A 55,131-nucleotide genomic window follows, 5' to 3' on the forward strand; every position below is an offset into this window, starting at 1 on the left:
CTGCCCATTACGATGCGCGTCTTGGCTTGGACTGACAACCACGCCATTGGTTTTACTCGGCACTCAGGCCCTTGAAACCTCGGGCCAGCAAATACTGCTCGCGGGAGCGGTCACGGGACGACAGGGGTTTGCGCATCTGCACCTTGTCGAACTGACGGCGCACCTCCTTGTGATACTCGTCGAAACCCTCGCCCTGGAAGATCTTGATCAGGAAATCGCCGCCGGGCTTGAGCACCCGGCCAGCCAGATCCAGCGCCAGCTCGCACAAATACATGGCACGCGGCTGATCGGCGGCCCTCACCCCACTCATATTGGGGGCCATATCGGAAATCACAAGGTCGACGGGATTATTGTCGATGGCCTCGAGAATCCGGGCGAACACGGCGTCGTCGGTAAAATCGCCCTGAATGAAGGTGACGTCCGGGATGCTGTCCATCTCCAGGATGTCGGAAGCGATCAACCGCCCCTTGTCGCCGATCACCCGGCTGGTGACCTGGGACCAGCCGCCCGGCGCAGCGCCGAGGTCGACCACGGTCATGCCGGGGCGCAGGATGCGATCCTTCTCCTGCACCTCCAGCAGCTTGTAACTGGCACGTGAACGGTAGCCGTCCTTTTGCGCCATTTTGACGTACGGATCGTCGAAATGCTCTTTCAGCCAACGCTGGCTGGTCTTGGAACGGGCCACACAACACCTCGAGAGAACAGAATGAATAACTGGGCGGGCCTCGGGCGGCTCGGTTAAAATAGCCCGCTTTCCCAGATTAATATGCAGGGTTCAGATTATGCCGCTCACTCAAGAGCAGAAGAAACAGTTCAAATCTATCGGCCACCACCTGAAACCGGTATTGATCGTCGCCGACAACGGTGTTACCGAAGGCGTACTGGCCGAGCTCGAGCGCGCGCTGAACGACCATGAGCTGATCAAGATTCAGGTTCGTGTCACCGAGCGCGACGACCGCCTGGCGGTGATCGATGAACTGTGCAAGGCCAGCAAGGCCGAACTGGCGCAGATCATCGGCAAGATGGCGCTGCTGTACCGCAAGAACCCCAAGGCCAATCGCAACCTGTCCAACATCAGCCGCTATCAGGGCTGATTCAGGTGCTCAGCCGACCTGCGGGTCGGCTGCCACGGCCTTGCGCGGCACGGGCTGCAACACCAGCAATACACCGAAGAACGCCAGCAGCAGGTAGCTGAACAGCTGCCAACGCAGGGCCTGCGGCCAGAGCATCAGCGAAACCAGAAAGGCCAGCGAGACGGCCAGTACCGCGAGCAGCAACTGCCCGCTACGCACTCGCCATGGTGCCGACAGTCCACACCGTCTGACCAACAGCACAAGCTGCAGCAGTGCCGCCACCAGCGTAACACCGATCATCTGCGGCACCAGGGTGCGCGCCACTTCCTCGATCAGCAAAGACGCCAGGCCGACACTGGCAAGCCCCGGCAGCACCAGAAAATGCAATGTCCAGATGCCACCGACCCAAAGGGTTTGCAGCAGCACCCAGGCGTTGGCTGCGCTGTCACGCGCAGCCGTGCGATCAGACGTGGCGAACTTCGACAATCTCGTACTCGACCAGACCACTGGGCGTGTTGACGCCAACCACGTCACCTTCGCTCTTACCCACCAGGGCACGAGCGATGGGCGAACCTACGGAAAGCTTGCCCTGCTTGATGTCGGCTTCGTCTTCGCCAACGATCTGGTAGGTCACGCTTTCGTCGGTCTCGACGTTGGCGATTTCCACGGTGGTGCCGAAGATCACCTTGCCAGTGTGGGCGATGGTGGTGACGTCGATGATCACCGCATTCTGCAGGCGGCCTTCGATGTCACGCACGCGCGCCTCGACCATGCCCTGCTCCTCGCGGGCGGCATGGTATTCGGCGTTTTCCTTGAGGTCACCCAGCTCACGGGCCTCGGCGATCGCCTGGCTGAGCGCTGGGCGACGCACCTTGGTCAGGTGCGCCAGCTCTTCTTCCAGGGCGCGAGCGCCCTGGATGGTCATGGGGTACTTGTTCATGCCTTGATTCCTGCGTGCAGATCCTGCAGACGGCGCACGGTCTTCTCGGGACCGAACTTGAGCGCCTCACAGACCGCCTGACCCGCCGCGATGGTGGTGGTGCAGTAGATCTTGTGCTGCAGAGCGTTACGACGAATGGAGTAGGAGTCAGCGATGGACTGACGGCCTTCGGTGGTGTTGATGATCAGAGTGACTTCATCGTTCTTGATCATGTCGACCACGTGCGGACGACCTTCGGTCACCTTGTTGACGCGACGAACCGGCAGGCCGGCAGCCTCGATCACCTTGGCGGTTCCGGCAGTGGCGACCACTTCGAAGCCCAGGGCGACCAGGTCGCGAGCGACCTGAATGGCCTCCGGTTTGTCGTCTTCGCGAACGCTGATGAACGCGACGCCTGCGTTCGGCAGAATCTCGCTAGCCCCCATCTGCGCCTTGGCGAAGGCTTCGCCGAAGCTGTCACCGACGCCCATCACCTCACCGGTGGATTTCATTTCCGGGCCGAGGATCGGGTCGACACCCGGGAACTTGTTGAACGGGAATACCGCTTCCTTGACGCTGAAGAACGGCGGGATGATTTCCTGGGTGAAACCCAGTTCGCTCAGGGTCTTGCCAGCCATCACGCGGGCAGCGACCTTGGCCAGCGACTCGCCGATGCACTTGGACACGAACGGCACGGTACGCGAGGCACGCGGGTTGACCTCGATCACGTAGATGTCCTCGCCCTGCACGGCCATCTGCACGTTCATCAGGCCGATGACGCCCAGTTCCAGGGCCATCTTCTTGACCTGGTCGCGGATCTCGTCCTGGATGTGCGCCGGCAGCGAGTATGGTGGCAGCGAGCACGCCGAGTCACCGGAGTGAACGCCGGCCTGCTCGATGTGCTGCATGATCGCACCAATCACCACGACTTCGCCGTCGCTGACCGCGTCCACATCCACCTCGATGGCGCAGTTGAGGAAGCGGTCGAGCAGCACCGGGCTGTCGTTGGAAACCTTTACCGCTTCGCGCATGTAACGCTTGAGCTCTTCTTCCTGGTAGACGATTTCCATCGCCCGGCCGCCCAGCACGTAGGACGGACGCACCACCATCGGGTAGCCGATGTTCTTGGACAGGGTCAGCGCTTCTTCTTCACTGCGCGCAGTGGCGTTGGCCGGCTGACGCAGGCCGAGGCGCTGCACCATCTGCTGGAAACGCTCGCGGTCTTCGGCGCGGTCGATGGCGTCCGGGCTGGTGCCGATGATCGGCACGCCCGCCTCTTCCAGGGCGCGGCACAGCTTCAGCGGGGTCTGGCCGCCGTACTGGACGATCACGCCCTTGGGCTGCTCGACGCGGACGATTTCCAGCACGTCCTCCAGGGTCACCGGTTCGAAGTAGAGGCGATCGGAGGTGTCGTAGTCGGTGGAGACGGTTTCCGGGTTGCAGTTGACCATGATGGTCTCGTAACCGTCTTCACGCATGGCCAGCGCGGCGTGTACGCAGCAATAGTCGAACTCGATGCCCTGGCCGATGCGGTTCGGGCCGCCACCGAGGATCATGATCTTGTCACGGCTGCTCGGATTGGCCTCGCACTCTTCCTCGTAGGTCGAGTACATGTAGGCGGTGTCGGTGGCGAACTCGGCGGCGCAGGTGTCGACGCGCTTGTAGACCGGCAGCACCTTGAGCTTGTGACGATGGCTGCGCAGGTTCTTCTCGGTGACGCCGAGCAGCGCGGCCAGGCGCGCATCGGAGAAACCCTTGCGTTTGAGGCTGAACATCAGGTCGCGGTCGATGCTCGACAGGCCCAGGGTCTGGATGCGCTGCTCGTCCTTGATCAGGTCTTCGATCTGCACCAGGAACCATTCATCGATGCGGGTCAGCTCGAACACTTCCTCGACGGTCTTGCCGGCACGGAAGGCGTCGCCCACGTACCAGATACGGTCGGCGCCCGGCACGATCAGCTCGCGCTTGAGGGTGCTTTCGGCTTCCGGGTCAGCCGGATCGAGCTTCGGATCGAAGCCGGCAACGCCAACTTCCAGACCGCGCAGCGCCTTGTGCAGGGATTCCTGGAAGGTCCGGCCGATGGCCATTACTTCACCGACGGACTTCATCTGAGTGGTCAGGCGGGCGTCGGCGTTGGGGAATTTCTCGAAAGCGAAACGCGGGATCTTGGTGACCACGTAATCGATGGCCGGCTCGAACGACGCCGGGGTACGACCGCCAGTGATGTCGTTCTGCAGTTCGTCGAGGGTGTAACCCACGGCCAGCTTGGCGGCGATCTTGGCGATCGGGAAGCCAGTGGCTTTGGAAGCCAGTGCCGAGGAGCGCGATACGCGCGGGTTCATCTCGATGACGACCATGCGACCAGTGTTCGGGCAGATGCCGAACTGCACGTTGGAGCCGCCGGTTTCCACGCCGATCTCGCGCAGCACCGCCAGGGAGGCGTTACGCAGGATCTGGTATTCCTTGTCCGTCAGGGTCTGGGCCGGTGCCACGGTGATCGAGTCACCGGTGTGCACGCCCATCGGGTCGAAGTTCTCGATGGAACAGACGATGATGCAGTTGTCCTTCTTGTCGCGGACCACCTCCATCTCGTATTCCTTCCAACCGATCAGCGACTCGTCGATCAGCAGCTCGTTGGTCGGCGACAGGTCCAGACCACGGGTACAGATTTCCTCGAACTCTTCGCGGTTGTAGGCGATGCCGCCGCCGGTGCCGCCCATGGTGAAGCTCGGACGGATGATGCACGGGAAGCCGACCTTCTCGAGCACACCGTAGGCTTCTTCCATGCTGTGGGCGATACCCGATACCGGGCAAGCCAGGCCGATGTCCTTCATCGCCCTGTCGAAACGCGAGCGGTCTTCGGCCTTGTCGATGGTGTCGGCGTTGGCACCGATCATCTCGACGCCGAACTTCTCCAGCACACCGTGACGCTCCAGATCCAGCGCACAGTTCAGCGCGGTCTGGCCGCCCATGGTCGGCAGCAGGGCGTCGGGGCGCTCCTTCTCGATGATCTTGGCCACGGTGGCCCATTTGATCGGCTCGATGTAGGTGGCGTCGGCCATGGCCGGGTCGGTCATGATGGTGGCCGGGTTGGAGTTCACCAGGATGACGCGGAAGCCTTCCTCGCGCAGGGCCTTGCAGGCCTGGGCGCCGGAATAGTCGAACTCGCACGCCTGGCCGATGACGATGGGGCCGGCGCCGAGAATCAGGATACTTTTGATGTCTGTACGTTTTGGCATTTTATCTCTCTCGAATCCGTAGGTCAGTCGGCGGGCTTAGCGGCGCTTGGCCATGGCTTCGATGAAGCGGTCGAACAGCGGGGCGACATCGTTCGGGCCCGGGCTGGCTTCGGGGTGACCCTGGAAGCTGAAGGCGTCCTTGTCGGTACGCTCGATGCCCTGCAGGGTGCCGTCGAACAGCGACTTGTGGATCGGGCGCAGATTGCTCGGCAGGCTGCTCTCGTCCACGGCGAAACCGTGGTTCTGGCTGGTGATCATCACCACGCCGGTGTCGAGATCCTGTACCGGGTGGTTGGCACCGTGGTGGCCGTGGCCCATTTTCAGGGTCTTGGCGCCGGAGGCCAGGGCCAGCAGCTGGTGGCCAAGGCAGATGCCGAATACCGGGATATCGGTTTCCAGAACGTCCTTGATCGCCTGAATGGCGTAGTCACATGGCTCGGGGTCGCCAGGACCGTTGGACAGGAACACGCCGTCGGGATTGAGCGCCAGCACTTCGCTGGCCGGCGTCTGCGCCGGCACCACGGTCAGGCGGCAACCGCGCTCGACCAGCATACGCAGGATGTTCAGCTTGACGCCGTAGTCGTAGGCGACCACATGGTACGGCAGCTCGCTGGCAGCGATCTCGGGATGGCTGTCGTCTTTCAGGTTCCACACACTGGAGCGCCACTCGTAGCGCTCGGTGCAGCTGACTTCCTTGGCCAGGTCCATGCCTTTCAGGCCCGGGAAGCCACGCGCCAGCTCCAGGGCTTTTTCCTCGGTGGCGTCGGCGCCAACCAGGATGCAGCCGTTCTGGGAGCCTTTTTCACGCAGGATGCGGGTCAGGCGGCGGGTATCGATACCGGCGATGGCGACGGTGCCGTTTTCCTTGAGGTAATCAGGCAGCGACTGCTTGTTACGCCAGTTGCTGGCGATCAGCGGCAGATCGCGAATGATCAGGCCAGCAGCCCAGACGCGATCGGACTCGGCGTCTTCCGGCGTGGTGCCGGTATTGCCGATGTGTGGATAGGTCAGGGTAACGATCTGCTGGGCATAAGACGGATCGGTAAGAATTTCCTGATAGCCGGTCATGGCGGTGTTGAACACCACCTCCCCGACAGTTTGGCCGTCGGCCCCGATGGCCTCGCCGCGAAAAATGCTGCCGTCAGCAAGGGCGAGTATGGCTGGCTTACTCAAGAAGACCTCCCGTAGATCGTGGAGCAAACGCAGATTGTAAAAAAGCGGGATGACGTGTGAAGGTCATCCCGCTTTTTTGATTGATTCATTCTGCGCAACTTTTAGTGGACACACTAAAGCGGAAAGCTTACAGGAAAAGTGCCTTTTTCGAAAGGCGTTCAAGGCCAAAAACCTGAAATCCGATCCGCGGCCGCCCCTGACAACCACCGAGGGCGCCATTGGCACCCTCGATTTCGGTCACTTCAGCCCCAGCACGTCCTGCATGTCGTAAAGCGCTGGCGAGCGCTGCTGCAGCCAGGAGGCCGCGCGCACTGCGCCCTTGGCGAAGGTCATGCGGCTGGACGCCTTGTGGGTGATTTCCACGCGCTCGCCGTCAGCGGCGAACAGTACGGTGTGATCACCGACCACATCACCGGCGCGCACCGTGGCGAAACCGATGGTCTCGCGCTGGCGTGCGCCGGTCTGCCCTTCACGCCCATAGACCGCGACCTTTTCCAGGTCACGCCCCAGCGCATTGGCCACCACCTCGCCCATGCGCAGCGCGGTTCCCGATGGCGCGTCGACCTTGTGACGGTGATGAGCCTCGAGCACTTCGATATCCACATCGTCGCCCAGGACGCGGGCGGCGGTATCGAGCAACTTCAGGCACAGGTTCACGCCCACACTGAAATTGGCAGCGAAGACGATCGGAATCTGTTTGCCGGCATCGACCAGCAACTGCTTTTCCGCGGCACTGAAACCGGTGGTGCCGATGACCATCGCCTTGCCGGCGCGGCGGCAGACCTCCAGGTTCTCGAGGGCCACCGAGGGATGGGTGAAGTCGATCAGCACGTCGAACTCGTCGAGCACGCTTTCCAGGCTGCCGGACAAAGCCACGCCCAGCTTGCCGACGCCCGCCAGCTCACCGGCATCGGCGCCGAGCAGCGTGCTGGTCGGACGCGCCACAGCGGCACCGAGCACGACGCCATCGGCCTGATGCACGGCCTCGATCAGGTTCTTGCCCATGCGCCCGGCGGCGCCCGTGACTGCAATACGCATATGCATAACTCCAAAGTCGGCGAGCAGCCGGCCACTGCCAGTTGCTCGCCGTGCATTACCGCATTAAAGGTCGCCGAAGAAGCGCTTCACGCCTTCGAACCAGCCATTGGCCTTGGGCGAATTGGAGCTGTTGCCCACCAGGGACTGACGAAACTCTTCGAGCAGCTCGCGCTGGCGACGGTCGAGATTGACCGGCGTTTCCACCGCCACCTTGCACATCAGATCGCCCGCACCGCCGCCACGCACCGGGGCGACGCCCTTGCCGCGCAGACGGAACAACTTGCCGGTCTGGGTGCCTTCCGGAATCTTCAGTTTGACCCGACCATCGAGGGTCGGCACTTCCAGCTCGCCGCCCAGAGCCGCATCGACGAAGCTGATCGGCACCTCGCAATACAGGTGCTTGCCGTCACGCTGGAAGATCGCGTGCTCGCGCACGTTGACCACCACGTACAGATCACCCGCCGGGCCGCCCAGGGTTCCCGCCTCGCCCTCACCGGACAGACGGATGCGGTCGCCGGTATCGACACCGGCCGGTACCTTGACCGACAGGGTCTTGTGTTCTTCGACACGACCATGGCCATGGCAGGAGCCGCAGGGATCGGTGATCATCTTGCCGCTGCCGTGGCAGCGCGGGCAGGTCTGCTGCACCGAGAAGAAGCCCTGCTGCATGCGCACCTGGCCGATACCGCCGCAAGTGGTACAGGTCACCGGGCTTGTGCCCTTCTTGGCACCCGAGCCATCGCAGGTCTTGCAGTTGACCAGGGTCGGCACGCGAATGGTCACCGTGGTGCCACGTACCGCCTCTTCGAGATCCAGCTCCAGGGTGTAGCGCAAGTCACTACCGCGCTGAGCACCGCCGCGCTGGCCACCACGCTGACCGCCGAAGAAGTCACTGAACACATCGCCGAAGATGTCGGAGAAATTCGCGCCGCCACCACCAAAGCCGCCACCGCCGCCCATTTGCGGGTCGACGCCTGCATGACCGTACTGATCGTAGGCGCTGCGCTTGCCGGCATCGGACAGCACTTCGTAGGCCTCGTTGGCTTCCTTGAAGGCATCTTCGGCCGCTTTGTCGCCGGGATTGCGATCGGGGTGATGCTTCATCGCCAGGCGACGGTAAGCCTTCTTCAGCTCCGCCTCACTGGCACCGCGCTCGACCCCGAGCACTTCGTAGTAGTCACGTTTAGACATGGGTTTCTAGCACTCTCAAAATTCTTACCGTCCAGACACGCCAACGCGGGAGCAAGCCCCCGCGCGGCGGATCGCCCTGTCACACCGCGGTGCGGCAGGGCGTAAACACAGGCAAGCCGGGGCTTACTTGTTGTCCTTGACTTCCTCGAACTCGGCGTCGACGACGTCGTCGGCAGAGCCCTTGGTTTCGCCAGCATCCGCCGCACCGGCGCCGGCAGCACCTGGCTGCGGCTGCTCGGCGTACATCTTCTGCGCCAGCGGAGTGGTGGCTTCGGACAGTGCGTTCATCTTCGCTTCGATGGCCGCCTTGTCGTCGCCCTTCACGGCAACTTCCAGCTCGCCCAGAGCGGTTTCGATGGCCGCTTTCTCTTCCACAGTGGCCTTGTCGCCGGCTTCGGTGAGCATCTTGCGGGTCGCGTGCACCAGCTGGTCACCCTGGTTGCGTGCGCCAGCCAGCTCTTCGAACTTGCGGTCTTCCTCGGCATTGGCCTCGGCGTCGCGCACCATACGCTCGATCTCGTCATCGGACAGGCCGGAGTTTGCCTTGATCACGATCGACTGAGTCTTGCCGGTGGCCTTGTCTTTCGCGCCAACGTGCAGGATGCCGTTGGCGTCGATGTCGAAGGTCACTTCGATCTGCGGCACGCCACGGGGAGCCGGCGGAATCTCGGCCAGGTCGAACTTGCCCAGGGACTTGTTCTGGCCGGCCTGCTTGCGCTCACCCTGCAGCACGTGAATGGTCACGGCGCTCTGGTTGTCGTCGGCAGTGGAGAACACCTGCGACTTCTTGGTCGGAATGGTGGTGTTCTTCTCGATCAGCGGCGTCATCACGCCACCCATGGTTTCGATACCCAGGGTCAACGGGGACACGTCGAGCAGCAGCACGTCCTTCACGTCACCAGCCAGTACCGCGCCCTGAATGGCAGCACCCATGGCCACGGCTTCGTCCGGGTTGACGTCCTTGCGGGCGTCCTTGCCGAAGAAGTCGGCAACGGTCTTCTGCACCAGCGGCATGCGGGTCTGGCCACCGACCAGAATCACGTCGTTGATGGAGCCGACGTCGATACCGGCGTCCTTCAGCGCGATGCGGCAAGGCTCGATGGTGCGCTGCACCAGGTCCTCGACCAGCGACTCCAGCTTGGAGCGGGAGATCTTCACGTTCAGGTGCTTCGGCCCGGTCGCGTCTGCAGTGATGTACGGCAGGTTGACGTCGGTCTGCTGGCTCGAGGACAGCTCGATCTTGGCCTTCTCGGCAGCTTCCTTCAGGCGCTGCATGGCCAGCGGGTCGCCCTTGAGGTTCATGCCGGTTTCTTTCTTGAATTCGTCGACGAGGTAGTCGATCAGACGAATGTCGAAGTCCTCACCACCGAGGAAGGTGTCGCCATTGGTGGCCAACACTTCGAACTGGTGCTCGCCGTCGACTTCGGCGATCTCGATCACCGACACGTCGAAGGTACCGCCACCCAGGTCATAGACGATCACGGTGTGGTCGCCCTTGGCCTTGTCCATGCCATAGGCCAGCGCAGCCGCGGTCGGCTCGTTGATGATGCGCTTGACGTCCAGGCCGGCGATGCGACCAGCGTCCTTGGTAGCCTGACGCTGGCTGTCGTTGAAGTACGCCGGAACGGTGATCACCGCTTCGGTGACGGACTCGCCGAGGTAGTCTTCGGCGGTCTTCTTCATCTTCTTGAGGATTTCAGCCGAGATTTGCGGCGGCGCCATCTTCTGGCCGTTCACTTCGACCCAGGCGTCGCCGTTGTCGGCCTTGGAGATCTTGTACGGCACCATCTGAATGTCTTTCTGCACGACTTCTTCGTCGAAACGACGGCCGATCAGACGCTTCACCGCGTACAGGGTGTTGTGCGGGTTGGTCACCGCCTGGCGTTTGGCGGACTGGCCGACCAGAATTTCGCCATCGTTGGCATACGCGATGATCGACGGCGTGGTGCGCGTGCCTTCGGCGTTCTCGATGACCTTGACGTTACCGTTTTCAAGAATGGAGACGCAGGAGTTGGTGGTCCCCAGGTCGATACCGATGATTTTGCCCATTTCACTCTCCCGAAACTTTGATATATCCGCAGCGTTGTCGTGACCGCTGCGGTAGCACTAATACGCTTGACTTACTAAATGGGGCTGAGCCCGCCGATTTCAAGCCTGCTCATCGATCGATGGCGGCGCTTCGGCCGGTGCCTTGCTGACCACGACCATGGCCGGGCGCAACAGACGACCATTGAGCATGTAGCCCTTCTGGAACACCTTGAGCACACTGTTAGGCTCGACGTTGGTGCTCTCCTGCATGGCCATCGCCTGGTGGTGCTCCGGATTGAACGGCGCACCGTGTGGGTCGATGGCTTCCAGCTGGTGACGCTTGAGGGTGTCGAGCAGCAGCTTGAGCGTTAGCTCCATACCCTCGCGTACCGCCTTGATCGAATCGTCATCGGCACTCGACAGCTCGAGACCACGCTCGAGGCTGTCGACCACTGGCAACAGGTCATTGGCAAATTTCTCGAGGGCGAATTTATGCGCCTTCTCGACATCCTGCTCAGCGCGACGGCGCACGTTCTGCAGATCGGCAGCCATGCGCAGCGACTGATCCTGCGCAGCCGCCAGTTGCTCTTCCAGCGTTTGCACGCGAGCAGCCAGGTCTTCGCTAGGCGCTGCGTCGTTCGCTTGCGCTTCGGAAGTCTGCGGATCCAGGTTCTGTTCGTCAGCCATGCATTTCTCCTCTGAATGATTCGACGAGCCTCAACTCGCGCGTCTGCCGCCTATATAAGGATGATTTGTAGGGTTTCAAGGGCCATGACCACTTTCCGGCAGCCGGTCGTCAGCGTATTGCCACCCCGAGGCGAACCACTGTATAAATAACCAGACAAATCCTGAGAGGCCTCGCCATGCTGGTGCACCTGTCCGTTCATAATTACGCCATCGTCGAACACCTGGATCTGGAACTGGATCGAGGCATGAGCGTCATCAGCGGCGAAACGGGCGCCGGCAAGTCGATCATGCTCGACGCCCTCGGCCTGACCCTCGGCGATCGCGCCGACAGCGGCGTGGTACGGCCCGGCGCCGACAAGGCCGACATCCTGGCCAGCTTCGATCTGGGCGACATTCCCGAAGCCCACGCCTGGCTCGCCGAGCGCGACCTGAACAATGACGGCCCGTGCATCCTGCGCCGGGTGATCACCGCCGAAGGCCGCTCGCGCGGCTACATCAACGGTACGCCCTGCCCGCTCGGCGACCTCAAGGCGCTGGGTGAACTGCTGATCGATATCCACAGCCAGCACGAGCACCAGTCACTACTCAAGACCGACACCCACCGGCGCCTGCTCGACGAATACGCAGGCGTACAGGAGCTGGCACGCCAGGTACAACTGGCCGCGCAACGCTGGAAACAGACCCGCAGCGAGCTCGAGCGCGTGACCTCCCAGGGCGACGAGCAACGCGCCCGCCATCAGTTGCTCAGCTACCAGCTCGAAGAACTGGACAATCTCGGCCTGGGTGACCATGAGCTGGAGCAACTGGAGCAGGATCACAAGGCCCTGACCAACGCCGAAAGCCTGCTCGGCGCCTGCCGCCAGGTCATCGACCAATGCAGCGAGAGCGATGCCGGCAACGTGCTGTCGGTACTTACCGCCAGCCTCAACCGCCTCGGCAGCCTGCAAGGCCAACCAGGCGCGCTGAACGAAGCCACCAACCTGCTGGCCAGCGCGCAGATCCAGATCGAAGAGGCCGTGGGCGAGCTCAACCGCTTTCTCGACCACTTCGACGCCGACCCCGAGCGCCAGCAGCAACTCGAAGAGCGCCTGGACACCATCTACACCCTGGCTCGCAAACACCGCATCCACCCCAGCGAACTGCCCGCGATGCAGCAGCAGCTGTTCGATGAACTGGAAGGCCTGAACGCCGATGACCAGGCCGCCGAACGCCTGGGCGAGGAGCTTGCTGCCTACGGTCGTCATTACCAGGAAAAGGCCGCCGAACTAAGTGCCAAGCGGCAGAGAGCCGCCGGCAAGCTGGGCAAGGCCGTGGAAAAGGAAATGCAGACCCTGGGCATGCCGGGCGGGCGCTTCAGCATCCAGCTGCAACCCATCGATGGCAACGAGCCAAATGCAAACGGCCTGGAACAGGTCGAGTTTCTGGTCAGCGCCAACCCCGGGCAGCCGATCAAGGCTCTGGCCAAGGTCGCCTCGGGCGGCGAGCTGTCGCGCATCAGCCTGGCCATTCAGGTCATCACCGCACAAACCTCGCGCGTGCCGACGCTGGTGTTCGACGAGGTGGATGTGGGCATCGGCGGCCCGACCGCCGAGGTAGTCGGGCAATTGCTACGCCGGTTGGGCGAACGGGGTCAGGTACTGACCGTAACCCACCTGCCGCAAGTCGCCGCACAAGGCCACCAGCACCTGTTCGTGCATAAGGTACGCGGCAGCAATGCCACCCGCACGGCGGTCAGCAAACTGGGTGAAACCCAGCGCATCGAGGAAGTCGCACGCATGCTGGGCGGCATCGACCTTACTGACGAATCTCTGGCTCACGCCCGCAAGCTGGTCAGCAACGCCCAGAGCTGATCGGCGGCAAAAAGCTTTTCCGACAGACATGAAAAAGGCGACCTGAGTCGCCTTTTTCGTCAACCGATATGCTTACTTGGCAGTGCGACGTACGTAGAGCACCAGATTGTGATCCACCAGCTCGAAACCGTGCTCACGAACGATCTCCTTCTGGCGTTTCTCGATCTCGGCATCGAAGAATTCGATCACGTCGCCGGTATCCACGCACACCATATGGTCATGGTGGCCGCCATCGGCCAGTTCGAACACGGCATGGCCGCCATCGAAGTTGTGGCGCACCACCAGGCCAGCGGCCTCGAACTGGGTCAGAACCCGGTAGACGGTTGCCAGACCGACATCTTCGCCCGCATCCATCAGCGACTTGTAGACATCTTCTGCACTCATGTGACGCTGCTCGGCAGAGTCCAGCATCTGCAGGATTTTGACCCGTGGCAGGGTCACTTTCAGGCCAGCTTTGCGCAGTTCGCTATTTTCAACCATGGTCTGCTTTCTCGCGGAAGCGCTTCGCAGCTTCCCTTATTGCGGGTATGATCGGGGTTTACGTTGCCCAGCCAAGATAGTGGAAGACGCCCACCGATGCAAAAAACCAGACTCCTGCTGACCAGCCTCACCTTCATGGGGCTCATCGCACTCGCCGGTTGCTCATTCCCCGGGGTTTATAAAATCGACATCCAACAGGGCAATGTCGTCACGCAGGATATGATAGACCAGTTGCGCCCTGGAATGACCCGGCGCCAAGTACGGTTTATCATGGGTAACCCGCTGATCACGGACACTTTCCACGCCAATCGCTGGGACTATCTGTACAGCATGCAGGCCGGCGGTAGCCAGCGTCAGCAGGAGCGCGTGACGCTCAATTTCGATGGTAACGATCAATTGGTAGGCCTGTCCGGCGACTTCATGCCTGGCACTAGCCGCGACGATCAGATCCTCGGCCGCGACGGCGCCCCTGAACAGGCGCCGAACCAACAGCAGGACGAGCCAGCTGCACCGGGCTCGCTGCTCGAGCAGATCCAGCGCGACGTCGACAATGTCGAAACCGTACCGGTACCGACCCCGGAACCGCTGGAAACTTCGCCTCAGTAAGCACACAGCAAAAAGCCCCGGCACTGCCGGGGCTTTTTCATTGAGCACTGGAACGTGCAAGCTAGCGCCGATCGGCGGTGCCTTGCTGCTTCGCCCGCTCCGCCGCCTGGGCAGCGCGGCGCTTGCGCACTTCCTTGGGATCGGCCAGCAACGGCCGATAGATCTCCACGCGATCACCATCTTCCAGCACTTGCGTATCGGGCGACGCCACCACTTTGCCGAACAGGCCCAGCGGCGCTTCGGCCAGATCCAGCTCTGGGAAATCCGCCTGCAGCCCGGACTGCAAGGCCGCCTGGCGCACCGTGCTGTTCGCGGGCAGTTGCAGGGTGATCAGCTTCTGCCGGTCAGGCGCGGCAAAGACCACCTCCACCGACAGCCGATCACTGGCCATGGAGTTCCTTGGCGCGCTGGCAAAAGGCATCGACCATGGTGTTGGCGGCCTGATTGAACAGCGGCCCCAAGGTCGCGCGCATGATCGGGCCGGCGTAGTCGAAGGTCAGATCGAGGCTGATCTTGCAGGCCTTCTCGCCTAGCGCCTTGAACGTCCACTGGCCATGCAGGTGCTCGAACGGACCATCTTCCAGGCTCAGTTCGATCGACTGCCCCGGCACCAACACATTGCGCGTGGTGAAACGCTGGCTCAGGCCGGCCTTGGCCACTTCGAGGCTGGCGACCATGTGTGTGTCGCTGGCCTCGATGACCTCGCTCGACGCACACCAGGGCAGGAACTCGGGGTAGCGCTCGACATCATTGACCAGGTCATAGAGAGCCTGGGCCGGATAAGGGAGCAAGGCCGAGCGCTGGATGTGAGTACTCATAACGATTGAATTTCCACGGTTGACGACATCGCAGCAGCGCGATGTCGCGGGCTGATGCTCTTACAACAGACATCAACCCGAAGCGAGTATCACAATATTGTCGGGGATTCGCCCCGAGGGCTCAAGCGCACGGCCGCCGCCGTGCTTTTTAGGGTCTGCACGAAGAGTTTCCGAGCGAAGGTCAGGCGAGGCAAAAATCGGTGAGGATGCGGAGTTTACGAGCTGTAAATGAGCAGTCCGAATCGATTTTTAACGGAGCATCACCGAGCGCAGGTACTTTTCGTACAGAGCCTAGCGCGCCTGCATGGCGCTCTGTCACCGGACTCCCTATAATGCGCCGCCTATGGCTAAACAAAAGAAACATCCGCAAGGCAGCATCGCCCAGAACAAGAAGGCGATGCACGACTATTTCGTGGAGTCCCGCTTCGAGGCCGGCCTGGCGCTGGCCGGCTGGGAAGTGAAGAGCCTGCGCGCCGGCAAAGCTCAGCTGGTCGACAGCTACGTCCTGCTCAAGGACGACGAAGCCTGGCTGATGGGCTGCCATATCACGCCGCTGAAGACCGCCAGCACCCACGTCATCGCTGATCCGACGCGCACGCGCAAGCTGCTGCTCAATCGTCGCGAGCTGGAGAAGCTGTTCGGCGCCGTACAGCAGAAAGGCCACACCTGCGTGGCACTGTCGCTGTACTGGAAACAGCATCTGGTGAAGTGCGAGATCGCCCTGGCCAAGGGCAAAAAGGATTTCGACAAACGCCATACCGAGAAAGAGCGCGACGCCGATCGCGAAGTGCAGCGCGCCATGCGCAGCAAAGGCAAGGACGAGTAACTGCAGTTCCAGCAACTGCAGTGCGCTGCCCATCACCTCAACTGAGACAATCCCCGCGCCGCTCTAGAGCCCCTTGCGACGCTGCGCACGCAGTTCGCGTACTTCCTGCTGCAACACATCGGCCAACACTTCCTGCACGTAATCGATGTGCTGATTTGACAGCGTACGCGCATCCTCGGCACGCCCCTGCATGATCGCTTCGTACAGGGCGCGGTGCTGCGCGTTTAGCATGCTGCGAGTCTCGCCACGCAAGGCATACATGCCGCCGATGTTGGTGACCACATTGCGCTTGAGCAGGTCGAACAGCCCACGAATGGTGTGCAACAGCACGGCATTGTGGCTGGCCTCGGCGATGGCCAGGTGAAAGCTGGCGTCCGCCGCCCCCTCTTCCGCCCGCGTCACTTCGCCGGCGCGACCGTAGCAATCCTGCAGGCGCTCGAACGCCTCGCTCAGGCGCTGACGATCAACATCGGTGGCGCGCAATGCAGCGTAGTAGGCGCAGGAACCTTCCAGGGTATGCCGGAACTCGAGCAGATCGCGCTGCGCATCGGTATTGCTTTCCAGCAAGTGCATCAGCGGGTCGCTGAAGGTCGAGCCCAGGTTCTCGCACACGTAGGTGCCGCCGCCCTGGCGACTGATGAGCAGGCCCTTGGCAGCAAGTTTCTGAATGGCTTCACGCAGCGACGGGCGAGACACGCCGAACTGCTCGGCAAGCACCCGCTCGGCCGGCAGCCGCTCGCCAGCCTTGAGCGTGCCTTCGAGGATCATGGCCTCGAGGCGCTCGACGATATCGTCTGACAGCCGCCGCTGTCGCAGCGGACCAAAGTTCATTGTTTCAACACTCCACAACCCCCGCAAACGGCGCCAGATCGCCCGGCTGCCGAAAATCCGTGCAGCCTACCCAGTGGCATCTGGCGCCACAAGCACAGCACTCTTAGGCGCCCACTGCGACCAAAGTCGCAACGGTGCAAATTGACGCACCCAAGCAAAAGAAATTATTCTGGCGCTCGCCACTTGTAAATTGGTCTTACCAATAATAACAACCCGTTCGCAAAACTGCTCTGCACTCGGTGAATCACCAGCAGCTCGCGATCAGGCGATACCAACAACAATCAGCGAGCCTCCCCATGCAAACATGGCAACAGTTCTACACGCCGCTCGGCAGCCTTGGCCTGTCCGCACTAGCGGCCGTGATCCCCATCGTCTTCTTCTTTCTCGCCCTCGCCGTATTCCGCCTCAAAGGGCATGTAGCGGGCAGCATCACTCTGGCGCTGTCGATCATCATCGCCATCGCTGCCTTCGGCATGCCGGTGGACATGGCCCTGGCCGCCGCCGGCTATGGCTTCGCCTACGGCCTGTGGCCGATCGCCTGGATCATCGTCGCGGCAGTGTTCCTCTACAAACTGACCGTCAAGAGCGGCCAGTTCGAAGTCATCCGCAGCTCGGTGCTGTCGATCACCGATGACCAGCGCCTGCAGGTACTGCTGATCGGCTTCTCGTTCGGTGCTTTCCTCGAAGGCGCGGCGGGCTTCGGCGCACCGGTGGCGATCACCGCCGCCCTGCTCGTCGGCCTGGGTTTCAACCCGCTCTATGCCGCTGGCCTGTGCCTGATCGCCAACACCGCCCCGGTGGCGTTCGGCGCCCTGGGCATCCCAATCATCGTCGCCGGCCAGGTCACGGGCATCGACGCTTTCAAGATCGGCGCCATGACCGGCCGCCAGTTGCCCATCCTGTCGATCATCGTGCCGTTCTGGCTGGTGGCGATGATGGACGGCTGGAAAGGCATCCGCGAAACTTGGCCGGCTGCGCTGGTGGCTGGCGTGAGTTTCGCCATCACCCAGTACTACACCTCCAACTACATCGGCCCGGAGCTGCCGGACATCACCTCGGCGCTGGTCAGCCTGGTATGCCTGACCCTGTTCCTCAAGGTCTGGCAGCCCAAGCGCGCTGCCGACAGCCAGGTCGCCGGCACTTCCGGTGGCGCTGCGGTAGCCGGCGGTTTCGGCGGTGTGCGCAGCACCACGCCGTCGCCCTACAGCTTCGCGCAGATCCTCAAGGCCTGGTCGCCCTTCCTGATTCTCACCGCCATGGTCACCGTCTGGACGCTGAAACCCTTCAAGGCGCTGTTCGCCCCAGGCGGCGCGCTGGATCACCTGGTGTTCATGCTGCCGATCCCGCATCTGGATCAGTTGGTGGTCAAGGTCGCCCCCATCGTCACCAACCCGACGCCGATCGCTGCCGTCTTCAAGCTCGATCCGATCTCGGCGACCGGCACTGCGATCTTCTTCTCCGCCGTCCTGTCGATGCTGGTTCTGAAGATCAACATCAAAAATGGTCTGACCACTTTGAAGGAAACCTTTTACGAACTGCGCTGGCCCATCCTGTCCATCGGCATGGTGCTGGCATTCGCCTTCGTCACCAACTACTCCGGCATGTCGACTACCCTGGCCCTGGTGTTGGCGGGAACCGGCGCGGCCTTCCCGTTCTTCTCGCCGTTCCTCGGCTGGCTGGGCGTGTTCCTGACCGGCTCGGATACCTCGTCCAATGCGCTGTTCGGCTCGCTGCAAGCCACCACGGCGCACCAGATCGGCGTCAGCGATACCCTGCTGGTCGCGGCCAACACCAGCGGCGGCGTAACCGGCAAGATGATTTCACCGCAATCGATCGCCGTGGCCTGCGCCGCGACCGGCATTGTCGGCAAGGAATCCGACCTGTTCCGCTTCACGCTCAAGCACAGCCTGATCTTCGCCACCTTCGTCGGCCTGATCACCTTGACGCAGGCTTACTGGCTGACCGGCATGCTGGTGCACTGAGGTACGAGCAGCTGCGCGTCGGCCCTGCGGCCACGCGCTGTTCAGAATCACTGAATGCAAACGCAACGCCCTGACGGGGCGTGCTACACACCCAAAGCCCGCGACAGTGTCCGGGCTTTGTCGCTGCCGCGGCGACGCGCCAGCCCAGACACGGAATAGAGCCCATGATCATTTCTGCCTCCACCGATTACCGCGCCGCTGCCCAGCGGCGCCTGCCGCCGTTTCTGTTCCACTACATCGATGGCGGCGCCTATGCCGAGTACACCCTCAAGCGCAACGTCGAAGACCTGGCAGGCATCGCCCTGCGCCAGCGCGTGCTGAAGAACATGGCCGAGCTGAGTCTGGAAACGAGGCTATTCGGCGAAACCTTGTCGATGCCGGTGGCCCTGGCACCGGTCGGCCTGACCGGCATGTACGCGCGCCGCGGTGAAGTGCAGGCCGCCAAGGCAGCGGCGGACAAGGGCATCCCCTTTACGTTGTCGACCGTGTCGGTGTGCCCGATCGAAGAGGTCGCACCAGCGATCAGTCGGCCAATGTGGTTCCAGCTGTATGTACTGAAAGACCGCGGCTTCATGAAGAACGCCCTAGAGCGCGCCAAGGCCGCGGGCGTGACCACTCTGGTGTTCACCGTGGACATGCCCACGCCCGGTGCCCGCTACCGTGACGCCCACTCCGGCATGAGCGGGCCGAACGCTGCCATGCGCCGCATGCTGCAGGCTTTCACGCACCCGGCCTGGGCCTGGGACGTGGGCCTGATGGGCAAGCCTCACGATCTGGGTAACATCTCCACCTACCGCGGCAACCCGACTGGGCTGGCTGATTACATCGGCTGGCTGGGCGCCAACTTCGACCCGTCGATTTCCTGGAAGGATCTGGAGTGGATTCGTGAGTTCTGGGACGGCCCGATGGTCATCAAGGGCATTCTCGATGCCGAGGATGCGCGCGACGCGGTCAAGTTCGGCGCCGACGGCATCGTGGTCTCCAACCACGGCGGTCGCCAGCTCGATGGCGTGCTGTCCAGCGCCCGCGCACTGCCGGCCATTGCCGATGCGGTGAAAGGCGACCTGAAGATTCTCGCCGATTCCGGCGTCCGCAGCGGCCTCGACGTGGTGCGCATGATCGCCCTCGGCGCCGACACGGTGATGCTCGGCCGCGCCTTCGTGTATGCCCTGGCTGCCGCAGGTGGTACCGGGGTGAGCAACCTGCTGAGTCTGATCGACAAGGAAATGCGCGTGGCCATGGTGCTGACCGGCGCCAGGTCCATCGACCAGATCAGTGCCGACTCTCTGGTTCGGGAGCTCTGAGATGATCAGCCGCGACAGCCTGCTCAAACAACTACGCGACGCCGTCGGCCACGACCATGTGCTCACCGACGGGCAAAGCACCCGGCGCTTTCGCAAGGGCCACCGTACCGGCGAGGGCAACGTACTGGCCGTGGTGCGCCCCGCTACGCTGCTGGAACAGTGGCGGGTGCTCGAAGCAGCCGTGGCCGCCGACCGCATCGTCATCATGCAGGCGGCCAACACCGGCCTGACCGGCGGCTCGACGCCGGACGGTAACGATTACGACCGCGAAATCGTGCTGATCAACACCCTGCGAATCACCGGCGTACAACTGATCAACGAGGGCGCGCAGGTGATATGCCTGCCCGGCGCCACCCTCGACCGCCTGGAGCAGGCCCTGGCACCTCTGGGCCGTGAGCCGCATTCGGTGATTGGCTCGTCGTGTATCGGCGCTTCGGTGCTCGGCGGCGTGTGCAACAACTCTGGCGGCTCGCTGGTACGCCGTGGACCGGCCTACACCGAGCTCGCGCTCTATGCCCAGGTGAGGGCCGATGGTTCCTTGGAGCTGGTCAATCACCTGGGTATCGACCTGGGCAACAGCCCCGAGGAAATCCTCACGCGCCTGCAGCGCGGCGACTACAGCCCGCACCAGGTCTGCAACGAGGCAGCCGGCAAAGCCTCGGACCAGCGCTACGGCGAGCACGTACGCGATGTCGACGCCGACACGCCGGCACGTTTCAACGCCGACCCTTCACGGCTGTTCGAAGCCTCGGGCTCGGCAGGCAAGCTGTGCCTGTTCGCCGTGCGCCTGGACACCTTCCCCAAGGAGCCGAGTACGGTCTTCTACATTGGCACCAATGCCGCAGACGACCTGACCGAGGTACGCCGCCACCTGCTCAACCGGCTGCCGAGCCTGCCGATCGCCGGGGAATACATTCACCGCACCGCTTTCGACATCGGCGAGCGGTACGGCAAGGACACCTTTCTGTTGATCGACCGCTTCGGCACCGCCCGGGTGCCTGGGGCCTTCGCCCTGAAAAGCCGGGTCGATGGTTTCTTCGAGCGCTTCGGCCTGCGCGGCGTCAGTGATCGTATCATCCAGTTGGCCATGAACCTGTTACCCAGCCACCTGCCGGCGCGCATGCGCCAGTACCGCGACCGCTTCGAACATCACCTGATGATTCGCGTGGCCAACGACAGCCTGGATGAAACCCGGCGTTTTCTCGCCGAGTACTTCGGCAGCGCCACCACCGGAGCCTTTTTCGAGTGCGACGCCGACGAGGGCCGCAAGGCCTTCCTGCACCGCTTCGCCATTGCCGGCGCGGCGATTCGCTACCGTGAGGCGCACCCCGGCAGCGTCGAGGACATCCTCGCCCTGGATATTGCCCTGCGCCGCAACGACCGCGACTGGGTGGAAACGCTACCGGCGCAAATGGAGGCGCAGATCATCCACAAGCTTTACTACGGGCACTTCTTCTGCCACGTGTTCCACCAGGACTACATCGTCAAGAAGGGCGTCGATCCGATCGCCATGGAACACGCGATGTGGAAGCTGCTCGACGAGCGTCGCGCCGAGTACCCGGCCGAGCACAACGTTGGCCATCTTTACGTCGCCAAACCGGCCCTGGCGGACTTCTACCGCGAGCTGGACCCGACCAATGCCTTCAACCCGGGCATCGGCCAGACGTCGAAGAAAAAGCACTGGGAATCCTGCTGCAAGAATCACTGAGGCACGAAAAGAAGAAAGGGGAGACCTCTCGGCCTCCCCTCTCGTAGATGTCCTGTGCTGGCAATTCTGTCGCCGCTTTCGTCGCCCGCCTGGTTGGGCAGTGCGGACCCGGGTGCCGTGACGACCCGGTAGGGTCGGCGGCGCCAGCTCCCCTGATTGGGCGAGCCGGGTGGACGTGTCGTCCGGGCCGTGAAACTGAGGTAAAGATTACGCCCACGGCCGCGACGAAAGATTGCTAACATTGCTGACCATCCGAGCATTTGCGCAATAATAAATCGATAAATACACCAAAACAGCAATCTGATAACGAAATCGGTTACCCATGAACAAACTCGATCGCTACGACCTGAATATTCTCGCCGAATTGCAGCGCGACGCGACGCTGTCCAATCAGGAACTGGCCGAGCGTATCGGCCTGTCACCCTCACCCTGCTCACGCCGCGTCAAACAACTGCAGGATGACGGCTACATCACTGGCCAGGTCGCGCTGCTCGACCGCCGCCAACTGGGCCTCACCCTAACCGCCTATGTACTGATCGGCATGGATCGCCATACGCCCGAACGCTTCGAGCACTTCCAGGAAGAAATCCGCAAATGCCCGGAAGTGCTGGAGTGCTGCCTGGTTACCGGGATGGACGCCGACTACCAGCTCAAGGTGGTGGTGCCTGACATGGATCATTACCAGAAGCTGCTGCTCGGCACCCTGACCCGGATCGATGGCGTGTCCAGCGTGCGCTCGAGCTTCGTGCTGCAGCAGATCCTCTCCAGCACTCAACTGCCCCTGCAGCACCTGCGCGGCTAGGAACCTGTTCACAATCTTCCAGCCCAGGCTCGTCGATTCTGGCAGTTAAGTGGCGGGAGCGGCCTTTTGTAGGGTGGACCGGGTCGCGTTGACGACGCTTCACCTACGCGGCCCGACCCGTCCACCGCTCTGCGATCGCAATGGTGGATGACAAGAGCGTCAGCTACACGCCCCGATCCACCCTATGTGGCGGGCGACCGCTTCTGCCTTGTAGTTGCCTCTACATGCGCATACAAGACTTTGAACTTGGCCCGTTTTTGTGGGAGCCGCGACCTCGCGGCGAATTAGTCAGGCTCCGCCGATAGGCAGTTAGGCTGCAATCGTTTCGCCCCGAGGTCGGGGCTCCCACAGGTTAGTTTGAATGTCCGCCTCTGCCTTGTAGCTGCCGCTTCATGTTAATGAAGATCATGAACAGGCTCTAAGACCATCAGGCAACTACGCCTACTGGCCGGCAACGCTGTAATATCCACACCTTTGTTGTGCCTTGCCGCCCGCCCCCGGGCGGCAGCCGATGGATCGTCGCCGAGGTCAGGATGGAACCCGAGTTTTTCGAAGAGCTGATGATGACCCTGCTAGTCGGCGGCCTGGTGCTGTTCATGGCATTCATCGTCTGGGACCTGGCGAAAAAGCCCCGCGCCGGCCGCTTCGGCACCTTCATCCTGTTCTTCGCCCTGGGCCTGGGCGTACTCGGCTTTCTCATCAAGAGCCTGGTCATCGCTGGCCTGGAAGGCGTCTGAAACCCACAAAAAAGAATCGCGGCGCCCGCCGCATTGCCTTGTCTGCTGCCCATGGAGAAACACATGAACGCCACCGATCGCGTCATGCAGAGTTACGGACGCTGCTGTGCCAGCCCGGCCTTTTTCGACGATTTCTATCGGCACTTCCTCGCCAGCTCACCAGCCGTGCGTGAGAAGTTCGCCAACACCGATATGGCCGTGCAGAAGCTGCTGCTGCGCCAGGGCATTCTCAATCTGGTGATGCACGCCCGCGGCATGCCGGACACCAAATTGCGCGCCTTGGGCTGCACCCATGCGCGCAGCGCCATGGATATTCGCCCCGAGCTCTACGATCTGTGGCTGGAAGCGCTGCTCAAGACCATCGTGGAACACGACCGGCAAGCCGATGCGGCCACCTTGCAAGGCTGGCGCGAGGTACTGATCAAGGGCATCAGCGTGATCAAGGCGGGTTACGACGGCTAAGCCGCCCGCTTCAATCGAGGCGCGGCGACAGGTCGCGCCACTCCCCCGGCAGTAAGCCATCCAGGGACCAAGGACCGATGCGCACGCGCACCAGGCGAAGGGTCGGCAAGCCGACTGCAGCCGTCATGCGCCGCACCTGGCGGTTGCGGCCCTCGCGAATCACCAACTCCAGCCAGCTGGTGGGCACGCTCTTGCGAAAGCGCACCGGCGGATTGCGCAGCCATAGCTCGGGCTCATCCAATTGCCGCGCCTCGGCAGGCAGCGTCGGCCCATCGCTGAGCTGCACGCCGTCGCGTAATTGCTGTAGCTGCTGCGCGCTGGGCTCGCCTTCTACCTGCACCCAATAAGTCTTGGCCAGCTTGTGCTTGGGGTCGGCGATCTTCGCCTGCAGTTGCCCATCATTGGTGAGCAGCAGCAAACCTTCGCTGTCGCGATCCAACCGGCCAGCCGGATACACGCCGGGCACGGCAACGAAATCCTTGAGCGTGGCGCGGCCCTGGTCGTCATTGAACTGGGTCAGCACGTCGAACGGTTTGTTGAGCACGATCAACCTCGGCTCGGCGGGCGGGGCCTTGGCCACACGATAGGGACGCGGTGCGGGGCGTTTAGGTCGGGACATGCAACGAACATCATGGCGAAACGGGCGCGCAGTTTACCGCAACGCGGTTGCTATCCGCGGCACGATCGCGTCTGCCCAGGCGTTCAGCGGACGCTGCGGTCGATCACCGGCGCATGCAGCGCCATGAGCTCGATGATCCACTCGATGAACACCCGCAGCTTGGCGCTGACGTGACGGTTGGGCGGATAGGCGATGTACATGGGCATCGGCTCGAACTGCCAATCCGTGAACACCGCGACCAGCTCGCCGCGTTGCACGTACTCATCGGCCATGTAAGTGGGTAGCCACAGCACGCCCAAGCCGGCCAGGCCGGCAGCCTGATAGGCATTGCCGTCATCCACCGCCAGTACGTAGCGACCTTCCACCTCCAGGCGTTCAGCGCCGCGCTGCATGCGGTAGGCAAACAGCTTGCCGGCCCGTGCCCGCTTGAAGCCGACGATACGGTGGTGGCTGTCGACCAGTTGCTGTGGATGCAGCGGCGTACCACAACGCTGCAGATAATCCGGCGCGGCATAGACGCCGGAACGCAGGTCGCCGACGCGGCGGGCCATCAGTGACTGATCGGTGATCTCCCCGCCGCGGATCACGCAATCGACGTTCTCGCCGAGCAGATCGACGAGACGATCGCTGGCGCCGAGATCGAGCTGGATATCCGGATAGCGGGCATGAAAGGCCGGCAGCGAGGGCACTAGGATCATCCGCGCGAACGGGCTCGGCACGTCGACGCGCAGGCGCCCGCGGGGCTGGCTGCTGGCGTCGGACAGGCTGGTCTCGGCGTCGTCCATGTCGGCCAGCAGGCGCACCACGCGCTCGTAATAGGCAGCACCATCAGCGGTCACGGCAACCTTGCGGGTGGTTCGGTTCAGCAGGCGCACGCGCAACCGCGCCTCGAGCTGCTGCACCAGTTGGGTCACGCTGGTCTTGCTCATGTGCAGGGTGTCGGCTGCCTTGGTGAAGCTGCCTGACTCCACCACCCGGGCGAAGGCACGCATCGCATCGAATCGGTCCATCTGCTCAGCCGCTGATTGTTTGGGATTTGCAAACAGTGTTGAACGAACTGGCCTGTTTATCCAGCGCCCCAGCGTTTCTAAAGTGAACCCATCACTTGGACGGGCTACAGGCCCAAAGGAGACGACATGACAACGCGCGACGTGGTATTCCCCGCCGGCCGCCAGGCCCTTTACGAACGCAACCGCTACTCGCCGGCAGTGCGCTCCAACGGCTTTCTGTTCGTATCCGGCCAGGTGGGCAGCCGCCCGGACGGCTCGCCCGAGCCGGAGCTCAAAGCTCAGGTTCGCCTGGCCTTCGAAAACCTCAATGCAGTACTCAAGGCCGCCGACTGCAGCTTCGACGACGTGGTCGACGTGACGGTATTCATCGTCAACCCCGAAGAGCGCTTCGAGACCATCTGGGAAGTGGTGCCCGAGTATTGGGGCGAAGCGCCTTTTCCGAATATCACCTGCGTGGGCGTGACCTGGCTGTATGGCTTCCAGTTCGAGATCAAGGTGATCGCCAAGCTGCCGGACGCTTGATCGCCGCCCCAGGCGGCTCCAAAGGGCAGACGGTTGGGCGCTTGCAACCGCGCGCTGTGATACACTGCGCGGCGGCCAAAAGCTGCCCCTCCGCCACCGCAGCCCCTACCGGAGCCGAGATTTTCGATGTCCGATACTGCCCCCCCGAAGCCCATCGCCAGCGGCGAAAAATTCCGCACCGCGCAGGGTATTACCGCCATCAAGGACGGCCAGAAGCGCCGCGCCTCGACCGAAGCCAAGGTGTACGAGCCCAAGCCGAGCTGGTTGCGGGTCAAGGCGCCGGGCGGCAGCCGTTTCGAAGCGGTCAAGCGTAACGTCGGCGAGCATCGCCTGAGCACCGTCTGCCAGGAATCGCACTGCCCGAACATGGGCGAGTGCTGGTCCAACGGTACGGCCACCATCATGCTGATGGGTTCGGTGTGCACCCGTGCATGCCGCTTCTGTGCCGTGGACACCGGCAACCCGAACGGCTGGCTGGACAAGGAAGAGCCGCAGAACACTGCCAAGTCGGTGGAACTGATGGCCCTGCGCTACATCGTGCTGACCTCGGTGGACCGCGACGACCTGCCCGACGGTGGCGCCGCGCACTACGCGGCCTGCGTCCAGGCGATCAAGGCCAACACGCCGCAGGTGGTGGTAGAAGCCCTGACGCCAGACTTCGACGGCGACCTGGCGTGCATCGAGCGCGTAGTGGATTCGGGCCTCGAGGTATTCGCTCAGAACGTCGAGACCGTCAACCGCCTGACCCGTGAAGTGCGCGACCCGCGCGCCGGCTACCGCAAGACTCTCGACGTGCTGGCCCACGCCAAGCGCCATCGTCCCGACGTGCTCACCAAGACCAGCCTGATGCTCGGCCTGGGCGAGACCGATGACGAAGTGTTCGAGGCCATGGAGGACATGCGCGCCGTGGGCGTGGACATCCTTACCCTCGGCCAGTACCTGCAGCCAACCCGCAACCACCTGCCGGTCAAGCGCTGGGTGAGCCCGGACGAATTCAACCGTTTCCGCGATATCGGCCTGCAGATGGGCTTCATGGAAGTGGCAGCCGGCCCGCTAGTGCGCTCCAGCTACCGCGCCGACAAGGTGTTCGAGAAGAACAACCTGGGCCTGGCTGCACCGGTTCCGGTGCCGGGCCAGCAGGTCGACAACAGCCTGATCCCCGCGCTGAACGTCAACTGAGCACGCTCTGGTTGAGCCTTCGGGCAACCGGACGAACGAAAAGGGACGCCTCGGCGTCCCTTTTCGTTGCTTGCAGTTAGGCGTAGCCCAACCGTTGGCGCAGCACCTGCTCAAGGCGCTTGGCGACTTCATCGAAAGCAGGCGGCGCCGCCACCAGATCCTTCAACTGGGTCATCTTCAAGCCGGCATAGCCGCACGGATTGATGCGCCCGAAGGGCGTCATGTCCATGTCGACATTGAGCGCCAGGCCGTGGAACGAGCAACCACGGCGCACCCGCAAGCCCAGCGAAGCGATCTTGTCGCCCTTGACGTAGACGCCTGGCGCATCGGCCTTGGGCGCTGCCTGCACACCATAGCTGGCCAATACCTCGACCAGCGCCTGCTCCATCACCGTGACCAGTTCACGCACGCCCAGATCGAGGCGACGCAAATCCAGCATCAGGTAGCCGACCAGTTGGCCGGGGCCGTGGAAGGTCACCTGCCCGCCGCGCTCCACCTGCACCACCGGAATGTCACCCGGTGCCAGCAGATGCTCGGGCTTGCCCGCCTGCCCCTGGGTGAACACCTGTGGGTGCTGCAGCAGCCAGATCTCGTCGGGCGTGGCTTCATCGCGCTCGGCGGTCAGCGTGCGCATCGCCTCGAGGGTCGGCAGATAGTCCACCACCCCGAGGTGCCGCACGATCAACTCGGCTGCGGCCACTACAGCACCATGTGCACGCGGCCGGTGGCACGCAGGTCGACGTGGATGGCCTGCAACTGCTCGACGCCAGTGGCGGTGATCAGCACCTGCACGGAGAGAAAGCGGCCCTTGCTGCTGTCGCGCGTCACCAGAGTACCGGCGTCGAAGTCAGGCGCGTGGCGCTGCATCACCTCGATCACCATGTCGGTGAACCCGTCGCCAGCTTCACCGATCACCTTGATCGGGTAGTTCTTGCAGGGAAATTCGATTTTCGGGGCTTGTACGTCGGTGTCGGTCATGATGTTCCTGATCCAAAATGAAACGCCCTCAGTTCGAGGGCGTTCATCACAACATGGGGGCAAACTGTCAGTTAAACAACCCGTAGAAGAACAACCGGATGCTATCCCACAGCTGGCGGAAGAAACCACCCTCCTCGACGGCTTCCAGGGCGACCAGGTCGGCGCTGTGCACCACTTGGTCACCCATCTTCACTTCCACCTTGCCGATCACGTCACCCTGGGCGATCGGTGCGGTGATCTGCTGGTTGAGGGTCATGCTCGCCTGCAGCTTCTCCAGCTGGCCCTTGGGCAGCGTGAGGGTCAGGTCATGGGCCAGACCGGCCTTGACCTGGGACGCCTGGCCTTTCCATACCGGCGCCTGCGCCAGTTCGGTGCCCTTCTGGTAGAAGGTGCGGGTTTCGAAGAAACGGAAACCGTAGGTCAGCAGCTTCTGGGTTTCAGCAGCACGGGCGCTTTCGCTATCGGTGCCGAATACCGAGGTGATCATCCGCGCGCCGTCACGTACGGCCGATGCGACCAGGCAGAAGCCCGCTTCGTTGGTGTGGCCGGTCTTCAGGCCATCGACGGTGCGGTCGCGCCACAGCAGCAGGTTGCGGTTGGGCTGCTTGATGTTGTTCCACAGGAACTCTTTTTGCGAATAGATAGCGTAGTGCTCGGCATCTTCGTTGATGATCGCACGGGCCAGGATCGCCATGTCGTGAGCACTGGAATAGTGATCAGGATGGGGCAGACCGGTGGCGTTCATGAAGTGGCTGTTCTTCATGCCCAGGCGCTCGGCGGTGGCGTTCATCATGTCGGCGAAAGCGTCTTCACTGCCGGCGATGTGCTCGGCGATGGCGATGCTGGCGTCGTTGCCGGACTGAATGATTACACCATGCAGCAGCTCGTCGACGGTGGCCTGGCTGTTGACCGGCAGGAACATGGTCGAGCCACCCGAGGCAGCGCCACCGGTACGCCAGGCATGCTCGCTGATGGTGACCTTGTCCTGCTCACCGATCTTGCCGTTGCGAATTTCCAGCGTGGCGATGTAGGCGGTCATCAGCTTGGTCAGGCTCGCCGGCGGCAGGCGCTGGTCGGCATTGTTCTCGACCAGGACGTTGCCACTGGCGCCGTCCATCAGCACATAAGACTTGGCGGCCAGTTGCGGCGGAGCCGGCAGCGGCGCCTGGTTGGCCCAGGCGCTGGAGGCGCCGAGCAACGTAAGTGACAGGAAGATGCGTTGCGCGAAGCTGGTGATTTTCATCCGTCTCTCTAGATCGCTGGAGGGTGGAACAGGCCCTCGCGGGCCGATATGAAACGTGGGCGCCGCACCGCGACGACCCACTGGTTAGTCAGGCGGCGAGCCATTTAGTTGCTCGCCCATGAGCCGAAGCCCTCAGTCCGCCTTGACCAGGGTTGCTTGCCCTAGGTTAGCGACACGAATGCTATCACGCACCCGGTCAGCCTCGCCCTGGCTGCTGATCGGCCCCAGCCGCACGCGGTGCAGTATCTGCTGGTTGCGCACCACTGAGTTGATGAATACCGGCGCACTCACCGACTCGCTCAGCTTGGACTTGAGAAGCTCCGCAGCGTCGGGATTGGCGAAGGCTCCCACTTGGAGATACAGGCCAGACGCTGCGGCTGAACCGTTTTTTTTTGAGTCGATCTGCACCGGCACGGTGGCGGCTGCATGCTGCTGCGGGGGCGGCGAATACTGCTCCACCGGCGCGTTGGCCAGCCTCAGCTGCTCCATCTGCGCGGGTTTGACCTTGGCCATCTGCGGCTGCGCCATCACCATCGGCACCGGGCGGCCCTGCTGGGCCCACCACTCGGTGGGATCGATGCCTTCGACGCGCACCTGGGCCGTGCCCTTTTCGGCGTAACCGAGTTTCTTGGCGGCAGCGAAGGACAGGTCGATGATGCGATCGGAATAGAACGGGCCACGGTCGTTGACGCGCAGAATCACGCTCTTGCCGTTTTCCAGGTTGGTTACCCGCACGTAGCTGGGCAGCGGCAGGGTCTTGTGGGCCGCGGTCATGCCATACAGGTCGTAGGCTTCACCGTTGGCGGTGGCCTGGCCATGGAACTTGGTGCCGTACCAGGAAGCCGGACCGGTGGCCACGTAGCGGCGGGCATCGGAGAGCGGATAGTACTGTTTGCCGAACACCACGTAAGGGCTGGCCTTGACCGGGCCGTAGTGCGGCATCGGGATGGCGTCCTGGATCTTCGAGACGTCTACGTCCCACCACGGCGCGCCATCCTTGTGGGGACGGTTGAAATCATCCGGGCCGGACATCGAGCTACTGGCCTGGGTCGGCGACGAACTGGTCGGCGCCCGGCTGGAAGAACAGCTGGCCAGCAGCAGAACAGCGACGCCGCAGGCGGCCAGCTTGAACGGCAAGCGCGTCATTGATTGGCACCTCGGGCCTGAACCAGCAACTCGGACAACTGATTGACCGCCATGGCGTACATCACGCTGCGGTTGTAGCGGGTAATCACGAAGAAGTTGGGCTGGCCCATCCAGTATTCGGGCCCTTCGGCGCCGTCGAGACGGAACGCGGTCACCGGCAGGTCGTCGGCCAGCACGTCATTGCTCGACCAACCCAAGGCACGCAGCTCACCTACGGTTTTCTCGGGATCCAGACCGGCGCTCAGGCCCTGATCGGCCTGTTCGCCCTTGACGCTTGCCAGGCTGGCTACCGGCTGCCCAGGCTGCCAGTTGTGACGCTTGAAGTAGCTGGCCACGCTGCCAATGGCGTCGGTCGGGTCGCTCCAGATGTTGATGTGGCCGTCGCCGTCGAAATCCACGGCGTAGGCGCGGAAGCTGCTCGGCATGAACTGCGGCAGGCCCATGGCGCCGGCATAGGAGCCCTTCAGGCTGGCCGGGTCGACCTGCTCCTCACGGGTCAGCATGAGAAACTCGCGCAGCTCCTTGCGAAAGAACGGCGCGCGCGGCGGATAATCGAAGGCCAGGGTCGACAGGGCATCGATCACCCGGTAGCTGCCGGTGTTGCCACCGTAGGAAGTTTCCACGCCGATGATGGCGACGATGATTTCGGCCGGTACGCCGTATTCCTTTTCGGCACGCGCCAGGGCTTCGGCGTGCTCGTTCCAGAACGCCACGCCTTTGCTGATGCGCGCGTCGGTGATGAAGATCGGCCGGTATTCCTTCCAGGGTTTGACCCGCTCGGCAGGTCGCGAGATGGCATCGAGGATGGCCTGTTTGCGCTCGACTTCGGCGAACAGCGTACTCAATTGCTCGCTGGCGAAACCGTAGTCACGGGTCATCTCGGTGATGAACTCGCCGACCTGTGGCGAGTTCGCGTACTCCCCGGCGGCCATCGCCTGCGGCGCCCCAAGCAGGCCGGCGACCGCCAGCCATTGTGCATGTCGTGCGGCCCAGCCACGCAGAATCTGCATTGAATTCATAACCCCAATCAAGCCTGAGCGATCCACTTACGGTGCGTGTGGATGGACATCAGGATTCCGAAACTCGACAACAACGTAATCAATGACGTGCCGCCATAACTGATGAACGGCAGCGGCACTCCCACTACCGGCAACAACCCGCTGACCATGCCGATATTGATGAACACATAAACGAAGAAGGTCATGGTCAAACCGCCGGCAAGCAGCTTACCGAACAGCGTCTGCGCTTGCACGGTAATCACCAGACCGCGTGCAATCAACAGAATGTACAAGAGCAGCAACAGACAGACACCAATCAGGCCGAATTCTTCGGCCAGAACGGCAATGATAAAGTCCGTGTGGCTTTCCGGCAAAAAGTCCAGGTGCGACTGGGTACCGAGCAGCCAGCCCTTGCCGAACACGCCGCCCGAGCCGATCGCTGCCTTGGACTGGATGATGTTCCAGCCAGCGCCCAACGGATCGCTTTCGGGGTTGATGAAAGTCAGCACCCGGCGCTTCTGGTAGTCGTGCATGACGAAGAACCACATGGCCACGGCAATCGGTGCGACCGCCGCCACGGCGCCGGCGATCCAGCGCCACTGCAGGCCGGCCATGAAGAGCACGAAGGCGCCGGAGGCAAGGATCAGCAGCGAGGTGCCCAGGTCTGGCTGGAGGAGGATCAATACGAACGGCGTGACCACCAGGCCCAGGCTCACCGACACGTGCTTGAGGCTCGGCGGCAGGGTGCGCTTGGACAGATACCAGGCCATGGTCGCCGGCATCAGGATTTTCATGAATTCCGACGGCTGGAAGCGGATCACGCCGGGAATGTTGATCCAGCGCGTGGCCCCCATGGCGTTGTGGCCCATGACGTCAACCACCACCAGCAACCCGACGCCGCACAGATAGCCCAGCGGCACCCAGCGGGCCATGAAGCGCGGCTCGAACTGGGCGATGACCACCATCGCCACCAGGCCGATGCCGAAGGAGCTGGCCTGTTTCATCAGCAGGTCGACGTTCTTGCCGCTGGCCGAGTAGAGAACGAACAGGCTACCGGTGGCGAGCAGCAGCAACAACAGCAGCAGGATTCCGTCGATGTGCAGACGCTGCAGCAGGCTGGAGCGGCGGCGCAGAACGTCGTCACTGGACAGCGTGCGGTCGAAGCTGCCGGTCAGGCTCATGGTTGCTTCACCTCTGCATTGAGCGGCGCAGCGGCGCCGGGCTTGGCATATTCGGCCTTGAGCTGGCCGTTCTCGTCGAGCAGCCAGGCATCCATCACCTGCTTGACCACCGGTGCCCCAACAGCACCGCCAGCCTCTCCGTTTTCGACCATCACCGCGACCACGATCTGCGGGTTTTCCGCCGGCGCGAAACCGACGAACAGGGCATGGTCACGGTGGCGTTCCTGCACCTTGTTGCGGTCATATTTCTCACCCTGCTTGATCGCCACGACCTGGGCCGTGCCGCTCTTGCCGGCGATCCGATAGGCGGCAGTATCGCCAACCTTGCGCGCCGTCCCCCGAGGACCGTGCATCACCGATTCCATGCCCTGGCGCGCATAATCCCAGTACCTGGGGTCGCGCAGTACGATATCCGGGATCGGATTAGGATCGTGGGGCAGGCTGCCGTCGATGGTCCGCGCCAAGTGTGGGCGAACCCACTTGCCCCGGGTCGCCACCAGCGCGGTGGCCTGGGCGAGCTGCAGGGGAGTCACCTGCATATAGCCCTGCCCGATGCCGAGAATCAGCGTTTCGCCGGGGTACCAGGGCTGCCGGTAGCGGGCGCGTTTCCAGTCCCGCGACGGCATCAGGCCGGCGGTTTCCTCGAACATGTCCAGGGACACGCGCTGGCCAATGCCGAAACGGGTCATGTAGTCGTGCAGGCGATCGATGCCCATCTTGTGGGCAAGATCGTAGAAGTAGGTGTCGTTGGAGCGCATGATCGCGGTGTTCAGATCTACCCAGCCGTCGCCGGTGCGGTTCCAGTTACGGTACTTGTGGCTGTTGTTGGGCAGTTGATAGAAGCCGGGGTCGAACACCCGCGAGGTGGGCGTCACCACCCCGGCATCCAGGCCGGCAACCGCCACCATCGGTTTGATGGTCGAGCCCGGCGGATACAGGCCGCGCAGCACGCGGTTGTAGAGCGGCCGGTCGATGGAGTCGCGCAGCTCGGCGTAGGCCTTGAAGCCGATACCGGTCACGAAGGGGTTGGGGTCGAAGCTCGGCTGGCTGACCATTGCCAATACCTCGCCAGTCTGCGGCTGGAGCGCCACTACCGCGCCGCGTCGCCCGCCCAGGGCATTCTCGGCGACTTCCTGCAGGTGCACGTCGAGGGTCAGTACCACGTCACGGCCGGGCAATGGGTCGGTGCGGTTGAGCACGCGCAGGACGCGGCCACGGGCATTGGTCTCGACCTCTTCGTAACCGACCTTGCCGTGCAGTTCATCTTCGTAGAACCGTTCGATACCAGTCTTGCCGATATGGTGGGTACCGCTGTACTCCACCGGATCGAGCTCTTTGAGTTCCTTCTCGTTGATGCGCCCCACGTAGCCGACCGAATGGGCGAAGTGCTCGCGCTGCGGATAGTGCCGCACCAGTTGCGCGACCACCTCGACGCCGGGCAGGCGGAACTGGTTCACCGCCAGCCGGGCGATCTGCTCCTCGCTCAACTCAAACAGCACCGGCACTGGCTCGAACGGCCGGCGCCCCTGTTTCACGCGGCGCTCGAACAGTTCGCGATCATCGGGCGTGAGCTCCAGCACCTCGACGATCACATCCAGCACCTGCTCCCAGTCGCCGGCGCGTTCGCGGGTCAGGGTGAGGCTGAAGCTGGGGCGGTTGTCGGCGATGATCACCCCGTTGCGGTCGTAGATCAGGCCGCGGTTGGGCGGAATCGGCTGCACGTGAATGCGGTTGTTTTCCGCCAGGGTGGAGTGGTATTCGTACTGGATCACCTGCAGGTAATACATGCGGGCGATCAGTATCAGGGTCAGCATCAGGAATACCGAGCCACCGACCAGCGCGCGCTTGCGAATCAGGCGCGCGTCCTTCTCGTGATCTTTTAGACGGATCGGCTGGGGCATCGGGACCGCTGACTACTTGTGATAAGGGTGACCGGACAACACCGTCCAGGCACGATAGATCTGTTCGCCGACCAGTATCCGTACCAGCGGGTGTGGCAAGGTCAGCGGTGACAGCGACCAGCGCTGCTCGCTGCGGGCCATCACTTCCGGCGCCAGGCCCTCAGGGCCGCCGACCATCAGGTTGACCGTGCGCGAGTCCAGCCGCCACTTGTCCAGCTCGACCGCCAATTGCTCGGTGCTCCAGGGTCGCCCTTCGACTTCCAGGGTGACGATGCGTTCCCCAGGCTGCACCTTCGCCAGCATGGCTTCGCCTTCCTGACGGATCATCCGCGCCACGTCGGCATTCTTGCCACGCGTGGTCAGGGGAATCTCCACCAGTTCCAGGGACAGCTCTGAAGGCATACGCTTGGCATATTCCTGCCAGCCATCCTCGACCCAGCGCGGCATGCGCGAGCCGACCGCGATCAGTTTGATGCGCACGGGAAGCCTTACTCGCGCTCGCCGCCCTGCTGGGCACGGCTCTGCTCGGCGCCCTGCCACAGACGCTCCAGGTCGTAGAACTGGCGGGTGGTCGGCAGCATCACGTGAACGACGATGTCGCCCAGGTCGAGCAGGGCCCACTCGCCGCTGTCCAGGCCTTCGCTGCCAATCGGGCGCACGCCCTGTTCCTTGGTCTTTTCCAGCACGTTGTCGACCAGCGACTTGACGTGACGGCTGGAGGTACCGCTGGCGATCACCATGTAGTCGGTGATGCTGGTCTTCTCACGCACGTCGATGGTGGTGATGTCCTGGGCCTTGATTTCTTCCAGTGCTGCGATGGCCACTTTGACCAGGTCTTCACTGTGCATGGTTTTGTCCGTCATAACGTGCTCGTTTGCCTCGTGTTCGATTCACCCACGGTACAGTCCATGGGCGTTGATATAAGCCAGAACCGCATCGGGCACCAGAAAGCGCACCGAGCGGCCGTTCGCCAGTAGCGAACGAATCTGGGTGGCAGACACCGCCAGGGGCGTCTGCCAGATGAAAGAAATCTGCCCTGCCGGGCCTCTCAGCGCCAGCGGGTCTGCCACGTTGCGCGCGGCTACCAGGTCGCGCAGCGGCTCGCTCGCCTCGCTGTCAGCATCCGGGCGCTGCAGTACCAGAATGTGGCAGTGCTGCAGCAGCTCGGTCCAACGATGCCAGGCTGGCAAACCGCAAAAGGCATCCCAGCCCAGAATCAGAAACAACTGGTCGTCCGCAGCCAGCTCAGCACGCAGCGACTCCAGGGTATCGATGCTGTACGACGGCTTGTCGCGTTTGAGCTCGCGATCATCCACCTGCAGCGGCGAGAGCCCTGCCACCGCCTGCTCGACCATCGCCAGGCGATCCTGCGCCCCGACCTGCGGGGTTTCACGGTGTGGCGGCCGCGCACTGGGGATCAGCCGCAACTCGTCCAGTGCCATGAACTCGGCCACCTCCAGCGCACCGCGCAAGTGGCCGATATGCACCGGGTCGAACGTACCGCCGAGCAGCCCGATGCGCCTGGGATCGGCCATCAGGTGCGCACGTGCCCGTCGCCGAATACAACGTATTTCTCGCTGGTCAGCCCTTCCAGGCCGACCGGGCCGCGGGCATGCAGCTTGTCGGTGGAAATGCCGATCTCCGCACCCAGTCCATACTCGAAGCCATCGGCGAAGCGCGTTGAAGCATTGACCATCACCGAGCTGGAATCCACTTCGGTGAGGAAGCGCCGCGCATCGCTGAAGTTCTCGGTGATGATCGCGTCGGTGTGCTGCGAGCCGTAGGTGTTGATGTGCTCGATGGCGGCGTCCAGCGAGTCCACCACACGGATCGCCAGAATCGGCGCGTTGTACTCGGCGTACCAGTCGTCTTCGCTGGCCTCCAGCACGTCATCACCGAGCAGCGCACGCGTCTGCGCGTCTCCGCGCAGCTCGACGCCCTTGTCGCGGTAGATGGCGGCCAGTGGCGGCAGCACGCGGGCGGCGATATCGGCGTGCACCAGCAGGGTTTCCATGGCATTGCATGGCGAGTACCGCTGGGTTTTCGAGTTGTCGCAAACGCGGATGGCCTTGTCGAGATCGGCGGCGATATCCACGTAAACGTGGCAAACACCGTCGAGATGCTTGATCACCGGCACCTTGGCGTCGCGGCTGATGCGCTCGATCAGCCCCTTGCCGCCCCGCGGCACGATGACGTCGACGAATTCGGGCATGGTGATCAGCGCACCCACGGCCGCGCGATCGGTGGTTTCCACCACTTGCACCGCACTGGCCGGCAGGCCGGCCTCGGCCAAGCCGGCCTGGATGCAACGGGCGATGGCCTGATTGGAATGAATCGCTTCCGAGCCGCCGCGCAGGATGGTGGCGTTGCCGGACTTCAGGCACAGGCTGGCGGCATCGATGGTCACGTTTGGCCGCGACTCGTAGATGATGCCGATCACGCCCAGCGGTACGCGCATCTTGCCGACCTGGATGCCGGACGGCAGATAGCGCATGCCCTGGATCTCGCCGATCGGGTCCGGCAGCGTGGCGACCTGACGCAGGCCTTCGATCATGCTGTCGATGACCTTCGGGGTCAGCGCCAGGCGGTCGACCATGGCCGGCTCCAGCCCGTTGGCGCGGGCAGCGGCAACGTCCAGCTCATTGGCGGCAGCCAGCTCGCCACGCGCGGCATCGAGGGCGGCGGCGGCGGCCTGCAGGGCCTGGTTCTTCTGCGCGGTGCTGGCCCGCGCGAGCACGCGCGAAGCCTGGCGGGCAGCGCGGCCCAGGCGGGTCATGTAGTCAAGCACGGACTCGGTCATGGCAACTCAGGTCGGCAGTTGGAAAAAGTTGCTGATTATAGCGGTCATGCCGCCCCGCGCACAGCGGTGCCTGGCAGATGGTCATCAAAGGCTTGTAACCGAGCGTTCGAACGCCCTTTCAATCGCCTGGCGCGTTGCTATGATCGGCCGCTGTCGCCGCCTGGCCGCGTTCGCCCGCCAAAGGAACCGCTTTTCAGCTGGGCAGGTCGAAGCCTCGATTTCTCCTCTATGAAGGTGTCCATCCATGGGCCAATGGCTCGATAGTCTGACTACCTGGCTGGCGGCCAACCCGCAATGGCTGGGCCTGGCGATCTTCGTGATCGCCTGCATCGAATGCCTGGCCATCGCCGGCATCATCGTTCCCGGCACCGTGCTGCTGTTCGCCGTCGGCGTGATGGCCGGCAACGGCGCCCTGAGCCTGTGGGAAACCCTGGCGCTGGCCTACTTCGGCGGCCTGCTCGGCGATGCCATCTCCTATGCCCTGGGGCGCTACTTCCACCAGGACATCCGCCGCTTGCCGGGTTTGCGCAGCCACCCGCAGTGGCTGAGCGGCGCGGAAACCTATTTCGAACGCTATGGCGTCGCCAGCCTGCTGCTGGGCCGCTACATCGGCCCGCTGCGCCCGATGCTGCCGATGGTCGCCGGCATGCTGAGCATGCCGCTCGGCCGCTTCATCGCCGTCAGCATGCTGGCCGCCGCCGGCTGGTCGGTCGCCTACCTGCTGCCGGGATGGGCCGCAGGCGCTGCCTTGCGCCTGCCGCTACCGGAGGGTTTCTGGCCACAGGCCGCGGTGGTGGCCGGTGGCCTTGCCTTGTTGCTGGTGCTGACGGTTCAGAGCAGCCTTCGCGAACAGCGCCAGGCCAGCGTGATCGCCGCCGGGCTGGGCACCATCCTGCTGGTCGCCCTGTTCATCGGCTGGCCACATCTGATCGCCCTCGACCAGGGCCTGATGACGCTGATCCAGGAACAACGCAATCCGCGCTTCGACCACATTGCCGTGATGATCACCCACTTCGGCGACTTCGACGTGCAATTGGCGGTCGCCGCGCTGCTGTGCATCCTGCTGCTGATCACCCGCAAATGGCAGGCGCTGCTGTTCGCCGGCGGTGCCATGCTCAGCACTGCGCTGGCCAACGGCATGCTCAAGAACTTCTTCGAGCGGGCGCGCCCCGAGGTTCTGCTCGAGCCGCTGCATACCTACAGTTTTCCCAGCGGGCACAGCTCGGCGGCCTTCGCCTTCTTTCTTACCGTCGCCATCCTGGCCGGCCGCGGCCAACCGGCCCGCCTGCGCCTGACCTGGATATTACTGGCCTGCCTGCCGGCTCTGTTCATCGCCCTGTCGCGCGTCTACCTGGGCGTGCACTGGCCGAGCGACATCATCGCCGGCGCCCTGCTGGCCAGCAGCCTGTGCGCGCTGAGCCTGGCGCTGATGCAGCGCTTCGCCTCGCTGCCACCGCTGCCGGCCAGGGTCTGGTGGATGATCGTGCCGGGCTGCGCGCTGCTGCTGACGAGCATGGCGCTGCTGCGTATGTCCGAAGGCGTGGAAATCTATCGCTATTGAGCAGCGCCGTCGCCCTGCAGCTCTTCCACCCAGGCCTGGAGCATCTCCAGGCGCTGGGTGGCATCGGGCTCGGCGAGCAAGGCGACTTTCTGCTCGGCGCTGAACGGCAATAGATAGCCGAGCTTGTCGGCCAGCTCGGCCTGGCTGTCGGCGCCGCCGCCCATGTCCAGGCTGGCGACCATCGGATGCTCGGCCAGGGCGCCGAGCAGCGCCAGCAAGTCGGCCTGGTCTTCGCCCAGCGGCAGCTCGGGCTGCTCGTCCAGCCACTCGATCTGAGCCAGGGTCAGCTTGTCCGGCAGCACCTGGGCCTGCTTGACCCGAAAGCGCCGCCCGCCCTGCACACGAATGCCCAGCAGCCCGTTGGGGCGCTGCTGAAAATCGGTGATTCGCGCTTCGCAGCCGATCTGCGCGACGCGCTCGGCGGCCTCACCGACCTCGGCGCCTTCGACGATGCACACCACGCCAAAGCCTTCACCCTGTTTCATGCAGCGGCTGATCATGTCCAGATAGCGCGCCTCGAATATCTGCAGATCAAGCGTGCAGCCGGGAAACAGGACGGTGTGCAGCGGAAACAGAGGTAAGGTCATTGCAACTCTCAATTCAGGAAGACGATGGCGAGCGGCAGCAGGATCGCCGTGAACACACCCATGAGGCTCATGGCCAGCGCGGCGAAGGCGCCGCACTCCTCACTCTCCTGCATGGCCCGGGAGGTGCCGACCGCATGGGCGGTCATGCCCAGCGCCATGCCCATGGCGGCATGATTGCGCACACCACACATGCGCAGCAACGACGGCCCGATGATTGCGCCCAGCACCCCGGTGATCATCACGAACACCGCCGCCAGCGCCGCCAGGCCACCGATCTGGCTGGCCACCAGCATGGCGATCGGCGAGGTGACGGACTTGGGCGCCATGCTCATCAGCATGTTGTGCTCGGCGCCCAACATCCAGGCCAGGGCGACGCCGAGCACGGTGGCGACCACGCCCGCAACCAGCAGGGTGAGCACCGTGGGCCAGAACACCTGGCGGATGCGCCGCAGGTTGAGATACAGCGGCACCGCCAGCGCGACGGTGGCGGGACCGAGGAAAATGGTCAGCGCATCGGCGCTGATCTTGTATTCGGCAAAGGTCAGGCCGCACAGCAGCAGGATGGCGATCACGAGCATGGTGGACACCAGCACCGGCTGCAGAAATACCAGGCGAGTCTTCTCGTAAACGGCAATCGCCAACTGATAGGCGCCCAGGGTGACGCCCGCGCCGAACAGCGGGTGATGGGTGACGGCCATCCAGGCGCCGTGCCAGTCGAGCATCATGGCAGCTCCCGGCGGCGCGCCTGGCGCTCGATCAGCTTCTGCATCATCCAGCCGGCGAACACCAGGGACAGGATCAGCGACAGCACCAGCGCGCCGATCACCGCCCAGAAGTCGGCAGCGATGGCCTCGGCATAAGCCATCACCCCCACCGCTGGCGGCACCAGCAGCAGCGGCAGGTACTTGAGCAGGCCGCTGGCCGCCTGCTGGATCGGTTCGTCGACCTGGCCCCGACAAAGCAGGAACACCACCAAAAGCAGCATGCCGAGAATCGGCCCCGGCAGCATCGGCAGAAACAGCGCATTGATCGCCGTGCCGAGCAATTGACACAGCACCAGCCAGAACAGGCCACGAAGCAGCATGATTATTCCCCGCAAACTCGACGAGCGCGGCCCGTCAACAAGGCGGCATTATAGGCCGCGAATGCAGGCCGCTTAACAGGGGCAGATCCCGCTCCAGCAGCCTGATCAGCATGGATGCGCGTCGCCAGGCGGTTTGCGGCATACTGCCGGCAACGCTTATCCGACAGGGATGTACTGCATGTTTCGCCTCGCGCCTTTGGCCCTGACCCTCGCCCTCACGGCCTGCGGCCCGAGCACTCAACTGCTTCCTCCCGACGCGATCCTGCCCGACGGTTCGCGCTACCACGGCGAGGTGATCGAAGGCCTGCTGCAGGGCGAAGGCCGCCTGGACTATCCCGATGGCAGCCGTTATGTCGGCCATTTCGTCGATGGCCAACGCCAAGGCGCCGGGGAGTGGCAGAGCGCTGACGGCGAGCATTACGTCGGTGAATTCGCCGCCGGCCGTTACGATGGCCAGGGCACGCTGAGCAAAGCCGATGGCAGCCGCTACAGTGGCGGCTTCCGCCAGGGCCGGTTCAGCGGCGAAGGCGTGCTGGAGGAAGCCGGGCAAACCTACCGCGGGCAGTTCCACGCAGGCCGCTTCCACGGCTTCGGCATTCTCGAACAGGCTGACGGCAGCCGCTTCCAGGGGCTCTTCACCAAGGGTTTGCCAGACGGTCAGGGCCTGCGCGAGGACGAACTCGGCAACCAGCTTTCCGGGCACTTCGCTGGCGGCCAGCTCAAGGGTGCCGGCAGCTACCGCGGCAGTGACGGCGACAGCTACGACGGCGAATTCAAGGACAGCCTGTTCCACGGAAAAGGCCGCTATCAGAACGCGGCCGGCGACGTCTGGAGCGGTACCTTTACAGAAGGCGCGCTCAACGGTAAGGGCGAATACCGCGGCACCGATGGCAGCCGCTATACGGGGCAATTTCGCGACTGGCGCTACCAGGGCGAAGGCCATCTGCAGCAAGCCGACGGCGGCCGCTACGACGGTCAGTTTGCCAATGGCCAGTTCAATGGCCAGGGCACGCTGGTCGGTGTTGACGGTACCCGGCAGCAAGGCACCTGGCGCCGCGGCCTTCGGGTACGCGACGAAAACGGCCTGGCGTTGCCTGATCCGCTGGAAATCGGCCTGCTGAAACAAGGCGATTTGCTCGACCAGGCCATTGCCGCACTGCCGACCTCGACGCCACGTGGCGAACTCTATGCCCTGACCCTGGCCGGAGACGGCAAGCAGAGCGTGTTCCTGCGCGAAGCCGATTACGTGGCGGACCTGCTGGCCGAGCGCTTCGCAGCCCACGGCCGCATCACCCTGGCCAACCATCGTGACCACCTGGCCGATCGCCCCCTGGCGACCCGCGAGAACTTGCGCCGCGCGGTACAGGCCGTTGCCGAACGCACGGGGCCGGAAGACCTGGTGTTCATCTACCTGACCAGCCACGGCTCGCGCACTCACGAGCTGAACCTGAACCAGCCGCGCCTGCAGCTCGCCGACCTGCCCGCCGACGAACTGGCCAGCCTGCTCGAACCGCTGGCCGAGCGCGACAAGGTGGTGGTGATCTCCGCCTGCTACTCCGGCGGTTTCATTGCTGCGCTGAAAAACGAAAAGACCCTGCTGATGACCGCCGCGCGCGCCGACCGAGTGTCATTCGGCTGCTCCGAGGAGGCCGACTTCACCTACTTCGGCCGCGCCCTGTTCGCCGAAGCGCTGCAACAGACCGACGACTTGCAAGAGGCTTTCGAGCTGGCCCGCGCGGCAGTAGCCGAGCGCGAGCAGGCCGATGGCTTCGAGCCGTCCGAACCGCAGATCTGGGCGCCTGCCGCAGTGCTCCAGCACTGGGATGCGCTGCGCCAGGCACACAGCGAAGCGCCTTGAACGATAAATCGGCGATTGCCCTCTAAACTCCATCACAGGCTGCTGAAAAACGTAGGCGAGGCAGCCAGTGCAAGGCAAAAACAGCCGAAAAAGCGCAGTCTACATGCTGTAAATGAGCATTTTGAGGCTGTTTTTAACGCAGCGATGGCAACGCAGGTAGTTTTTCAACGGCCTGATAATGAATAGCGGTCGAGGATCGACAATGTATTTGACTCCCCAGCACATTCTTCTGGCAGGCGCTTCGGGCATGACCGGTGAACACCTGCTGGATCGCCTGCTCAACGAACCCACCGTCGAGCGCGTGCTGGCCCCGAGTCGCAAGCCGCTGGCCGAACACCCTCATCTGGAAAATCCGGTCGGCGAGTTGCTCGATCTGCTGCCCGTGCTCGACGGCCCGGTACACACCGCCTTCTGCTGCCTGGGCAGCACCATCAAGCAGGCCGGGTCCCAGGACGCCTTTCGCGCCGTCGATCACGACCTGGTGCTGGCCTTCGCCGCCCGCGCCCGGGAACTGGGCGCCCGCCATCTGCTGGTGGTCAGCGCCATCGGTGCCGATCCGGGCTCGTCGGTGTTCTACAACCGCACCAAGGGGCAGACCGAAGAGGCACTCAAGGCTCAGGGTTGGCCACAACTGACCATCGCCCGCCCTTCCCTGCTGCTCGGCCCGCGCAACGAGTTCCGCCTTGGCGAGCGGCTGGCCGCGCCCTTTTTGCGCTGGCTGCCGGGCAAGCATCGCGCCATCGACGTGACCGCCCTGGCCCGTGCGCTATGGCGCCTGGCGCTGGAAGACGGCGAAGGGTTGCGCATCGTCGAGTCCGACGAGCTGCGCCGACTGGGACGCTGATAACGAAAAGGCGCCGTACTCACGGCGCCTTTTCGGTTCAGAACAGCCCAAGTAGCGCCGCAACGCCGAGCATCAGCAGCGAAAACAGCCACATCCACCAGAATGAGTAACGGATGTGCTGGCCCATCTCCAGACGGGCCAGGCCCAGCGCCAGCCACAGGGCCGGCGAGAACGGGCTGATGAAGGTGCCGATGATGTTGCCGATCATCAGCGCGTAGACCACGCTGGCCGCCTCCACGCCGTGGCTTTCGACCACCTCCAGCACCACCGGCAGCAGGCCGAAGTAGTACGCATCGGTGCTCAGCAGGAACTCCATCGGCAGACCGAAGAAGCCCAGAATGATGTGCAGCTGGCCGACCATCGGTTCGGGCAGCACCTTGACCAGATCCTGGGCGATGGAGGTGAGCATGCCGGTGCCTGAGAGAATGCCGAGCATCGAGCCGGCGGCCAGGATGATCATGCCCATGCTCAGCGCTGCCGGCGAATGCACTGCCAGACGTTTCATCTGCAACTTGCCGTCCGGGTAGTTGATCAACATGGCCAGGCTCAGGCCGATCATGAACACATAGCCCGCTGGCAGGATGCCGGTGAACAGCGAGACCAGCACCGCCAGGAACAGGCTGGCATTGATCCACATGCGCCCGGGCCGTTCGAGCGCCCGCTCCTCATCGCTGAGCTCACCCGGGTTGCCGATATGATCGCTCTCGCCATCCTCGATCACGGTGCCACCGGTGCGCGCGATGCGGCGCTGCTCACGCCAGCCCAGCAAGGCCGCCATCGCCACCAGCAGCACCACGCCGACACCCTGCACGGCGATCAGCGGTCGCCAAAGTTCGGTGACATCGATGCCCGTCACCGCCGCCGAACGGCCGAGCGGGCCGGCCCAGGGCACCATGTTGAGAATGCCGGCGCCGATGGCCAGCAGCATCAACATCAGGTACGGGCTCATGCGCAATTGCTTGTAGAGCGGCAGCAGTGCCGGGATGGTCAGCAGAAAGGTGGTCGCACCGGCGCCGTCCAGGTGGGCGAGCATACCGATGATCGCGGTAGCCACTGCCACGGCGATCACGTTGCCGCGGGTCAGCCGCACCATGAAGCCGATGATCGGCCGGAACAAGCCGGTGTCCTGCATCACGCCGAAAAAGGTGATGGCGAAGATGAACATGGTGGCGATGCTGATGACCCGGCCGACCCCATCGTTGAAGAACACCGAGATTTCCGCCGGGCCGAAACCGGCGCAGAAGGCGCCCAGCAGCGGCACCATGATCAGGGGCAATACGGGCGACATGCGCCCGCTGAGCAACAGGGCCACCAGGCAAACGATGGTCAACAGGCCAATCAGGGTCAACAAACCGATTTCTCCTCTTTTTCTTGTTCAGTCGCCACTCGCACGACAGGAGGCGCGGACTCTAGAAAGCCAACCTTTCACGAACCTTTATGATCGGCGTCGCTAAGTCCATGATTTGTCAGTGAATATGTAGTAATCCGAGGTAACAGTTGCGCGCCCTTGCTAAGCTGATGGGCCTTGCCAATTAGCGGAGCTTCGTCATGCCTTCGAACAAAACTGCCTTGATCATCGGCGCCTCACGCGGCATCGGCCTGGGCCTGGTACGTCAGTTGCACGCCGATGGCTGGCAGGTGACCGCTACCGTGCGCAGCCCGGCGCGTGCCACCGAACTGCTGGCATTGAGCGGTGTGCAGATCGAATCACTGGATATCGATGACGGCGCTGCGCTGGATGCCCTGGTGCAACGCCTGCAGGGCCAGGTCTTCGACCTGCTGTTCGTCAATGCTGGCGTTCTGGGCCCCAGTCACCAGTCGGCTGCACGGGCCACAGCCGAGGAGCTCGGCCAACTGTTCATGACAAACGTCACGGCGCCGATCCGCCTGGCCACGCGCCTGGTCGGCCAACTGCGCCCGCAGACCGGCGTGCTGGCGTTCATGAGCTCGGGGCTGGGTAGCGTGGCCAACCCGGAGGGCAACAACCTGGCGCTGTACAAGGCCAGCAAGGCAGCGCTGAACTCGCTGACCAACAGCTTCGTCTGCGAATTGCCGGAGCCGCGCCCGACCGTACTGTCGATGCATCCGGGCTGGGTGAAGACCGACATGGGCGGCGAGAACGCCATGGTCGAAGTCGCCGACAGTTGCCGCGGGCTGATCGCCCAGGTCGAGCGCTTCGCCGGCCAGGGCGGCCATCACTTCGTCGACTACCAGGGCCAGAAGATCGCCTGGTAAGCGCTAGTTATTGCTGGAGTTTGAAAACGTAGGCGAGGCAGCCAGCGCAAGGCAAAAGCAGGCGAGAAAGCGGAGTGTACTTTTGTACATGAGCATTTCGACCGGGCTGGCGACCCAGTCTGCTTTTAACGCAGCGATGGCAACGCAGGTAGTTTTCTTGGCCCGCTAAAGCCCCAGCATCGCCAACATGATGAAGGTGGCAAACAGCACGAAGTGAGTCATGCCCTCGATGGCATTGGTTTCGCCGTCGTTGAGGTTGATGGCGCAGACGATCAGGGTGATGAACACCATTACCGTCTGCACAGGGGTCATGGCCATCTGGAACGGCTGCCCACTGTACAACGCCATGGCTTCCATCACCGGTACAGTGAGAATCACCGTCGACAGCGACGCACCCAGAGCGATGTTGACCACCGACTGCATACGGTTCGCCAGCGCCGCCCGCAGGGCGGTGAGGATCTCCGGCGCCGCGGAAATGCCGGCCACCACGATGGCGGTCAGCACGGGCGGCGCGCCGGTACCTTCCAGGCCGACATCCAGCGCCAGGGACATCACCTCGGCGAGCACGCCGATGACGATTACCCCGAACACCAGCACGCCGATCGACCAGGCCACGTTGACCTGAGACTCGTCGTCGCCGTGCCCTTCACCGCCACGGTGCTTCTTCTCCGGGTAGCTGTAGCTGAAGAAATAGCTGTGCGGGCCGACCTGCATGCGCAGGAACACTGCGTAGAGCACCAGCATGGCGCCGATGGTGAACATCGAATACGCCTTCCAGTCCGACTCGGGAATGAACTCGGGCACCACCATGGAAATGCCCATGGCCGTGAGGATCATCACGCTGTAGCTACGTGCCGAGTCATCGTTGTACGGCTGCTCGCCATGTTTGATGCCGCCCATCAGCGCGGCCAGGCCGAGAATGCCGTTGATGTCGAGCATCACCGCCGAATAGATGGTGTCACGCACCAGGGTCGGTGACGCCTGGTTGCTCATCATGATCGCCAGGATCACCACCTCGACCAGCACCGCCGACAGAGTGAGAATCATGGTGCCGTAAGGGTCGCCGACCCGCTCGGCCAGTTGCTCGGCATGGTGGGCGACGCGCAGCGATGCGCAGACGATGGCGGCGATCAGCGCGACGGCACCGGCCAGCGCGATGGCCTGGCCATGGCCGAGTAACGCATGCTCCATCGGCAGGGCGATCAGGGCGGCGAGCACGGCCAGCAGCAACCAGTATTCCTGCTTGATGGCATTCAACATGAATGATTCCTTTCAGGGCGATAAGCGCGATCCTGCTCCGACTGCAACATCCCGTAAATAATTCCAGTCACTTACCGTTGATGCCCTCGGATGCCGCACGGCCGGGCGCATAGGGGTAAACTTCGCGGCCACGCTTTTACTGAACGAGATTTACCCATGTACGACTGGCTCAACGCCCTGCCCAAGGCCGAACTGCACCTGCATCTCGAAGGCTCCCTCGAGCCCGAGCTGCTGTTCGCCCTGGCTGAGCGCAACCGCATCGCCCTGCCCTGGAGCGATGTCGAGGCGCTACGCGCGGCTTACGCCTTCAACAACCTGCAGGAATTCCTCGACCTGTATTACCGCGGCGCCGATGTGCTGCGCACCGAGCAGGACTTCTACGACCTGACCTGGGCCTACCTGCTCAAGTGCAAGGCGCAGAACGTGGTACACGTCGAGCCGTTCTTCGACCCGCAGACCCACACCGACCGCGGCATTCCCTTCGACGTGGTGATGCGCGGCATCAAGGGCGCGCTGGTCGATGGCGAGAAGCAGCTGGGCATCAGCCACGGCCTGATCCTCGCGTTCCTGCGCCACCTGCCCGAAGAGCAGGCCTTCCAGACCCTGGAGCAGGCCATGCCGTTCCGCGATGCTTTTATCGGCGTTGGCCTCGACAGCTCGGAGAAGGGGTTTCCGCCACGCCTGTTCGAGCGTGTGTTCGCCAAGGCCCGCAGCGAAGGCCTGCACGCCGTGGCCCATGCCGGCGAGGAAGGCCCGCCCGAGTACATCTGGGAAGCCCTGGATCTGCTGAAGATCGTGCGCATCGACCATGGCGTACGTGCCAGCGAGGACGAGCGGCTGATGCAACGCATCATCGACGAGCAGATTCCGCTGACCGTCTGCCCGCTGTCCAACACCAAGCTGTGCGTGTTCGAGCACATGGGCCAGCACAACATCCTCGACATGCTCGAGCGCGGCGTGAAGGTCACCGTCAACTCCGACGACCCGGCCTATTTCGGCGGCTACGTCACCGAAAACTTCATGGCCCTGCACGAAGGCCTGGGCATGAGCGAAGCGCAGGCCAAGCGCTTGGCGCAGAACAGCCTGGATGCCAGGCTAGTTTGAAGCGCCGGTAGCCCGGCGTTGAGCGAAGCGATACCGGGGCAGCCAATTCCTGGGTATCGCCTCGCTCAACTGCAGGCGGGGCAGGCTTCCATCAATGCCCCTTGTGCTCATGCCCACCTTCCGCCGCTGGCTCATCCTTCTGCACCGCCACCTCGACCGTCACCGGCCCGGCCTTCTCGAAGGTCAGGGTCAGCGGGAAGCGGTCACCGGCCTGGGCCTGCTGCTTCAGGTTGAACAGCATCACGTGATAGCCCATGGGCGCGAATTTCACTTCGCCGCCGGCGGGAATCACCACGTTCTGCACCTGCTGCATTTTCATCATGCCGCCTACGTGGGCATGCTCGTGAATCTCCGCCTTGCCGGCCACGGGTGTCTCGACGGTGAGCAGGCGGTCATCGGCATCGCCCTTGTTGTGCACCACGAAATAAGCGGCGGCGGTCGGCGCCACCGGCGGCATTTCACGCGACCAGGGGTGATCGATATGCAGTTGGCCGACTTCGTATTCATGCGCGTTGGCCAGCAGGCTGGTGGCGAGCAATGCAGCGGTCAGAGCGAGTTTCTTTAGTGTCATGGTGCTTCTCCTTCAATGGAATTCGGGGCGACCGCCACGGGCAGCCGCCGGTTGGGTCAGGCCAGGCGCCGACTGGTGAGGCGCGACAGCAGCAGATGATCCAGCGCCCAAATCGCCAGCAGCGAGGCGCCGACCAGGGGGAACAGCACACCGAGGCCGATCATGATCGCCACGCCGACCTTCCAGCGCGGCAGGTCATGGCGCAGCGGCGGCACGCCCAGGCCACCAGCGGGCCGACGCTTCCACCACATGATCAGACCACTGACCGAGCTGAGCAGAACCAGCAGGCACACGGCGAAGATGAACAGTTGATGTGGCAGGCCATAGAGCTTGCCCATGTGCAGCATCACGCCACTTTCCACCGCGCGCGCCGCCAGCCCGTAGTCGGCCCAACGTACGTCGGCCAGCACCGCGGCGCTGTATTGATCGATATGCAGGGTGGCGTCGTTGCGCGGATCGTCGGCGAACACCGCGATGGTGTAGACGCCGGTCGGCGTGGTCGGAAAGGTGATGCTGTAGCCTGGGTGCACGTTTCGCTCGCTGGCGATGTCCACCACTTGCTGCAGGCCCACGGTCGGGTTGGCGGTGGATGCCGGAGTGGCGCCGCCATTGTGCGCCGCATGGGGGTCGGATTCGGGCAGCGGGGTGTTCTCCAGCGCCCAGGGCACGGTCTGTCTGTGGCTCTGATTGAGCTCACCAGCCTGGCGGTCGGAGGTCGGCACCTGATCCCACATGGCGGCCGGAAACTGGTTCCAGGCACCAGCGAACTGCTTGCCCCAGAAGCCGGTCCAGGTCATGCCGGTGAGCAGCATGAACAGCAGTAGCAAGGCGCCCCAGAAGCCGGTGACGGCATGCAGATCACGCCAGAACAAGCGGCCACGAGCCGACAGCCGTGGCCATAGCACACCAGCGCCACGCCCACGCGGCCACCACAGATAGATCCCGGAAACCACCAGTACCACGCCCCAGCCGGCCGCCAGTTCGATCAGCCGATCGCCCGGCGTGCCTATCAACAGGTCGGCGTGCACGGCGCGGGCCAGGGCCTGCAGGTTGTTGTGGGCGTCCTGGGTACCGAGGATCGCCCCCCCGTAAGGGTCGACGAACACGTTACGGGTGCGTTCGCCGACCTTCACCACGAACTGCGCGCTGTGGTCGGCGTCCGCCGGCGGCAGGTACTTGCCGATGCTGCCCTGTGGGTAAACGGCCTGCACGCGGGCGAGCATCTCGTCGGCGGTCAGCGGCTGGCCGCTGGCCTCGACCTGCAGCAGGTCGGCGTACATCAGCCCGTCGAGCTGCGGTTTGAACAGGTAGATGATGCCGGTCAGCGACAGCATGATCATGAATGGAATGACGAACAGCCCGGCATAGAAGTGCCAGCGCCAGGCGAGGTTATAGAACGACGGTGTCGCGTTTTTCATGTGAAGCCCGATCGTATGCATGAGCGAACTGCCCACGGCGACAAGCGCAGCAGGCAACGACAATCAGCGATTCAGGCGATCAGGGGCGAAGCGCGAGGGTTGGCCGAGGGCCACAGGTAACGGACCGCCCCACCGGGCTCGGCGCTGGGGCGTGGGGTGGCGGGGCGCTGCCGGGGCAGCAAGCCGAGCAGGCCGAAGAAGGCCGCCAGGGCCAGGGCCACGAAGGTGGAGCACAACGGACACACCGAGCCCATGAACGGCATCGGCACGCCCGAATCCACGCCGCCCATGTCCATGCTGCCGCTGGCATCCAGGCCGCAGTAGCCGCCATCCATGCCGCTGAGCTGCAGGCCGGTCATCTGCCCATGACTGACCGCACAGGCGAGCGCGCTGAACAGGACGCTGAAATACAGCACCCATGCGAGCAACGAGCGGTTGGAACGGGACAGGTTCATGGCTGGCGATTTTAGGGGCAGTGGCGGCAAACGGGCTGTGGTAGATTGCCGCAGCAGCTTAACGGCGCCACGGCGCCTGCGCCAGCAACTCGCTACAACGCGCCTGCACGAACTCGCGCAGCAGGTGCACCGGCTTGCTCAACTGCTCGCGGTGGGTGCAGATCAGATTCAACGGGGTCGGCTCGCCAAGCACCTCCGGCAAGAGGATGCGCAAGCGCCCGGCGTGCACGTCGCCGGCCACGTCCAGCCAGGATTTATAGACCACCCCGGCGCCAGCCACGGCCCAGCGCCGCACCACATCGGCATCGTCGCTGAGGCGATCACCCGCCACCTGCAGGCTGTGCGCCCGGTCGCCGTCGTGAAAGCGCCAGCGCTCGTAGGCACGGCCGCCGAGCATATAGATCAGACAGTTGTGCTGGCGCAGATCAGCGATCTGCCGCGGCTCGCCAAGGCGCTGCAGGTAGGCTGGCGCGGCGCACAGCACCCGGCGGTTGCCCGGCGCCACTGGCAGCGCCACCAGGCTCGAGTCCTCCGGCTCGCCGTAGCGCAGGGCGATGTCGACGGGCTCACGAAACAGATCGGTGACCCGGTCGCCAAGCAGCAGGCGCAATTGCACCTGGGGATGCGTCTGCATGAAGGTATCGAGCCAGGGCAGCAGCGTGTTGCGGCCGAAGTCCGAGGGCGCCGCGAGTTGCAGCGGCCCGCTGATCGCCGACTTGCTGCCGGCCAGTTGTTGGCGCCCCGCCTCCAGGCTCTGCAGCGCTTGGCGGGCATGCAGCAGAAAGGCCTCGCCGTCGGCGGTCAGCCGCAAACTACGGGTCGAGCGTACGAAAAGGCGCGCCTGCAACTGCTGCTCCAGGCGCTTGAGGCCGGCGCTGGCCACGGCGGGCGATATGTCCAGCTGGCGCGCAGCCGCCGACAGGCTGCCTTCCCCGGCAATGCGCACGAACAGTTGCAGGTCATCGAAACGCAGCATGGCGATCATCTTCAAAAAAATATTGAAAGAGACTCTAGCTGCCTATGGTTTTTCCTGGCAATGGATTGGCGCAAGCTGCCCTCCATCCCACGCCCCTACAGGACGCTCCCATGAAAGCCGTTGCCTATCACCAGTCGCTGCCCATCGATAATCCGCAGGCTCTGCAGGACGTCACGCTCGACGCACCGACGCCCGGCCCGCGCGACCTGCTCGTCGAAGTGAAAGCCATCTCCGTGAACCCGGTGGACACCAAGATCCGCCGTAACGTGGCCCCCGACGCCGGCCAGCCCAAGGTGCTGGGCTGGGACGCCACCGGTGTGGTCAAGGCGGTCGGCAGCGAGGTGACGCTGTTCAAGGTCGGTGATGAAGTCGCCTACGCCGGCGCCATCAACCGTGCCGGAGCCAACAGCGAGCTGCACGTGGTCGACGAGCGCATCGTCGGTCGCAAGCCAAGCAGCCTGCCCTTCGCCGAATCCGCTGCCCTGCCGCTGACCGCCATCACTGCCTGGGAACTGCTGTTCGACCGCTTGCAGGTCGCCGATGGCACGGCCGACCAGGGCCAGAGCCTATTGGTCATCGGCGCCGCCGGTGGCGTCGGCTCGATCCTCGTGCAACTGGCCCGACAGCTCACCGGGCTGACCGTGATCGGCACCGCCTCGCGTCCGGAAACCCAGGCCTGGGTTCGCGAACTGGGCGCCCATCATGTGATCGACCACAGCAAGCCGCTGAACGAAGAACTGGCGCGGATCGGCATCGCCCAGGTCACCCACGTGGCAAGCCTGACCCAGACCGACCAGCACTATGACGCCATCGTCGAAGCCCTGGCCCCGCAAGGCCGCCTGGCGCTGATCGACGACCCGCTGCAGCCGCTGGACGTGATGAAGCTCAAGCGCAAGAGCATCTCCCTGCATTGGGAACTGATGTTCACCCGCTCGCTGTTCGAGACCGCCGACATGATCGAGCAACACCGCTTGCTCAATCGCGTCGCCGACCTGGTGGATGCCGGCACCCTGAAAACCACCCTGGGCGAGCACTTCGGCACCATCAATGCCGAAAACCTGCGCCGCGCCCATGCCCTGCTGGAAAGCGGCAAGGCCAAGGGCAAGATCGTGCTGGAAGGTTTCTGATCCTGCCTGAGAGGCGCCGATAACCGGAGCGCCTCGCCTCTGGGACAGGCACCTGACCTGCCCTACGGGGATCTTGCGCTAGCGAAATCGTGCGCAATGATCCTCGGGCGGCAAGGCGGCGGTGTACCACACGTAATCCGCTTGCTCGGCGGTCACCGGTTTACCCACTTCGGAAAGGATCAGCACCTGGGTGCCATCCGGCTCGCCCAGGTCACTCAGGTGCAGCGGCACTCCCAGGTCGCGGCGCACGTGAAAGGCGCCAGCGAACAGCATTGCCGGCTGCGGCGCTTTCAACAGTTGCTCGGCCATGCGCCGGTCGCGTTGCTGCTGCACGGCGAGCATCGCTGGCAGCTGGCTGATCGGCAGCTTGTCGCAATGGGACTGGCGAATCTGCGCCAGCAGCGGTTCCTGCACGGCCGCCGCGGTCGAGGCCTCCCCTCTCAGCAGCGGTTGCTTGCGGTAAATCGTCATGATCTCGGCACGGTCGAGATTCGCGGCACGCAGCGGGTAATCCTGCACCAGTGCATGACGCACGATGGGGCCGTACAGCGCCCACGGCCAACCGTTACTCCACTCCAGCGCATTGGGCAGATCGGCGATCTGCAGGCCTTCACGCAATTGCTGCTTCACATCTTCGACCTGCGGCTGCTGGCTATTCGCGAGCATTTCTAGCAACAGGCTGCCTTGCCCTCGCCGCGCCTCCAGGGCCCGCAGCAACCACAGCTGCAGGGCATGGTGATCCGGGTTGTCATGCTGCTCGCCGACCAGCACCCGGGGCGCCTTTGCCAGGTGAGCGACGAGTTGCTCGGGCGTCAGCCGTGCGCCGCTATGCAGGTCGATGATCTGCCCCAGGTCGGCGTGCCCGCGCCCCTCTGGGCTTTGCCATGCGGGCACGGGCGCCAGGACGGGCTGGCTTTGGCAGGCAGTGAGCAGCAACAGCAGGGCGAAAAACAGCGTACGCATCGGGCTTCCTTCAGCGGGCAACGATCAGCGGGTGCCCGCGTTCGGGGTGGCGCTGCACCAGCACTTCCAGGCCGAACACCGCGTGCAGCGACTCGGCACGCAGCACCTCGGCAGGCAGGCCGATGGCATGGGCACGACCGTCGTTGAGCAACAGCAGGCGGTCGCAATAACGCGCCGCCAGATTCAGGTCGTGGAGGATGACCAGCACCGCGGCGCCCTGTTCGGCGAAGCGGCGCACGGCCTGCAGGGTAGTGTGCTGATGCAACGGGTCGAGCATGGAGGTCGGCTCGTCGAGCAGCAGCGTCTGCTCGGCACCTCCCGGCCACAGCTGCGCCAGTACCCGCGCCAGATGCACACGCTGACGCTCGCCGCCGGACAGCTGCAGATAGCTGCGTTCGGCCAGGTGCTCGGCATCGGCGGCCTGCAGCGCCTCGCAGACGATCTGTTCATCACGCTCGCGGCCAGTGTCGTGGGGCATGCGGCCCATCATCACCACATCGCCGACCACGAAACCGAAGCTCAGCGACGAGCTTTGCGGCAGCACCGCCAGGCGCCGCGCGCGTGCCGTGCCCGGCCAGTCCTGCAGCGACCGATCATCCAGAACGACCTCACCCGCTGCTGGGCTCAACTCGCCGCACAGGGCGCCCAGCAAGGTGCTCTTGCCAGCGCCATTGGGGCCGAGCACGCCCAGCACTTCACCAGGCTGCAGTTGCAGGTCGATATCGGCCAGCACCGTCTTGTCGCCACGCTGGACCGACAGCTTGCGGGCACTGAGCATCAGGTGCGTCCTCGCAGCAGCAGGTAGAGAAAGAACGGCGCGCCGATCAATGCGGTGACGATGCCGATGGGCAGCTCGGCGGGCGATAGGATCAGCCGCGCGAACAGGTCAGCGAGCAGCAGCAAACTGGCGCCTGCCAGCGCCGAGGCCGGCAGCAGCACGCGGTGATCGGGGCCGACCAACAGCCGCACCAGGTGCGGCACCACCAGGCCGATGAAACCGATCATCCCCGCAGCAGCCACGGCGGCACCCACGCCCAGCGCGGTACAGAGCACCAGCTCGCGCTTGAGGCGCTCCACCGCAACGCCCAGGTGGCGGGCCTCGGACTCGCCGAGCAGCAAGGCATTCAGCGCCTGGGCGCGGCGCGGCAGCCACAGCGCCGCCGCCAGGGTGACCAGCAGCAGCGGCCACAGCCGGGCATAGCTGGCGCCGTTGAGGCTGCCCAGGTTCCAGAAGGTCAGGGTGCGCAAGGTGGCATCGTCGGCCAGGTAGGTGAACAGACCGATGCAGGCGAACGCCAGGGCATTGAGGGCGATGCCGGCAAGCAGCATGGTGGTCACGCTGGTCTGCCCGTTGCGGCGCCCCAGACGATAGACCAGCGCGGTCACCACCAGCCCGCCGAGAAAGGCGCACAGCGATAGCAGGTAAGGCGCGAACAGCTCCGGCATCCCGCCCATGGCGGCGCCCCCAACGATGGCGATGGCCGCGCCGAGCGCCGCACCGCTGGAAACGCCGATCAGGCCGGGGTCGGCCAACGGGTTGCGAAACAGGCCCTGCATGGCCACGCCACAAAGCGCCAGCACGGCGCCGACCGCCAGGCCCAGCAGGGTGCGCGGCATGCGGATCTGGCCAAGAATCAGCTCGGCCTGCTGCAGGCCATCGCCCGCCAATGGTAAACCGGTCAGGCGCAGGGCAGCCCGCAGGGTATCGCCCAGTGGCAGGCTCACCGGCCCAAGGGCCAGTGACAACCACAAGGCAA

55 protein-coding genes and 1 pseudogene (1 of these 56 cut by a window edge) are annotated in these 55,131 nt (G+C 63.7%); 18 read left to right on the forward strand and 38 right to left on the reverse strand.

Annotated elements, in window-relative coordinates:
* Positions 1 to 52: 52 nt before the first annotated feature.
* Positions 53 to 685, reverse strand: a complete 633-nt coding sequence (gene rlmE / locus BVH06_RS06800; protein ID WP_075930956.1) for a 23S rRNA (uridine(2552)-2'-O)-methyltransferase RlmE — start codon at positions 683 to 685, stop codon at positions 53 to 55.
* Between the two features lie 97 nt (positions 686 to 782).
* On the opposite strand from rlmE, the gene yhbY reads away from it, so the two are divergent.
* Complete coding sequence (gene yhbY, locus BVH06_RS06805; protein WP_075930957.1) at positions 783 to 1,094, forward strand: ribosome assembly RNA-binding protein YhbY; 312 nt, start codon at positions 783 to 785, stop codon at positions 1,092 to 1,094.
* A 9-nt stretch (positions 1,095 to 1,103) separates the two neighbouring features.
* On the opposite strand, the gene BVH06_RS06810 is transcribed toward yhbY, so the two are convergent.
* The 8 genes and pseudogenes from BVH06_RS06810 to grpE all read right to left on the reverse strand — a co-directional run.
* Positions 1,104 to 1,559: a DUF4149 domain-containing protein gene (locus BVH06_RS06810; RefSeq protein ID WP_075930958.1), complete on the reverse strand. Its 456-nt coding sequence runs from the start codon at positions 1,557 to 1,559 to the stop codon at positions 1,104 to 1,106.
* Positions 1,537 to 2,013, reverse strand: a complete 477-nt coding sequence (greA, locus tag BVH06_RS06815) for a transcription elongation factor GreA (protein ID WP_075930959.1) — start codon at positions 2,011 to 2,013, stop codon at positions 1,537 to 1,539. Before greA ends, BVH06_RS06810 begins: the two co-directional genes overlap by 23 nt.
* A complete protein-coding gene (carB, locus tag BVH06_RS06820; RefSeq protein ID WP_075930960.1) occupies positions 2,010 to 5,231 on the reverse strand; it encodes a carbamoyl-phosphate synthase large subunit in 3,222 nt (1,073 codons plus the stop codon). Before carB ends, greA begins: the two co-directional genes overlap by 4 nt.
* Before the next feature lie 36 nt (positions 5,232 to 5,267).
* Entirely contained in the window at positions 5,268 to 6,404 is a 1,137-nt protein-coding gene (carA, locus tag BVH06_RS06825; RefSeq protein ID WP_075933593.1) for a glutamine-hydrolyzing carbamoyl-phosphate synthase small subunit, read from the reverse strand.
* A gap of 237 nt (positions 6,405 to 6,641) precedes the next feature.
* Positions 6,642 to 7,442 (reverse strand): 4-hydroxy-tetrahydrodipicolinate reductase, encoded by an 801-nt coding sequence (gene dapB / locus BVH06_RS06830; protein WP_075933594.1) that lies wholly within the window; start codon positions 7,440 to 7,442, stop codon positions 6,642 to 6,644.
* 63 nt (positions 7,443 to 7,505) lie between these two features.
* Entirely contained in the window at positions 7,506 to 8,633 is a 1,128-nt protein-coding gene (gene dnaJ / locus BVH06_RS06835; protein ID WP_075930963.1) for a molecular chaperone DnaJ, read from the reverse strand.
* A 123-nt stretch (positions 8,634 to 8,756) separates the two neighbouring features.
* Positions 8,757 to 10,682: a molecular chaperone DnaK gene (gene dnaK, locus BVH06_RS06840; RefSeq protein ID WP_075933595.1), complete on the reverse strand. Its 1,926-nt coding sequence runs from the start codon at positions 10,680 to 10,682 to the stop codon at positions 8,757 to 8,759.
* 99 nt (positions 10,683 to 10,781) lie between these two features.
* Positions 10,782 to 11,351, reverse strand: a pseudogene (gene grpE, locus BVH06_RS06845) (nucleotide exchange factor GrpE); the annotation flags it as partial.
* Positions 11,352 to 11,524: 173 nt separating this feature from the next.
* Here grpE and recN point away from each other — a divergent pair.
* Entirely contained in the window at positions 11,525 to 13,198 is a 1,674-nt protein-coding gene (gene recN, locus BVH06_RS06850) for a DNA repair protein RecN (protein WP_075933596.1), read from the forward strand.
* A 72-nt stretch (positions 13,199 to 13,270) separates the two neighbouring features.
* Here recN and fur read toward each other — a convergent pair whose 3' ends face one another.
* A complete protein-coding gene (gene fur, locus BVH06_RS06855) occupies positions 13,271 to 13,678 on the reverse strand; it encodes a ferric iron uptake transcriptional regulator (protein ID WP_013792689.1) in 408 nt (135 codons plus the stop codon).
* Between the two features lie 96 nt (positions 13,679 to 13,774).
* Here fur and BVH06_RS06860 point away from each other — a divergent pair, with 96 nt between their 5' ends.
* On the forward strand, positions 13,775 to 14,284 hold the full coding sequence (locus BVH06_RS06860) for an outer membrane protein assembly factor BamE (protein ID WP_075933597.1): 510 nt from the start codon (positions 13,775 to 13,777) through the stop codon (positions 14,282 to 14,284).
* A 61-nt stretch (positions 14,285 to 14,345) separates the two neighbouring features.
* On the opposite strand, the gene BVH06_RS06865 is transcribed toward BVH06_RS06860, so the two are convergent.
* Both BVH06_RS06865 and BVH06_RS06870 read right to left on the reverse strand, forming a co-directional pair.
* Entirely contained in the window at positions 14,346 to 14,675 is a 330-nt protein-coding gene (locus BVH06_RS06865; RefSeq protein ID WP_075933598.1) for an RnfH family protein, read from the reverse strand.
* Positions 14,665 to 15,102, reverse strand: coding sequence for a type II toxin-antitoxin system RatA family toxin (locus BVH06_RS06870; RefSeq protein WP_075929149.1), 438 nt, complete (start codon positions 15,100 to 15,102; stop codon positions 14,665 to 14,667). The genes BVH06_RS06865 and BVH06_RS06870 overlap by 11 nt, the downstream gene beginning before the upstream one ends.
* 343 nt (positions 15,103 to 15,445) lie before the next feature.
* Here BVH06_RS06870 and smpB point away from each other — a divergent pair, with 343 nt between their 5' ends.
* The gene (gene smpB / locus BVH06_RS06875) at positions 15,446 to 15,928 is read left to right on the forward strand and encodes an SsrA-binding protein SmpB (protein WP_013792693.1); all 483 of its coding nucleotides are present in this window, start codon (positions 15,446 to 15,448) and stop codon (positions 15,926 to 15,928) included.
* Positions 15,929 to 15,991: 63 nt separating this feature from the next.
* Here smpB and BVH06_RS06880 read toward each other — a convergent pair whose 3' ends face one another.
* Positions 15,992 to 16,759: a GntR family transcriptional regulator gene (locus tag BVH06_RS06880; RefSeq protein WP_075929150.1), complete on the reverse strand. Its 768-nt coding sequence runs from the start codon at positions 16,757 to 16,759 to the stop codon at positions 15,992 to 15,994.
* A 296-nt stretch (positions 16,760 to 17,055) separates the two neighbouring features.
* On the opposite strand from BVH06_RS06880, the gene BVH06_RS06885 reads away from it, so the two are divergent.
* The 6 genes from BVH06_RS06885 (at position 17,056) to BVH06_RS06910 (ending at position 23,754) form a co-directional block, all read left to right on the forward strand.
* Positions 17,056 to 18,741, forward strand: coding sequence for a lactate permease LctP family transporter (locus BVH06_RS06885; protein WP_075933599.1), 1,686 nt, complete (start codon positions 17,056 to 17,058; stop codon positions 18,739 to 18,741).
* A gap of 164 nt (positions 18,742 to 18,905) precedes the next feature.
* Positions 18,906 to 20,045, forward strand: a complete 1,140-nt coding sequence (lldD, locus tag BVH06_RS06890; RefSeq protein WP_075929152.1) for an FMN-dependent L-lactate dehydrogenase LldD — start codon at positions 18,906 to 18,908, stop codon at positions 20,043 to 20,045.
* A 1-nt stretch (position 20,046) separates the two neighbouring features.
* The gene (gene dld / locus BVH06_RS06895) at positions 20,047 to 21,753 is read left to right on the forward strand and encodes a D-lactate dehydrogenase (protein ID WP_075933600.1); all 1,707 of its coding nucleotides are present in this window, start codon (positions 20,047 to 20,049) and stop codon (positions 21,751 to 21,753) included.
* Between the two features lie 322 nt (positions 21,754 to 22,075).
* Positions 22,076 to 22,555, forward strand: coding sequence for an Lrp/AsnC family transcriptional regulator (locus BVH06_RS06900; protein ID WP_027903635.1), 480 nt, complete (start codon positions 22,076 to 22,078; stop codon positions 22,553 to 22,555).
* A gap of 533 nt (positions 22,556 to 23,088) precedes the next feature.
* Positions 23,089 to 23,292 carry a DUF2788 domain-containing protein gene (locus BVH06_RS06905; protein ID WP_075933601.1) on the forward strand — a complete coding sequence of 68 codons (204 nt, stop codon included), beginning with the start codon at positions 23,089 to 23,091 and terminating at the stop codon, positions 23,290 to 23,292.
* A gap of 63 nt (positions 23,293 to 23,355) precedes the next feature.
* A complete protein-coding gene (locus BVH06_RS06910; protein WP_075933602.1) occupies positions 23,356 to 23,754 on the forward strand; it encodes a globin in 399 nt (132 codons plus the stop codon).
* 10 nt (positions 23,755 to 23,764) lie between these two features.
* On the opposite strand, the gene BVH06_RS06915 is transcribed toward BVH06_RS06910, so the two are convergent.
* Together BVH06_RS06915 and BVH06_RS06920 are read right to left on the reverse strand one after the other, a co-directional pair.
* Positions 23,765 to 24,334 (reverse strand): pseudouridine synthase, encoded by a 570-nt coding sequence (locus tag BVH06_RS06915; protein WP_168172896.1) that lies wholly within the window; start codon positions 24,332 to 24,334, stop codon positions 23,765 to 23,767.
* Positions 24,335 to 24,456: 122 nt separating this feature from the next.
* On the reverse strand, positions 24,457 to 25,383 hold the full coding sequence (locus BVH06_RS06920) for a LysR family transcriptional regulator (protein ID WP_075929157.1): 927 nt from the start codon (positions 25,381 to 25,383) through the stop codon (positions 24,457 to 24,459).
* 126 nt (positions 25,384 to 25,509) lie between these two features.
* Here BVH06_RS06920 and BVH06_RS06925 point away from each other — a divergent pair, with 126 nt between their 5' ends.
* On the forward strand, positions 25,510 to 25,905 hold the full coding sequence (locus tag BVH06_RS06925) for a RidA family protein (protein ID WP_075933604.1): 396 nt from the start codon (positions 25,510 to 25,512) through the stop codon (positions 25,903 to 25,905).
* Positions 25,906 to 26,031: 126 nt separating this feature from the next.
* Positions 26,032 to 27,084, forward strand: a complete 1,053-nt coding sequence (lipA, locus tag BVH06_RS06930) for a lipoyl synthase (RefSeq protein WP_075933605.1) — start codon at positions 26,032 to 26,034, stop codon at positions 27,082 to 27,084.
* Between the two features lie 76 nt (positions 27,085 to 27,160).
* Here the strand turns inward: lipA and lipB are convergent, their stop codons facing one another.
* From lipB to BVH06_RS06985, 11 genes are all read right to left on the reverse strand, one after another.
* The gene (gene lipB, locus BVH06_RS06935) at positions 27,161 to 27,784 is read right to left on the reverse strand and encodes a lipoyl(octanoyl) transferase LipB (protein WP_075929160.1); all 624 of its coding nucleotides are present in this window, start codon (positions 27,782 to 27,784) and stop codon (positions 27,161 to 27,163) included.
* Positions 27,784 to 28,062, reverse strand: a complete 279-nt coding sequence (locus BVH06_RS06940; protein WP_075933606.1) for a DUF493 domain-containing protein — start codon at positions 28,060 to 28,062, stop codon at positions 27,784 to 27,786. Before BVH06_RS06940 ends, lipB begins: the two co-directional genes overlap by 1 nt.
* Before the next feature lie 67 nt (positions 28,063 to 28,129).
* Positions 28,130 to 29,305, reverse strand: coding sequence for a D-alanyl-D-alanine carboxypeptidase family protein (locus BVH06_RS06945; protein WP_075933607.1), 1,176 nt, complete (start codon positions 29,303 to 29,305; stop codon positions 28,130 to 28,132).
* Positions 29,306 to 29,437: 132 nt separating this feature from the next.
* Positions 29,438 to 30,451: a septal ring lytic transglycosylase RlpA family protein gene (locus BVH06_RS06950; protein ID WP_075929163.1), complete on the reverse strand. Its 1,014-nt coding sequence runs from the start codon at positions 30,449 to 30,451 to the stop codon at positions 29,438 to 29,440.
* A complete protein-coding gene (gene mltB / locus BVH06_RS06955; RefSeq protein ID WP_075929164.1) occupies positions 30,448 to 31,461 on the reverse strand; it encodes a lytic murein transglycosylase B in 1,014 nt (337 codons plus the stop codon). The genes BVH06_RS06950 and mltB overlap by 4 nt, the downstream gene beginning before the upstream one ends.
* Before the next feature lie 17 nt (positions 31,462 to 31,478).
* Positions 31,479 to 32,582 (reverse strand): rod shape-determining protein RodA, encoded by a 1,104-nt coding sequence (gene rodA, locus BVH06_RS06960; RefSeq protein WP_177344600.1) that lies wholly within the window; start codon positions 32,580 to 32,582, stop codon positions 31,479 to 31,481.
* A 44-nt stretch (positions 32,583 to 32,626) separates the two neighbouring features.
* Positions 32,627 to 34,531 carry a penicillin-binding protein 2 gene (gene mrdA, locus BVH06_RS06965; protein WP_075929166.1) on the reverse strand — a complete coding sequence of 635 codons (1,905 nt, stop codon included), beginning with the start codon at positions 34,529 to 34,531 and terminating at the stop codon, positions 32,627 to 32,629.
* A 12-nt stretch (positions 34,532 to 34,543) separates the two neighbouring features.
* Complete coding sequence (gene rlmH, locus BVH06_RS06970) at positions 34,544 to 35,011, reverse strand: 23S rRNA (pseudouridine(1915)-N(3))-methyltransferase RlmH (RefSeq protein WP_013792712.1); 468 nt, start codon at positions 35,009 to 35,011, stop codon at positions 34,544 to 34,546.
* A gap of 8 nt (positions 35,012 to 35,019) precedes the next feature.
* Positions 35,020 to 35,379 (reverse strand): ribosome silencing factor, encoded by a 360-nt coding sequence (gene rsfS, locus BVH06_RS06975; protein WP_027903646.1) that lies wholly within the window; start codon positions 35,377 to 35,379, stop codon positions 35,020 to 35,022.
* A 42-nt stretch (positions 35,380 to 35,421) separates the two neighbouring features.
* The gene (gene nadD, locus BVH06_RS06980; RefSeq protein ID WP_075933608.1) at positions 35,422 to 36,066 is read right to left on the reverse strand and encodes a nicotinate-nucleotide adenylyltransferase; all 645 of its coding nucleotides are present in this window, start codon (positions 36,064 to 36,066) and stop codon (positions 35,422 to 35,424) included.
* Entirely contained in the window at positions 36,066 to 37,331 is a 1,266-nt protein-coding gene (locus BVH06_RS06985; protein WP_075933609.1) for a glutamate-5-semialdehyde dehydrogenase, read from the reverse strand. Before BVH06_RS06985 ends, nadD begins: the two co-directional genes overlap by 1 nt.
* A gap of 244 nt (positions 37,332 to 37,575) precedes the next feature.
* Here BVH06_RS06985 and BVH06_RS06990 point away from each other — a divergent pair, with 244 nt between their 5' ends.
* The gene (locus BVH06_RS06990; protein WP_075929169.1) at positions 37,576 to 38,892 is read left to right on the forward strand and encodes a bifunctional DedA family/phosphatase PAP2 family protein; all 1,317 of its coding nucleotides are present in this window, start codon (positions 37,576 to 37,578) and stop codon (positions 38,890 to 38,892) included.
* Here the strand turns inward: BVH06_RS06990 and BVH06_RS06995 are convergent.
* Genes BVH06_RS06995 through BVH06_RS07005 form a run of 3 tightly spaced genes read right to left on the reverse strand, consistent with a single transcriptional unit; the run spans position 38,886 to position 40,563 of the window.
* The gene (locus BVH06_RS06995; protein WP_075933610.1) at positions 38,886 to 39,479 is read right to left on the reverse strand and encodes an LON peptidase substrate-binding domain-containing protein; all 594 of its coding nucleotides are present in this window, start codon (positions 39,477 to 39,479) and stop codon (positions 38,886 to 38,888) included. The genes BVH06_RS06990 and BVH06_RS06995 overlap by 7 nt on opposite strands.
* 8 nt (positions 39,480 to 39,487) lie before the next feature.
* Positions 39,488 to 40,204: an LrgB family protein gene (locus tag BVH06_RS07000; protein WP_075933611.1), complete on the reverse strand. Its 717-nt coding sequence runs from the start codon at positions 40,202 to 40,204 to the stop codon at positions 39,488 to 39,490.
* On the reverse strand, positions 40,201 to 40,563 hold the full coding sequence (locus BVH06_RS07005; RefSeq protein WP_075929172.1) for a CidA/LrgA family protein: 363 nt from the start codon (positions 40,561 to 40,563) through the stop codon (positions 40,201 to 40,203). The genes BVH06_RS07000 and BVH06_RS07005 overlap by 4 nt, the downstream gene beginning before the upstream one ends.
* A gap of 178 nt (positions 40,564 to 40,741) precedes the next feature.
* Here BVH06_RS07005 and BVH06_RS07010 point away from each other — a divergent pair, with 178 nt between their 5' ends.
* Both BVH06_RS07010 and BVH06_RS07015 read left to right on the forward strand, forming a co-directional pair.
* On the forward strand, positions 40,742 to 42,421 hold the full coding sequence (locus BVH06_RS07010) for a C13 family peptidase (RefSeq protein WP_083651899.1): 1,680 nt from the start codon (positions 40,742 to 40,744) through the stop codon (positions 42,419 to 42,421).
* A 202-nt stretch (positions 42,422 to 42,623) separates the two neighbouring features.
* Complete coding sequence (locus tag BVH06_RS07015; RefSeq protein ID WP_075933613.1) at positions 42,624 to 43,265, forward strand: oxidoreductase; 642 nt, start codon at positions 42,624 to 42,626, stop codon at positions 43,263 to 43,265.
* 37 nt (positions 43,266 to 43,302) lie between these two features.
* On the opposite strand, the gene BVH06_RS07020 is transcribed toward BVH06_RS07015, so the two are convergent.
* Positions 43,303 to 44,616: a CitMHS family transporter gene (locus BVH06_RS07020; protein WP_075933614.1), complete on the reverse strand. Its 1,314-nt coding sequence runs from the start codon at positions 44,614 to 44,616 to the stop codon at positions 43,303 to 43,305.
* Between the two features lie 197 nt (positions 44,617 to 44,813).
* Here BVH06_RS07020 and BVH06_RS07025 point away from each other — a divergent pair, with 197 nt between their 5' ends.
* Positions 44,814 to 45,500: an SDR family oxidoreductase gene (locus BVH06_RS07025; protein ID WP_075933615.1), complete on the forward strand. Its 687-nt coding sequence runs from the start codon at positions 44,814 to 44,816 to the stop codon at positions 45,498 to 45,500.
* A 165-nt stretch (positions 45,501 to 45,665) separates the two neighbouring features.
* On the opposite strand, the gene BVH06_RS07030 is transcribed toward BVH06_RS07025, so the two are convergent.
* Positions 45,666 to 46,760 carry a calcium:proton antiporter gene (locus BVH06_RS07030; protein ID WP_075929177.1) on the reverse strand — a complete coding sequence of 365 codons (1,095 nt, stop codon included), beginning with the start codon at positions 46,758 to 46,760 and terminating at the stop codon, positions 45,666 to 45,668.
* A gap of 156 nt (positions 46,761 to 46,916) precedes the next feature.
* On the opposite strand from BVH06_RS07030, the gene BVH06_RS07035 reads away from it, so the two are divergent.
* A complete protein-coding gene (locus BVH06_RS07035) occupies positions 46,917 to 47,864 on the forward strand; it encodes an adenosine deaminase (RefSeq protein ID WP_075933616.1) in 948 nt (315 codons plus the stop codon).
* Between the two features lie 91 nt (positions 47,865 to 47,955).
* Here the strand turns inward: BVH06_RS07035 and BVH06_RS07040 are convergent, their stop codons facing one another.
* The 4 genes from BVH06_RS07040 to BVH06_RS07055 all read right to left on the reverse strand — a co-directional run bounded on the left by BVH06_RS07040 (position 47,956) and on the right by BVH06_RS07055 (position 51,284).
* The gene (locus BVH06_RS07040; protein WP_075933617.1) at positions 47,956 to 48,435 is read right to left on the reverse strand and encodes a copper chaperone PCu(A)C; all 480 of its coding nucleotides are present in this window, start codon (positions 48,433 to 48,435) and stop codon (positions 47,956 to 47,958) included.
* 56 nt (positions 48,436 to 48,491) lie between these two features.
* On the reverse strand, positions 48,492 to 49,853 hold the full coding sequence (locus tag BVH06_RS07045) for a PepSY domain-containing protein (protein ID WP_075933618.1): 1,362 nt from the start codon (positions 49,851 to 49,853) through the stop codon (positions 48,492 to 48,494).
* Positions 49,854 to 49,924: 71 nt separating this feature from the next.
* Complete coding sequence (locus BVH06_RS07050; RefSeq protein WP_075929181.1) at positions 49,925 to 50,308, reverse strand: DUF2946 domain-containing protein; 384 nt, start codon at positions 50,306 to 50,308, stop codon at positions 49,925 to 49,927.
* 58 nt (positions 50,309 to 50,366) lie between these two features.
* Positions 50,367 to 51,284: a LysR family transcriptional regulator gene (locus tag BVH06_RS07055; RefSeq protein ID WP_075933646.1), complete on the reverse strand. Its 918-nt coding sequence runs from the start codon at positions 51,282 to 51,284 to the stop codon at positions 50,367 to 50,369.
* A 110-nt stretch (positions 51,285 to 51,394) separates the two neighbouring features.
* On the opposite strand from BVH06_RS07055, the gene BVH06_RS07060 reads away from it, so the two are divergent.
* On the forward strand, positions 51,395 to 52,411 hold the full coding sequence (locus tag BVH06_RS07060) for a zinc-binding alcohol dehydrogenase family protein (RefSeq protein ID WP_075933619.1): 1,017 nt from the start codon (positions 51,395 to 51,397) through the stop codon (positions 52,409 to 52,411).
* A gap of 78 nt (positions 52,412 to 52,489) precedes the next feature.
* Here BVH06_RS07060 and BVH06_RS07065 read toward each other — a convergent pair whose 3' ends face one another.
* The 3 genes in view from BVH06_RS07065 to BVH06_RS07075 are tightly spaced (at most 10 nt apart) and all read right to left on the reverse strand, a layout consistent with a single transcriptional unit that may run on beyond the window.
* A complete protein-coding gene (locus BVH06_RS07065; protein WP_075933620.1) occupies positions 52,490 to 53,374 on the reverse strand; it encodes a ChaN family lipoprotein in 885 nt (294 codons plus the stop codon).
* A gap of 10 nt (positions 53,375 to 53,384) precedes the next feature.
* Positions 53,385 to 54,152 (reverse strand): heme ABC transporter ATP-binding protein, encoded by a 768-nt coding sequence (locus BVH06_RS07070; protein ID WP_075933621.1) that lies wholly within the window; start codon positions 54,150 to 54,152, stop codon positions 53,385 to 53,387.
* A protein-coding gene (locus BVH06_RS07075) for an iron ABC transporter permease (RefSeq protein WP_075933622.1) crosses the window boundary here: on the reverse strand, positions 54,152 to 55,131 show its 3' portion. Its footprint extends 58 nt past the window's final position; only the last 980 of its 1,038 coding nucleotides appear in the window; its start codon lies beyond the right edge, outside the window; it ends in the stop codon at positions 54,152 to 54,154. Before BVH06_RS07075 ends, BVH06_RS07070 begins: the two co-directional genes overlap by 1 nt.

Source organism: Pseudomonas sp. PA27(2017), assembly GCF_001945445.1.
GTDB lineage: Bacteria > Pseudomonadota > Gammaproteobacteria > Pseudomonadales > Pseudomonadaceae > Aquipseudomonas.

What these genes read in the sequence shown, in the direction of transcription:
- BVH06_RS06885 (WP_075933599.1), top strand. Translation starts at nt 17,056, where the DNA reads ATGCAAACATGGCAACAGTTCTACACGCCGCTCGGCAGCCTTGGCCTG.
- BVH06_RS07025 (WP_075933615.1), top strand. Translation starts at nt 44,814, where the DNA reads ATGCCTTCGAACAAAACTGCCTTGATCATCGGCGCCTCACGCGGCATC.
- BVH06_RS06940 (WP_075933606.1), bottom strand. Translation starts at nt 28,062, where the DNA reads ATGACCGACACCGACGTACAAGCCCCGAAAATCGAATTTCCCTGCAAG.
- BVH06_RS06910 (WP_075933602.1), top strand. Translation starts at nt 23,356, where the DNA reads ATGAACGCCACCGATCGCGTCATGCAGAGTTACGGACGCTGCTGTGCC.
- BVH06_RS06865 (WP_075933598.1), bottom strand. Translation starts at nt 14,675, where the DNA reads ATGGCCAGTGATCGGCTGTCGGTGGAGGTGGTCTTTGCCGCGCCTGAC.
- BVH06_RS06920 (WP_075929157.1), bottom strand. Translation starts at nt 25,383, where the DNA reads ATGGACCGATTCGATGCGATGCGTGCCTTCGCCCGGGTGGTGGAGTCA.
- BVH06_RS06880 (WP_075929150.1), bottom strand. Translation starts at nt 16,759, where the DNA reads ATGAACTTTGGTCCGCTGCGACAGCGGCGGCTGTCAGACGATATCGTC.
- BVH06_RS07045 (WP_075933618.1), bottom strand. Translation starts at nt 49,853, where the DNA reads ATGAAAAACGCGACACCGTCGTTCTATAACCTCGCCTGGCGCTGGCAC.
- BVH06_RS06950 (WP_075929163.1), bottom strand. Translation starts at nt 30,451, where the DNA reads ATGACGCGCTTGCCGTTCAAGCTGGCCGCCTGCGGCGTCGCTGTTCTG.
- BVH06_RS07055 (WP_075933646.1), bottom strand. Translation starts at nt 51,284, where the DNA reads ATGCTGCGTTTCGATGACCTGCAACTGTTCGTGCGCATTGCCGGGGAA.
- BVH06_RS07000 (WP_075933611.1), bottom strand. Translation starts at nt 40,204, where the DNA reads ATGATGCTCGACTGGCACGGCGCCTGGATGGCCGTCACCCATCACCCG.
- dnaJ (WP_075930963.1), bottom strand. Translation starts at nt 8,633, where the DNA reads ATGTCTAAACGTGACTACTACGAAGTGCTCGGGGTCGAGCGCGGTGCC.
- BVH06_RS07005 (WP_075929172.1), bottom strand. Translation starts at nt 40,563, where the DNA reads ATGCTGCTTCGTGGCCTGTTCTGGCTGGTGCTGTGTCAATTGCTCGGC.
- BVH06_RS06925 (WP_075933604.1), top strand. Translation starts at nt 25,510, where the DNA reads ATGACAACGCGCGACGTGGTATTCCCCGCCGGCCGCCAGGCCCTTTAC.
- mrdA (WP_075929166.1), bottom strand. Translation starts at nt 34,531, where the DNA reads ATGCCCCAGCCGATCCGTCTAAAAGATCACGAGAAGGACGCGCGCCTG.
- mltB (WP_075929164.1), bottom strand. Translation starts at nt 31,461, where the DNA reads ATGCAGATTCTGCGTGGCTGGGCCGCACGACATGCACAATGGCTGGCG.
- BVH06_RS07050 (WP_075929181.1), bottom strand. Translation starts at nt 50,308, where the DNA reads ATGAACCTGTCCCGTTCCAACCGCTCGTTGCTCGCATGGGTGCTGTAT.
- recN (WP_075933596.1), top strand. Translation starts at nt 11,525, where the DNA reads ATGCTGGTGCACCTGTCCGTTCATAATTACGCCATCGTCGAACACCTG.
- BVH06_RS06900 (WP_027903635.1), top strand. Translation starts at nt 22,076, where the DNA reads ATGAACAAACTCGATCGCTACGACCTGAATATTCTCGCCGAATTGCAG.
- nadD (WP_075933608.1), bottom strand. Translation starts at nt 36,066, where the DNA reads ATGGCCGATCCCAGGCGCATCGGGCTGCTCGGCGGTACGTTCGACCCG.
- greA (WP_075930959.1), bottom strand. Translation starts at nt 2,013, where the DNA reads ATGAACAAGTACCCCATGACCATCCAGGGCGCTCGCGCCCTGGAAGAA.
- BVH06_RS06985 (WP_075933609.1), bottom strand. Translation starts at nt 37,331, where the DNA reads ATGACCGAGTCCGTGCTTGACTACATGACCCGCCTGGGCCGCGCTGCC.
- carB (WP_075930960.1), bottom strand. Translation starts at nt 5,231, where the DNA reads ATGCCAAAACGTACAGACATCAAAAGTATCCTGATTCTCGGCGCCGGC.
- smpB (WP_013792693.1), top strand. Translation starts at nt 15,446, where the DNA reads ATGGCTAAACAAAAGAAACATCCGCAAGGCAGCATCGCCCAGAACAAG.
- BVH06_RS07065 (WP_075933620.1), bottom strand. Translation starts at nt 53,374, where the DNA reads ATGCGTACGCTGTTTTTCGCCCTGCTGTTGCTGCTCACTGCCTGCCAA.
- BVH06_RS07070 (WP_075933621.1), bottom strand. Translation starts at nt 54,152, where the DNA reads ATGCTCAGTGCCCGCAAGCTGTCGGTCCAGCGTGGCGACAAGACGGTG.
- BVH06_RS06860 (WP_075933597.1), top strand. Translation starts at nt 13,775, where the DNA reads ATGCAAAAAACCAGACTCCTGCTGACCAGCCTCACCTTCATGGGGCTC.
- dld (WP_075933600.1), top strand. Translation starts at nt 20,047, where the DNA reads ATGATCAGCCGCGACAGCCTGCTCAAACAACTACGCGACGCCGTCGGC.
- BVH06_RS07060 (WP_075933619.1), top strand. Translation starts at nt 51,395, where the DNA reads ATGAAAGCCGTTGCCTATCACCAGTCGCTGCCCATCGATAATCCGCAG.
- BVH06_RS06945 (WP_075933607.1), bottom strand. Translation starts at nt 29,305, where the DNA reads ATGAAAATCACCAGCTTCGCGCAACGCATCTTCCTGTCACTTACGTTG.
- lipA (WP_075933605.1), top strand. Translation starts at nt 26,032, where the DNA reads ATGTCCGATACTGCCCCCCCGAAGCCCATCGCCAGCGGCGAAAAATTC.
- BVH06_RS06995 (WP_075933610.1), bottom strand. Translation starts at nt 39,479, where the DNA reads ATGACCTTACCTCTGTTTCCGCTGCACACCGTCCTGTTTCCCGGCTGC.
- fur (WP_013792689.1), bottom strand. Translation starts at nt 13,678, where the DNA reads ATGGTTGAAAATAGCGAACTGCGCAAAGCTGGCCTGAAAGTGACCCTG.
- BVH06_RS06990 (WP_075929169.1), top strand. Translation starts at nt 37,576, where the DNA reads ATGGGCCAATGGCTCGATAGTCTGACTACCTGGCTGGCGGCCAACCCG.
- BVH06_RS07035 (WP_075933616.1), top strand. Translation starts at nt 46,917, where the DNA reads ATGTACGACTGGCTCAACGCCCTGCCCAAGGCCGAACTGCACCTGCAT.
- dapB (WP_075933594.1), bottom strand. Translation starts at nt 7,442, where the DNA reads ATGCGTATTGCAGTCACGGGCGCCGCCGGGCGCATGGGCAAGAACCTG.
- yhbY (WP_075930957.1), top strand. Translation starts at nt 783, where the DNA reads ATGCCGCTCACTCAAGAGCAGAAGAAACAGTTCAAATCTATCGGCCAC.
- BVH06_RS07040 (WP_075933617.1), bottom strand. Translation starts at nt 48,435, where the DNA reads ATGACACTAAAGAAACTCGCTCTGACCGCTGCATTGCTCGCCACCAGC.
- rsfS (WP_027903646.1), bottom strand. Translation starts at nt 35,379, where the DNA reads ATGCACAGTGAAGACCTGGTCAAAGTGGCCATCGCAGCACTGGAAGAA.
- BVH06_RS07030 (WP_075929177.1), bottom strand. Translation starts at nt 46,760, where the DNA reads ATGTTGAATGCCATCAAGCAGGAATACTGGTTGCTGCTGGCCGTGCTC.
- lldD (WP_075929152.1), top strand. Translation starts at nt 18,906, where the DNA reads ATGATCATTTCTGCCTCCACCGATTACCGCGCCGCTGCCCAGCGGCGC.
- BVH06_RS07015 (WP_075933613.1), top strand. Translation starts at nt 42,624, where the DNA reads ATGTATTTGACTCCCCAGCACATTCTTCTGGCAGGCGCTTCGGGCATG.
- BVH06_RS06870 (WP_075929149.1), bottom strand. Translation starts at nt 15,102, where the DNA reads ATGAGTACTCACATCCAGCGCTCGGCCTTGCTCCCTTATCCGGCCCAG.
- BVH06_RS06905 (WP_075933601.1), top strand. Translation starts at nt 23,089, where the DNA reads ATGGAACCCGAGTTTTTCGAAGAGCTGATGATGACCCTGCTAGTCGGC.
- BVH06_RS07010 (WP_083651899.1), top strand. Translation starts at nt 40,742, where the DNA reads ATGTTTCGCCTCGCGCCTTTGGCCCTGACCCTCGCCCTCACGGCCTGC.
- dnaK (WP_075933595.1), bottom strand. Translation starts at nt 10,682, where the DNA reads ATGGGCAAAATCATCGGTATCGACCTGGGGACCACCAACTCCTGCGTC.